General features: G+C 76.2%; 47 protein-coding genes and 2 tRNA genes. 19 read left to right on the top strand and 30 right to left on the bottom strand.

Features of this window, described 5'->3' with window-relative positions; translation table 11 throughout:
* Positions 1 to 113: 113 nt before the first annotated feature.
* The 9 genes from ACI79L_RS22015 to ACI79L_RS21975 all read right to left on the bottom strand — a co-directional run bounded on the left by ACI79L_RS22015 (position 114) and on the right by ACI79L_RS21975 (position 11859).
* On the bottom strand, positions 114 to 3665 hold the full coding sequence (locus ACI79L_RS22015) for a PKD domain-containing protein (protein ID WP_456938840.1): 3552 nt from the start codon (positions 3663 to 3665) through the stop codon (positions 114 to 116).
* Positions 3666 to 3942: 277 nt separating this feature from the next.
* The gene (locus ACI79L_RS22010; RefSeq protein WP_456938839.1) at positions 3943 to 4620 is read right to left on the bottom strand and encodes a hypothetical protein; all 678 of its coding nucleotides are present in this window, start codon (positions 4618 to 4620) and stop codon (positions 3943 to 3945) included.
* Positions 4621 to 4664: 44 nt separating this feature from the next.
* Positions 4665 to 5924 carry a DUF1972 domain-containing protein gene (locus ACI79L_RS22005; RefSeq protein ID WP_456938838.1) on the bottom strand — a complete coding sequence of 420 codons (1260 nt, stop codon included), beginning with the start codon at positions 5922 to 5924 and terminating at the stop codon, positions 4665 to 4667.
* Between the two features lie 150 nt (positions 5925 to 6074).
* Positions 6075 to 7580, bottom strand: coding sequence for a sugar transferase (locus ACI79L_RS22000; RefSeq protein ID WP_456938837.1), 1506 nt, complete (start codon positions 7578 to 7580; stop codon positions 6075 to 6077).
* Between the two features lie 164 nt (positions 7581 to 7744).
* On the bottom strand, positions 7745 to 8308 hold the full coding sequence (pth, locus tag ACI79L_RS21995; protein ID WP_456938836.1) for an aminoacyl-tRNA hydrolase: 564 nt from the start codon (positions 8306 to 8308) through the stop codon (positions 7745 to 7747).
* A 92-nt stretch (positions 8309 to 8400) separates the two neighbouring features.
* Entirely contained in the window at positions 8401 to 9105 is a 705-nt protein-coding gene (locus ACI79L_RS21990) for a 50S ribosomal protein L25/general stress protein Ctc (RefSeq protein WP_456938835.1), read from the bottom strand.
* A gap of 137 nt (positions 9106 to 9242) precedes the next feature.
* A complete protein-coding gene (locus ACI79L_RS21985; RefSeq protein ID WP_456938834.1) occupies positions 9243 to 10223 on the bottom strand; it encodes a ribose-phosphate diphosphokinase in 981 nt (326 codons plus the stop codon).
* A gap of 12 nt (positions 10224 to 10235) precedes the next feature.
* Positions 10236 to 11747, bottom strand: a complete 1512-nt coding sequence (gene glmU / locus ACI79L_RS21980) for a bifunctional UDP-N-acetylglucosamine diphosphorylase/glucosamine-1-phosphate N-acetyltransferase GlmU (protein WP_456938833.1) — start codon at positions 11745 to 11747, stop codon at positions 10236 to 10238.
* A gap of 39 nt (positions 11748 to 11786) precedes the next feature.
* Positions 11787 to 11859 (bottom strand) — tRNA-Gln (locus tag ACI79L_RS21975).
* 186 nt (positions 11860 to 12045) lie between these two features.
* On the opposite strand from ACI79L_RS21975, the gene ACI79L_RS21970 reads away from it, so the two are divergent.
* Both ACI79L_RS21970 and ACI79L_RS21965 read left to right on the top strand, forming a co-directional pair.
* Complete coding sequence (locus tag ACI79L_RS21970) at positions 12046 to 13035, top strand: acyl-CoA desaturase (RefSeq protein ID WP_456938832.1); 990 nt, start codon at positions 12046 to 12048, stop codon at positions 13033 to 13035.
* 29 nt (positions 13036 to 13064) lie between these two features.
* A complete protein-coding gene (locus ACI79L_RS21965; RefSeq protein WP_456938831.1) occupies positions 13065 to 13652 on the top strand; it encodes a TetR family transcriptional regulator in 588 nt (195 codons plus the stop codon).
* A 2-nt stretch (positions 13653 to 13654) separates the two neighbouring features.
* On the opposite strand, the gene ACI79L_RS21960 is transcribed toward ACI79L_RS21965, so the two are convergent.
* The 8 genes from ACI79L_RS21960 to ACI79L_RS21925 form a co-directional block, all read right to left on the bottom strand.
* Positions 13655 to 14614 carry a 4-(cytidine 5'-diphospho)-2-C-methyl-D-erythritol kinase gene (locus tag ACI79L_RS21960; protein WP_456938830.1) on the bottom strand — a complete coding sequence of 320 codons (960 nt, stop codon included), beginning with the start codon at positions 14612 to 14614 and terminating at the stop codon, positions 13655 to 13657.
* Positions 14611 to 15411, bottom strand: a complete 801-nt coding sequence (gene rsmA, locus ACI79L_RS21955; protein WP_456938841.1) for a 16S rRNA (adenine(1518)-N(6)/adenine(1519)-N(6))-dimethyltransferase RsmA — start codon at positions 15409 to 15411, stop codon at positions 14611 to 14613. Before rsmA ends, ACI79L_RS21960 begins: the two co-directional genes overlap by 4 nt.
* A 77-nt stretch (positions 15412 to 15488) precedes the next feature.
* Positions 15489 to 16580: a transglycosylase family protein gene (locus ACI79L_RS21950; RefSeq protein WP_456938829.1), complete on the bottom strand. Its 1092-nt coding sequence runs from the start codon at positions 16578 to 16580 to the stop codon at positions 15489 to 15491.
* 322 nt (positions 16581 to 16902) lie between these two features.
* Complete coding sequence (locus ACI79L_RS21945; RefSeq protein WP_456938828.1) at positions 16903 to 17742, bottom strand: hypothetical protein; 840 nt, start codon at positions 17740 to 17742, stop codon at positions 16903 to 16905.
* Between the two features lie 27 nt (positions 17743 to 17769).
* Positions 17770 to 18660 carry a TatD family hydrolase gene (locus ACI79L_RS21940; protein ID WP_456938827.1) on the bottom strand — a complete coding sequence of 297 codons (891 nt, stop codon included), beginning with the start codon at positions 18658 to 18660 and terminating at the stop codon, positions 17770 to 17772.
* Positions 18661 to 18697: 37 nt separating this feature from the next.
* Positions 18698 to 20494, bottom strand: coding sequence for a methionine--tRNA ligase (metG, locus tag ACI79L_RS21935; RefSeq protein ID WP_456938826.1), 1797 nt, complete (start codon positions 20492 to 20494; stop codon positions 18698 to 18700).
* Positions 20495 to 20530: 36 nt separating this feature from the next.
* On the bottom strand, positions 20531 to 21142 hold the full coding sequence (locus ACI79L_RS21930) for a hypothetical protein (RefSeq protein WP_456938825.1): 612 nt from the start codon (positions 21140 to 21142) through the stop codon (positions 20531 to 20533).
* A gap of 102 nt (positions 21143 to 21244) precedes the next feature.
* Positions 21245 to 22741, bottom strand: a complete 1497-nt coding sequence (locus ACI79L_RS21925; RefSeq protein ID WP_456938824.1) for an amino acid permease — start codon at positions 22739 to 22741, stop codon at positions 21245 to 21247.
* A 121-nt stretch (positions 22742 to 22862) separates the two neighbouring features.
* On the opposite strand from ACI79L_RS21925, the gene corA reads away from it, so the two are divergent.
* On the top strand, positions 22863 to 23957 hold the full coding sequence (gene corA, locus ACI79L_RS21920; RefSeq protein ID WP_456938823.1) for a magnesium/cobalt transporter CorA: 1095 nt from the start codon (positions 22863 to 22865) through the stop codon (positions 23955 to 23957).
* Between the two features lie 630 nt (positions 23958 to 24587).
* Here the strand turns inward: corA and rsmI are convergent.
* Positions 24588 to 25424: a 16S rRNA (cytidine(1402)-2'-O)-methyltransferase gene (gene rsmI, locus ACI79L_RS21915; RefSeq protein WP_456938822.1), complete on the bottom strand. Its 837-nt coding sequence runs from the start codon at positions 25422 to 25424 to the stop codon at positions 24588 to 24590.
* Positions 25425 to 25478: 54 nt separating this feature from the next.
* Between rsmI and ACI79L_RS21910 the strand changes: the two genes are divergently transcribed.
* Positions 25479 to 27011: a dolichyl-phosphate-mannose--protein mannosyltransferase gene (locus ACI79L_RS21910; RefSeq protein ID WP_456938821.1), complete on the top strand. Its 1533-nt coding sequence runs from the start codon at positions 25479 to 25481 to the stop codon at positions 27009 to 27011.
* A gap of 90 nt (positions 27012 to 27101) precedes the next feature.
* Positions 27102 to 27896 (top strand): ArsR/SmtB family transcription factor, encoded by a 795-nt coding sequence (locus ACI79L_RS21905; protein ID WP_456938820.1) that lies wholly within the window; start codon positions 27102 to 27104, stop codon positions 27894 to 27896.
* 77 nt (positions 27897 to 27973) lie between these two features.
* Here ACI79L_RS21905 and ACI79L_RS21900 read toward each other — a convergent pair.
* The 5 genes from ACI79L_RS21900 to galU all read right to left on the bottom strand — a co-directional run bounded on the left by ACI79L_RS21900 (position 27974) and on the right by galU (position 31973).
* Positions 27974 to 28047: transfer RNA gene (locus tag ACI79L_RS21900), tRNA-Ala, on the bottom strand.
* A gap of 72 nt (positions 28048 to 28119) precedes the next feature.
* Complete coding sequence (sepX, locus tag ACI79L_RS21895; RefSeq protein WP_456938819.1) at positions 28120 to 28833, bottom strand: divisome protein SepX/GlpR; 714 nt, start codon at positions 28831 to 28833, stop codon at positions 28120 to 28122.
* A gap of 177 nt (positions 28834 to 29010) precedes the next feature.
* Entirely contained in the window at positions 29011 to 29619 is a 609-nt protein-coding gene (locus ACI79L_RS21890; protein ID WP_456938818.1) for a GNAT family N-acetyltransferase, read from the bottom strand.
* Between the two features lie 10 nt (positions 29620 to 29629).
* Positions 29630 to 31024, bottom strand: a complete 1395-nt coding sequence (gene glp, locus ACI79L_RS21885; RefSeq protein WP_456938817.1) for a molybdotransferase-like divisome protein Glp — start codon at positions 31022 to 31024, stop codon at positions 29630 to 29632.
* Between the two features lie 31 nt (positions 31025 to 31055).
* A complete protein-coding gene (galU, locus tag ACI79L_RS21880; protein ID WP_456938816.1) occupies positions 31056 to 31973 on the bottom strand; it encodes a UTP--glucose-1-phosphate uridylyltransferase GalU in 918 nt (305 codons plus the stop codon).
* Between the two features lie 57 nt (positions 31974 to 32030).
* On the opposite strand from galU, the gene ACI79L_RS21875 reads away from it, so the two are divergent.
* Genes ACI79L_RS21875 through ACI79L_RS21860 form a run of 4 tightly spaced genes read left to right on the top strand, consistent with a single transcriptional unit; the run spans position 32031 to position 36739 of the window.
* Entirely contained in the window at positions 32031 to 32624 is a 594-nt protein-coding gene (locus ACI79L_RS21875) for a 5-formyltetrahydrofolate cyclo-ligase (protein ID WP_456938815.1), read from the top strand.
* A gap of 4 nt (positions 32625 to 32628) precedes the next feature.
* The gene (locus ACI79L_RS21870) at positions 32629 to 34023 is read left to right on the top strand and encodes an SLC13 family permease (RefSeq protein ID WP_456938814.1); all 1395 of its coding nucleotides are present in this window, start codon (positions 32629 to 32631) and stop codon (positions 34021 to 34023) included.
* Between the two features lie 20 nt (positions 34024 to 34043).
* Positions 34044 to 35222 carry a CaiB/BaiF CoA transferase family protein gene (locus tag ACI79L_RS21865; protein WP_456938813.1) on the top strand — a complete coding sequence of 393 codons (1179 nt, stop codon included), beginning with the start codon at positions 34044 to 34046 and terminating at the stop codon, positions 35220 to 35222.
* Positions 35219 to 36739, top strand: coding sequence for a carboxyl transferase domain-containing protein (locus ACI79L_RS21860; protein ID WP_456938812.1), 1521 nt, complete (start codon positions 35219 to 35221; stop codon positions 36737 to 36739). The genes ACI79L_RS21865 and ACI79L_RS21860 overlap by 4 nt, the downstream gene beginning before the upstream one ends.
* A 6-nt stretch (positions 36740 to 36745) precedes the next feature.
* On the opposite strand, the gene ACI79L_RS21855 is transcribed toward ACI79L_RS21860, so the two are convergent.
* The 3 genes from ACI79L_RS21855 to ACI79L_RS21845 all read right to left on the bottom strand — a co-directional run bounded on the left by ACI79L_RS21855 (position 36746) and on the right by ACI79L_RS21845 (position 38728).
* Positions 36746 to 37084, bottom strand: a complete 339-nt coding sequence (locus tag ACI79L_RS21855; RefSeq protein ID WP_456938811.1) for a VOC family protein — start codon at positions 37082 to 37084, stop codon at positions 36746 to 36748.
* Positions 37085 to 37164: 80 nt separating this feature from the next.
* Positions 37165 to 38190, bottom strand: a complete 1026-nt coding sequence (locus ACI79L_RS21850) for an LLM class flavin-dependent oxidoreductase (RefSeq protein ID WP_456938810.1) — start codon at positions 38188 to 38190, stop codon at positions 37165 to 37167.
* A gap of 43 nt (positions 38191 to 38233) precedes the next feature.
* Positions 38234 to 38728, bottom strand: coding sequence for a MarR family winged helix-turn-helix transcriptional regulator (locus ACI79L_RS21845; RefSeq protein ID WP_456938809.1), 495 nt, complete (start codon positions 38726 to 38728; stop codon positions 38234 to 38236).
* A gap of 230 nt (positions 38729 to 38958) precedes the next feature.
* Between ACI79L_RS21845 and ACI79L_RS21840 the strand changes: the two genes are divergently transcribed.
* Positions 38959 to 40239 (top strand): aminotransferase class I/II-fold pyridoxal phosphate-dependent enzyme, encoded by a 1281-nt coding sequence (locus ACI79L_RS21840; protein WP_456938808.1) that lies wholly within the window; start codon positions 38959 to 38961, stop codon positions 40237 to 40239.
* On the opposite strand, the gene ACI79L_RS21835 is transcribed toward ACI79L_RS21840, so the two are convergent.
* Positions 40206 to 40745 (bottom strand): SRPBCC family protein, encoded by a 540-nt coding sequence (locus ACI79L_RS21835; RefSeq protein ID WP_456938807.1) that lies wholly within the window; start codon positions 40743 to 40745, stop codon positions 40206 to 40208. The two genes, ACI79L_RS21840 and ACI79L_RS21835, sit on opposite strands and share 34 nt — an antisense overlap.
* Positions 40746 to 40892: 147 nt before the next feature.
* Between ACI79L_RS21835 and ACI79L_RS21830 the strand changes: the two genes are divergently transcribed.
* From ACI79L_RS21830 to ACI79L_RS21820, 3 genes are all read left to right on the top strand, one after another.
* Positions 40893 to 42989 (top strand): SpoIIE family protein phosphatase, encoded by a 2097-nt coding sequence (locus ACI79L_RS21830; protein WP_456938806.1) that lies wholly within the window; start codon positions 40893 to 40895, stop codon positions 42987 to 42989.
* Positions 42990 to 43015: 26 nt separating this feature from the next.
* Positions 43016 to 43423 carry a YkvA family protein gene (locus ACI79L_RS21825; protein ID WP_456938805.1) on the top strand — a complete coding sequence of 136 codons (408 nt, stop codon included), beginning with the start codon at positions 43016 to 43018 and terminating at the stop codon, positions 43421 to 43423.
* A 73-nt stretch (positions 43424 to 43496) separates the two neighbouring features.
* Positions 43497 to 44396 carry an alpha/beta fold hydrolase gene (locus ACI79L_RS21820; protein ID WP_456938804.1) on the top strand — a complete coding sequence of 300 codons (900 nt, stop codon included), beginning with the start codon at positions 43497 to 43499 and terminating at the stop codon, positions 44394 to 44396.
* A 14-nt stretch (positions 44397 to 44410) separates the two neighbouring features.
* Here ACI79L_RS21820 and ACI79L_RS21815 read toward each other — a convergent pair whose 3' ends face one another.
* Positions 44411 to 44863: an SRPBCC family protein gene (locus tag ACI79L_RS21815; RefSeq protein WP_456938803.1), complete on the bottom strand. Its 453-nt coding sequence runs from the start codon at positions 44861 to 44863 to the stop codon at positions 44411 to 44413.
* Between the two features lie 287 nt (positions 44864 to 45150).
* Between ACI79L_RS21815 and ACI79L_RS21810 the strand changes: the two genes are divergently transcribed.
* Positions 45151 to 45909: a bestrophin-like domain gene (locus ACI79L_RS21810; protein WP_456938802.1), complete on the top strand. Its 759-nt coding sequence runs from the start codon at positions 45151 to 45153 to the stop codon at positions 45907 to 45909.
* Here the strand turns inward: ACI79L_RS21810 and ACI79L_RS21805 are convergent.
* Positions 45819 to 46850, bottom strand: coding sequence for a class I SAM-dependent methyltransferase (locus ACI79L_RS21805; RefSeq protein ID WP_456938801.1), 1032 nt, complete (start codon positions 46848 to 46850; stop codon positions 45819 to 45821). The genes ACI79L_RS21810 and ACI79L_RS21805 overlap by 91 nt on opposite strands.
* A gap of 210 nt (positions 46851 to 47060) precedes the next feature.
* On the opposite strand from ACI79L_RS21805, the gene ACI79L_RS21800 reads away from it, so the two are divergent.
* The 3 genes from ACI79L_RS21800 (at position 47061) to mscL (ending at position 48507) form a co-directional block, all read left to right on the top strand.
* Positions 47061 to 47399 (top strand): FmdB family zinc ribbon protein, encoded by a 339-nt coding sequence (locus ACI79L_RS21800; protein ID WP_456938800.1) that lies wholly within the window; start codon positions 47061 to 47063, stop codon positions 47397 to 47399.
* A gap of 85 nt (positions 47400 to 47484) precedes the next feature.
* Positions 47485 to 48102 carry a Flp pilus assembly protein CpaB gene (gene cpaB, locus ACI79L_RS21795; protein WP_456938799.1) on the top strand — a complete coding sequence of 206 codons (618 nt, stop codon included), beginning with the start codon at positions 47485 to 47487 and terminating at the stop codon, positions 48100 to 48102.
* A 12-nt stretch (positions 48103 to 48114) separates the two neighbouring features.
* Positions 48115 to 48507 (top strand): large conductance mechanosensitive channel protein MscL, encoded by a 393-nt coding sequence (gene mscL, locus ACI79L_RS21790; protein ID WP_456938798.1) that lies wholly within the window; start codon positions 48115 to 48117, stop codon positions 48505 to 48507.
* Here the strand turns inward: mscL and ACI79L_RS21785 are convergent.
* A complete protein-coding gene (locus ACI79L_RS21785) occupies positions 48504 to 49202 on the bottom strand; it encodes a YbaK/EbsC family protein (protein WP_456938797.1) in 699 nt (232 codons plus the stop codon). The two genes, mscL and ACI79L_RS21785, sit on opposite strands and share 4 nt — an antisense overlap.
* A gap of 88 nt (positions 49203 to 49290) precedes the next feature.
* On the opposite strand from ACI79L_RS21785, the gene ACI79L_RS21780 reads away from it, so the two are divergent.
* Both ACI79L_RS21780 and ACI79L_RS21775 read left to right on the top strand, forming a co-directional pair.
* On the top strand, positions 49291 to 49653 hold the full coding sequence (locus tag ACI79L_RS21780; protein ID WP_456938796.1) for a VOC family protein: 363 nt from the start codon (positions 49291 to 49293) through the stop codon (positions 49651 to 49653).
* Entirely contained in the window at positions 49650 to 50069 is a 420-nt protein-coding gene (locus ACI79L_RS21775) for a PaaI family thioesterase (protein ID WP_456938795.1), read from the top strand. The genes ACI79L_RS21780 and ACI79L_RS21775 overlap by 4 nt, the downstream gene beginning before the upstream one ends.
* Positions 50070 to 50183: the final 114 nt, after the last annotated feature.

Here is a 50183-nt window from a genome sequence, read left to right as displayed (position 1 = left end):
CCCCCCCCCCCCCCCCCCGCCCCCCCCCCCCGCGCGGGCGCCCCCCGCCCCCCGCCCCGCCGCCCGCCCCCCCGCGCCCCCCCCCCCCCCCCCCCCCCCCCCCGGGAGGGTGCTCACTGCCCGGCGGTCACCGAGTAGGAGGTGAAGCGCACCACCTGGGCGGCGGTCGCGGCGGACGGCCGGTAGGCCGCCAGGCTCACCGATCCCGCGGCCTGCAGGGAGGCCGTGGTGTCGGTGCGGGTGAGCTGCGGCGCGGCCGGCTCGGCGGTGCCCGCCGCCCACACCGTCGCGCGGACGGTCGTGGTGCCGGTGCCGCTCACCTGGACGCGCACGTTGAGCGCGTTCCCGGCCGTCCAGGTGCCCGCCGGCAGCAGGACCTCACCGCCCGGCCAGGCCTCCGTGCCGCCGGCCAGCCGCGACAGCGTCAGACCGACCCGGCCGTCGGGCAGCACCCGGACGCCCACCCGGTACTCGTCGGCGCCGACCCGCCGGCCACCGACGTACACGTAGGTGCCGTTGCCGGTGGGGGTGGCGGCCAGGGTGAAGGCGGTCCGGACGTCGACCGCGGTGGCGGAGACGCCGGCCAGCTGCGCGCCGGTGTTGTTGCCGGCCGCCGGCAGGTTCAGCGCCGCCGCGCCCGGGGTGACGGAGAGCCGGGTCGCCCCGACCGTCGCCGTCCAGGCACCCCCCACGTCGGCGCTGCCCCAGCCGCCGGTCACCGTGCGGGTGAAGGTGTCACCGGCCAGCACCGCGGGGCCGGCCGGTGCGGTGACCGTGACCTCGCGGGTGGTGCTCGCCGTCGCGCCCCGGTCGTCGGTGACCGTGAGCCCGACCGTGTAGGTGCCGGCCGCCGCGTAGGTGTGCGTAGCGGAGGCGCCGGTGCCGGTGGCCCCGTCACCCCACTGCCAGGCGTACCCGGTCAGCGTGCCGTCGGGGTCGGTGGAGTCCGCCGCGCTCGCCGCCGCGGTCAGGCCGGTCGCCGAGGCGGTGAACGCCGCGGTCGGCGCCTGGTTGGCCGCCGGCGCGGTGACCGTGACCGTCCGCTCGGTGGAGCCGGTCGCGCCGGCCGCGTCGGTGACGGTCAGCCGCACCGTGTAGGTGCCGCCGGCCGCGTAGGTGTGCTCGGCCGTGGCCCCGGTGCCGGTCGTCCCGTCGCCGAAGGTCCAGTCGTACCGGGCGATCGTGCCGTCCGGGTCGGCCGAGGCACGGCCGTCGAGGGACGCGGTGAGCCCGGTGACGGCCGGGGTGAACGACGCGGTCGGGGCGGCGTTGGTGCCACCGGCGCCGGTCCGGCCCACGGTCCAGTGCCGCTGCACCTGCGCCGCGGTCAGCTGGGTCCCGTAGACGGCGACCTCGTCGAGCCGCCCGTTGAACCAGTCGGTGCTGCCGACCCAGCGGCCGTCGCCGCCGACCCGCCACAGGCCGCGGAAGACCTGGCCCGAGCGCGTGTCGGCCTTGGTGCCGACCAGGGCGCCGTCCACGTACAGGGCCATCCCGGCCGGGCCCATCGTCGCGACGGCGTGGTGCCAGGCGCCGTCGTTGTAGGCGCGGGTGCTCGAGACGGTGGCGACCGACCCCGGCCACACCGAGAACAGCAGCCGGCCGGAGGGGTCGAGGTGGACCATCCGGTCGTGCGCGCCGCCGGTGCTGCCGGTCTCGACGTTGGTGAAGTCCATGAGCACGCCACCGGTGGTGGAGCGGGTGCTGAACCACAGCTCGGCGCTCATCGTGTCCGGCGCCTGGCTGCGGGTGGACTGGGCACCGGTGCCCTGCTCGGTGCCGTTGAAGGTCGCCGACGCCCCGGGCGTGGTGCCGCCCAGCGCCCCCGCGCCGCCCTGGGTCACCCCGGTGCCGAACAGCAGGTCGTCGGTGCCGGCCTGGTCGGCGGAGCGGCGCGCACCGGCGGCCTCGTCGAGCCGCCAGTAGTGCTGCGGCGCGTCGGCGAGGACGGTGCCCGCGTAGGCGCTGCCGGCCGGCGCGGCCGAGGCGACCGTGACGGTGGCGTTCGTGCCCGACGCGGTGTTGCCGAACGGGTCGACCGCGACGATCCGGTAGGTGTAGGTCTGCCCGGGGACGACGTCCCGGTCCACCCAGGCCAGGCCCGGCCGGTCCCACCACATCGAGGCGGCGGTGGTCGTGAAGACCGGCGCGGCGCGGTCCGAGCGCATGACGCGGTAGGTCAGGTCCGCGTTGTCCGGGTCGGACGTCGCCCGCCAGGCCACGCGCACGGTGCCGACGGCCGGCGAGGTGACGGCCGGGTTGAGCACGGGGCCGACCTCGGGACCGATCCTGTTCGGCGCCGACGACGGCAGCGCGAAGCGCACGAGCCCCTGCTGCGCGACGCCGTTCACCCGCTCGAACTCGCCGCCGTAGACGACGTACTGGCTGTTGCCGCTGACGCTCCAGCCGGCCTGGTACTGGCGGGTGTAGGTGCCGCTGGGCATGCTCGGGAACCAGGCGAGCTGCGCCGGCGCCGGCTTGCCGACCCAGGCGCCGCCGTAGAGCCGGTGCGCGGCGCCGCCGCTGCTGGCCGGGGCCAGCGAGACGGCCGTGGCGAACTTGTTGACCCGCGGCGCCTGCTCCGGGAACCCGCCGATCTCGGCGCAGTGGTGCGGGTGGGCGGCGTGGTACAGCGCGCCGTTCATCGGGAAGCTCGAGTACGAGTCGCCGAAGCAGGTGCTCACCCAGTTGATCGCGCCGTCGGTGGCGCGGACCGAGAAGGACCCCTCGAGGTTGCCCGGGCCCCAGTAGTCGTAGGCGGTGCCGTACACGTTGGCGCCGTCGGTCGACAGGCTGTAGACGGCCGAGTTGATGCCCTGGTTGGTCAGGATCGTGTTGATCTGGTAGCCGCGGTTGGCGCCGGTGACCGGGTCGAGCGCGGTGATCGCCGTGGCGCGCACCCCGCCCATCGTGTCCCAGCGGCCGGCGGCGACGACCTGCGAGCCGTTGCCCGTCACGACCAGCGCCATCGCCGCGTTGCTCGTGGCGGTGTTGCCGTCGCGGTTGTAGGGGAAGCCCGACGGGCCGACGCCCGGCGTCGGCGCCCAGGGCAGCAGGCCGCCGTCGGACGCGCGGACGGCGGCCAGCCGGGTCCGGCTGACGCTGCCGACCGCGGTGAGGCTGCCGCCGAGGTAGACGGTGGTGTCGGTGGCCGCGATGGCGCGCACCTGGGCGTTGACGCTGGGCCGGAACGTGTCGACCAGCGCGCCGGTGCGGGTGTCGAAGGCCGCGATGCGGTTGCGGGTCACTCCGTTGACGGTGGTGAAGTCACCGCCGACGTAGAGCCGGGTGCCGTCCGGCGAGGCGGCCACCACCATCGCCTGGGCGTTGAGGCTCGGCGCGAAGGTCGTGACCAGCGCGCCGGTGCGGATGTCGTAGGCGAGGAGGTTGTTGCGCACCGTCTCGTTGACGCCCGGCGCCGCCCCGGCGGGACGGGCCCGGGTGAACTGCCCCGCCGCGTAGACCGTGTTGCCGACGACGACCTGCGACCAGACGACGCCGTTGATCTGCACCGTCGGCAGCCCGTCGGCCGACACCGTGGTCGGGTTGGTCGCGGCCACCGGCGCCGGCGCCGAGTCGGCGTGCGCGGTGCCCGGCACCACGAGGGCCCAGCTGGCTGCGGTCACCCCCAGCGCCGCCATCGCCGCCATGGCGCGCGTGCGCACGCCTCTCCCCACGACTCGCATGAGTCCCCCCGCTCAGTTCCGCTACGACCACGTCCGATGGGACGGTCGCGAACACTGTCCGTGACGGTCACGGCGGCAGCAAGGGGTGAAGGTGACACCCGATACGGTGGTCACCTGGGTCTTCGTGCCTCACGTGGGCCCGGCGCATCACTGAGCGTCACCGCGACCGACCCCATCGGGGGAGGTCTGCGGGAACGCCGACGACCCGTCGCCGCGGGTGCGGCGACGGGTCGTCGGGTGATGCGGGAGGCGCGGGTCAGACCGCGCCGGTGAGGAGCAGCAGCGGGGCGCCGGCCTGGTAGCCGACCTCGACGGTGACGGAGTCGCGGGCGTCGGCCGGCACGCTGAAGACGTACACGCCCTCACCGGTCTCCCCCGGCTCCACCGTCCCGACGAAGGGCACGTGGGACGGGTCCTCCAGCGGGGAGGCCGGGGTGCGCTCGGGGCCGTGGGACAGGTTCACCGCGACGCCGTCGAGGGACACCGCGTCCGCGGTGCCGTTCTCGATCCGCACGGTGACCCGCAGCGCCGGGCCGGCGATGTTGCCCGGGCCGACCCCGGTCCCGTCGATCGCCTCGATCGAGCCGATCGTGGCGACGATGCCGTTGCCCACCGCTGCCGGGGCGTCCAGCGGCACCTCCGGCAGCGACGGCGGCGGCTCGTCGACGTCCTCGGTCGGGCCGGTCGGCGTCGGCGTCGCGGGCGGCGGGGCGACCGTCTCCTCCGGCGCCGCCGTCGTCGGTGCGGCGGGCGTCGCCGTCGCCGTCGCCGTCGTCGTGGCGCCCGGCGTGGCCGCCGTGGCCGTGCCGTCGTCGCCCCCGCCGCCGGTCAGCACCAGCGCCAGCGCCACGAGGGCGACCAGCACGGCGCCCCCGGCGCCGAGCAGCAGCCGCCGTCGCGACCGCGCGGCCCCCTGCTCCCCCGAACCCGTCACGCCGTCCTCCCCCCTGCCCCGCCCGCGGCGGGCGTCGTCCCCGGTCACCGCTGCGCCGTCCGCAGCTCGTCCCACGCCGGCGCCGGCGCCGGGACGGGGAGCGGCACCACGTTGTCCGGCAGCGGCTCGGGCGCCGGGCGCGGGAGCGGCCGGTCGGCGTCGGTGGGCGTGCGGCGGCCGCTGGGCCGGCGTGCCGGGAAGCGGCGGGCCGCCAGGTCCAGGGCCAGCCGCTCGTAGCCCTCGGCCACCACGTCCCAGTCGTAGCCGGCGGCCAGCTCCCGGGAACGGGCGCCGTCGCGCGCGACGCCCTCAGGGTCGGCCTCGACGGCGGCCAGCTCGCGGGCGACGTCGGCCGGGGTCCGGAAGAAGCGGCCGGCGTCGGCCACGACCTCGCGGTTGAACGACACGTCGAAGGCGGTGACCGCCGCGCCGGCGCCGATGGCGCGCAGCAGCGAGGGGTTGGTGCCGCCGACCGAGTGGCCGTGCAGGTAGGTCGCGCAGTTGGCGTAGAGCTGGTCGAGCAGCTCCTGGTCCCAGACGCCGCCGAGGAAGCGGACCCGCTCGTCGGCGAGCGCGTGCACCCGGCGCGTGTAGTCGTCGCTGTAGGGCGCCGAGCCGACGACGACCAGCGGCTTGGCGGCGTCGCCGGCGGCGTAGCCCTCGACGATGACGTCGACGTGGTTCTCCGGCTCGAACCGGGCCACCACCAGGTGGTAGCCGCCGGGCTCGAGACCGACCTCGGCCAGCCGGTGCGTGCCCGGGGCGATCAGCGGGGCGCCGTAGGTGAGAAGCCTCGTCGGCGCGGCGAAGGCCTCCCGGTAGTACTCGGCGATGCCCTCGGCGTCGGCGATGAGGACGTCGGACCAGCGCACGGCCAGCGCCTCGGCGGTCCGGTAGTAGCGGCGGCCGGCGCCGCCCCACTTGGCGCGCTTCCACTCGAGGCCGTCGACGTGCGTCGCGACCGGGATGCGGGCGGCGCGCAGCAGCGGCAGCAGCGGGGCGTTGGCCGCGTTGAAGACGATCGCGGCGTCGGTGCGGTGGGCCAGCAGGTGCCGGACCGACAGGGCGGTGTGGCTGAGGGTCTCCAGCGACCGGCGGCGGGCGGCCGGCAGGTGCACCAGCTCCATGCCGAGGTGCTCGGCCGGCGGCGGCTCAGGAGCGCCGGGGACCGTGCGGCAGTAGACGACCACCCGGTGCCCGCGCTCGGCGAGCCGGCGGCCCACCTCCTCGACCGCCGTCTCGAAGCCGCCGTACCGGGCGGGGACGCCACGGGTCCCCACCAGGGCGATGCTCGTGCGGGCCATCGGCCGGTCCTCCGGGGGGTGCGGCGCCTCGCGGGCGCACGGTCGGGACGTCGGACCTCCGCAGAGGTCCCCTGCGATGCTCGTGAGCGAGGGGGGTCCGGCTCGTCCCCCGGCCGGGTGGGCCGGGGGTGAGGCGGGGGTGAGGCCGGCTCAGTAGGCGCCGGAGCTGGTGACGACCGCGCGGACGGTCTTGGCGAGGATCAGCGCGTCGAGGGCGAGCGACCAGTTCTCCACGTAGCGGAGGTCCAGCCGCACGGCCTCCTCCCACGACAGGTCGCTGCGGCCGGAGACCTGCCACAGGCCGGTCAGCCCCGGCTTGACCAGCAACCGGCGGCTCACCGAGGAGTCGTAGCGCTCGACCTCGGCCGGCAGCGGCGGGCGCGGCCCGACCAGCGACATCGACCCGCCGAGCACGTTGAACAGCTGGGGCAGCTCGTCGAGGGAGAACCGCCGCAGCCAGCGCCCGACGCGGGTGACGCGGGGGTCGTGCCGCATCTTGAACAGCAGCCCGTCGCCCTCGTTGCGCTCGAGCAGCTCGTCGAGCCGGCGGTCGGCGTCGACGGCCATGCTGCGGAACTTGAGGATGGTGAACCCGCGGCCGTTCACGCCCACCCGCTCCTGGCGGTAGAGGACCGGCCCCGCGCTGTCCAGCTTCACCGCCACGGCCACCGCCAGCAGGACCGGCGTGAGGAGCAGCAGCGCGACCGCGGCGGCGGCGCGGTCGACGCCGCCCTTGACCAGCCGGCCCCAGCCGCGGAACCGCGGCTGCTCGACCGACAGCAGCGGCAGGCCCTCGAAGGGGCGGATGTGCAGCCGCGGGCCGGCGACCTCGATGAGGCCGGGGGCGACGAGCAGCTCGATGCCGGTGCCCTCCAGCTGCCAGGACAGCCGGCGCAGGTACTCGGCGGCGGTCTCGCTGGCGGAGGTCACGGCGACGGTGTCGGCCCCCAGCCGGGCGGCGGTGGCGGCGACGTCGTCGAGCCCCGCGACCGGGACCCCCAGGGTGCCGGCGACCCGCGCCCGGCTGTCCGGGGTGACGCAGGCGCCCACCACCTCGAGCCCGGCGAAGCTCTGCCGGCGCACCGCGGTGGCCAGCTCGACGACGGCGCCGCCGCGGCCGACGACGACGACCCGCTTGGTGCACGCGCCGCGGACGCGCAGCCGGCGCAGCCCGCACCGCGCGGCGTACCGGCCGGCGAGCGTGAGGGCGGTGAGCCCCGGGACGGCCAGCAGGACCAGCGCGCGGCTGAGCCCCAGCTGCCCGAGGAAGGAGACGACGCAGGTCAGGGCCAGGAGCAGGAAGCCCGCCCGGCCGACGCCGCGGTACTCGTCGCTGCCGGTACCGAACACCCGCTCCTCGTGCGCGCCGGTGCCCACCAGCAGGAGGGGCCAGGCGAGGACCAGCGCGGCGGCGGTGAGGACCACGGGCGAGCCGGGCGACGTGGCGGCCGGGTGCGCCAGCACGACGGCGCCGGTGGCGAGGACCGCGGCGGTGAGGTCGAGCAGGTGCAGGACGGCGGAGTAGCGCCCGGCCCAGCGGCGGGGAACGGGACGGCCGACGGGGCGCAGGGCGTACCGCGGCTCGGCGGCCGGGCGCGGGACGGGCAGGGCCCTCGTGACGGTCCCCGACCCCGAACCGGAGTGGTCCAGCAGCACGTCTCCCCCTCGTCACTCTGGGTGCACGGGGGAGACGACCGTCACGGACGGTGCACCGTCACGCCGCCTCGACCTGCGCCGTGTCCCCCGATGCAGGAAGGACACTCACAGAGCGTCATGGGCGGGTCAACGCGGAGAGTGACGGTTCACCCGAACGGGAGGGTTCAGGTGCGCGGGTGGACGACGTTCTGCGCCGCCTCCAGGCCGAGGGCGAGCAGCTCCTCGGTGGCGTCGGCCGCCTCGGCGACCAGCAGGTCGAGCTCCTTGCGCTCGGTGGCCGAGAAGTCGCGCAGCACGAAGTCCGCGGGGTCCTGGCGGCCCGGCGGCCGGCCGATGCCCACCCGCACGCGCAGGTACTCCCTGGTCCCGGCGGAGCGGCTGATCGAGCGCAGCCCGTTGTGCCCGCCCTCCCCGCCGCCGCGCTTGAGGCGCACCGCGGCGAAGGGGATGTCGAGCTCGTCGTGCACGACGACGAGGTCGGTCACCGGCAGCTTGTGGTAGTCGAGCAGGCCGCGCACCGGCCCGCCGGACTCGTTCATGTACGTCGTCGGCCGGGCCAGGACGACGCGGCGGCCGGCCAGGCGGCCCTCGCCGGCCAGCGCGCGGGCGCGGGCGCCCTTGCCGGCGGCGAGCTTCACGCCGGCCCGCGCGGCGAGCTCGTCGAGCACCGTCGCGCCGACGTTGTGCCGGTTGCCGGCGTAGGACGGGCCGGGGTTGCCCAGCCCCACGACGAGGAAGGGGCCCTCGGAGGGTGCGGACGCCGCAGGGGCGCCGGCGGTGCCGGCGCCCCTGCGGGTCGTGCTCTCGGTCAGCGGGGACCTCAGCTGTTCTCGGTCGACTCGATCGACTCGCCGCTGCCCTGCTCGAGCGGCTCGGGGACGACGTCGCCCTCGCCGGCGGCCGCCTCGGCCGGCGCGGACTCCTCGCGCTCGATGCCGGCCTCGGCCTCGGCCTCGGCGAGCTCGGCGTCGAGCTGCTCGGCGGTCGGGGCGCCCATGACGTTGACGACCAGGGCCTCGGGGTCGGTCAGCAGGGTGGCACCGGACGGCAGCGGGAGGTCGCCGGCGGTGACGCCCTCGCCGGCGCCGCGGCCGGTGACGTCGACCTCGATGGTCTCGGGGATGGCGGTGGCCTCGGCCTCGAGGGAGACGGTGTTCAGCTCGACGCTGAGCAGGGTCTCGGGGCCGGACTCGCCGACGGTGACGACGGGGACGTCGACGGTGACGCGCTCGCCCCGGCGGACGACCAGCAGGTCGACGTGCTCGTGCTGGCGGGTCAGCGGGTCGCGCTGCACCGACTTGGTGAGCGCCAGCTGCTCCTGGCCGTCGAGGACAACGGTGATCAGGGCGTTGGTGCCGCCGTTGCGCAGCACCGCGGCGAACTCGCGGGCCGGCAGCGACAGGTGGACGACGTCCTGGCCGTGCCCGTACAGGACGGCCGGGATGCGGCCCGCGCGGCGGGTCCGGCGGGCGCTGCCCTTGCCGAACTCGGTGCGGGCCTCGGCGACGAGGCGGTAGTCAGCCACGGTGGTGTGCTCCTCAACAGCGGGTGGGCCTGGTGCCGGCGGCCGGGCGCGGCACACCTCGCAGGAGCACACGCACGTCGATCACGGAGTACGGACGACCGTCTCCCTCGCCGGGCTCCGACCAGCGTACCCGGTGCTCAGCTGGCGCCGCCGAAGAGGCTGGTGACCGAGCCGTCCTCGAAGACCTCCTTGATCGCCCGGGCCAGCAGCGGGGCGATGGAGAGGACGGTGAGCTTGTCGAACTGGCGGGCCGGCTCGATCGGCAGCGTGTTGGTGATGACGACCTCGCTGATCTTGCTGTTCTTCAGCCGGTCGACCGCGGGGCCGGACAGGACGCCGTGGGTGGCGGTGACGATGACGTCGGCCGCGCCGGCCTCGAACAGCGTCTCGGCGGCCTTCACGATCGTGCCGCCGGTGTCGATCATGTCGTCGACCAGGATGCAGACCCGCCCGGCGACCTCGCCGACGACGCGGTTGGCGACCACCTCGTTGGGCCGCATGGGGTCGCGGGTCTTGTGGATGAAGGCCAGCGGGACGCCGCCGAGCTTGTCGCTCCACCGCTCCGACACCCGCACCCGGCCGGAGTCCGGCGAGACGACGGTGATGTCGCGGTCGCCCCAGCGCTCGCGCACGTGCGCGACCAGCAGGTCGAGGGCGAACAGGTGGTCGACCGGGCCGTCGAAGAAGCCCTGGATCTGCGCGGTGTGCAGGTCGACGGCCATGAGCCGGTCGGCGCCGGCGGTCTTGAACATGTCCGCGACCAGCCGGGCGGAGATGGGCTCGCGGCCGCGGTGCTTCTTGTCCTGCCGGGCGTAGGGGAAGAACGGCGCGACGACGGTGATCCGCTTGGCCGAGGCGCGCTTGAGCGCGTCGACCATGATCAGCTGCTCCATGAGCCAGGTGTTGATCGGCGCGGTGTGGCTCTGCACGACGAAGGCGTCGCAGCCGCGGACGGACTCCTCGAAGCGGACGAACAGCTCGCCGTTGGCGAACTCGTAGGCGGCCGTGGGGGTCGGGGTGACGCCGAGGTGCCCGGCGATCTCGGAGGCGAGCTCGGGGTACGCCCGGCCGGAGAAGAGCATCAGGCTCTTGCTGGTGGTCTGCCGGATCGCACTCATCGGCTCACTGCCTCACTGCTCGTGGGTGGCCTCGGGGTCCGCCGGCCGGTCCGGTGCGTCACCCGCGGGCCGGCCCCCGGCCGGGTCCTCGGCCGCTGCTGCTGTCGCTGCCGCCGCGGCCTGCGCGGCGGAGGTGCCCGGGCGACGGCGTCCCACCCAGCCTGCCACATTGCGCTGCTTGGCCCGCGCCACACCCATGGCCCCCGGCGGGACGTCCTGGGTGATCACCGAGCCCGCGGCCGTGTAGGCGCCGTCCCCGACGGTGACCGGCGCGACCAGCATCGTGTCCGATCCCACACGGACGGCGTCGCCGATCGTCGTGTGGTGCTTGGCCACGCCGTCGTAGTTGACGAAGACGGTCGCCGCGCCGATGTTCGCCCCGCGGCCGATCGTGGCGTCGCCGACGTAGGACAGGTGCGGCACCTTCGAGCCCTCGCCGACCGCGGCGTTCTTCGTCTCGACGAAGGCGCCCACCTTGGACCGGGCCGCCAGCCGGGTGCCCGGCCGCAGGTAGCTGAACGGCCCGACCGCCGCCCCGGGCCCGATCTCGGCCCCGGTGGCGTGCGTGCGCAGGACGGTGGCGCCCTCCCCCACCGTGCAGTCGGTCAGCGTGGTGTCCGGGCCGACGGCGGCGCCGGCCGCGACCGTCGTCGTCCCGTGCAGCTGGACGCCGGGCAGCAGGCGGGCCCCCGGCAGGACGGAGGCGGTGACGTCGACCCAGGTGGTGGCCGGGTCGACGACGGTGACGCCCGCGACCATGAGCGCGTCGAGGACGCGGTCGTTGAGGGTGCGCCGCCGCGCGGCGAGCTCCCGCTGGTCGTTGCAGCCGAGGACGTCGACCGGGTCCTGCGCCGCGACGGCGGCCACCGGGGCGCCGCCCTCGACCAGCGGCGCCAGCGCGTCGGTCAGGTACTGCTCGCCCTGGGCGTTGTCGGTGGACAGCCCGGCGAGGACCCGGCGCAGCGTGGCCGCGTTGGCGACGTACACGCCGGCGTTGACCTCGCGGATCGCCCGCTGCTGCGCGGTCGCGTCCTTCTCCTCCACGATGGCCCGCGGCGCGCCGTCCTCCCCCCGCACGATCCGGCCGAGGCCGGTGGGGTCCCCCACCTCGGCGGTCAGCACGGTGAAGACGCTGCCCGCCTCGTGGTGGGCCGCCACGAGCGCGGTCAGGGTGCCGGTGGTGAGCAGCGGCGAGTCGCCGTTGACGACGAGCACCGGGCCCTCGAGGTCGGGCACCGCCTCCAGCGCCACCTGCGCCGCGTGCCCCGACCCGCGCTGCTCCTCCTGCACGACGGCGCGGGCGTCCGGCGCGACGGCGGCCAGGTGCTCCTCGACCATCGCGCGGCCGGACCCGACGACGACCAGCGTGGTGCCCGCCGCCAGCGGCGCGGTCGCGGCGAGGACGTGGCCGAGCATGCTGCGTCCGCCGATCTCGTGCAGCACCTTCGGGGTGGTCGACCGCATCCGGGTCCCCTGACCGGCGGCGAGGACGACGACGGCGGCGACGGGCTGCTGCGGGCTCACGGATCTCCTCGACGACGGGTGCGACCGGGTGGGACGTTGCTGGGGGACTCGGACTCGAACCGAGACTTCCCGGCTCCAAAGGCCGGCGGGCTGCCGATTACCCCATCCCCCACCGCGCGCCGTCCCCGCACGGCACCGCGTGGGACGAGCCTAGGGGGCGCGCCGGAGGCGGGCACGGGAGCCGCCGGGACGGCGTCGTCCCCTCGAGGAGCGGCCCTCCCTACGGTGACGTAGGTTACGGCCCCGGAGCCGCCGGACGCCGACCCGGGGCCCGCGACGGACGACCCCTGGAGGCCCCGTGTCCGCCCCTTCCCTCACCCGGCCGACGGCCTTCCGTCCCGCAGACCCGGACAAGGGCCTGCCGCCCAACGCGCTGGGCAAGGAGAAGGGGCACCTGGAGCAGCTCACGCTCTACGTGTTCGTCGTCGTGCCGTTCCTCGCGCTGGCAGCCGTCGTGCCGGCGGTGTGGGGCTGGGGGCTGTCCTGGCTGGACGTCGGCCTGGCGGTCGGCTTCTACTTCCTCACCCTGCTCGGGGTGACCGTCGGCTACCACCGCTACTTCACGCACGGCTCGTTCAAGGCCCGCCGCCCGCTGCGGATCGCGCTGGCGGTCGTCGGCTGCATGGCCGTGCAGGGCCCGGTGGTGCAGTGGGTGGCCGACCACCGCCGCCACCACGCCTTCTCCGACCGCGAGGGCGACCCGCACTCGCCGTGGCGGTACGGCACCGACACCCGCGCGCTGCTCAGGGGCATGTGGCACGCCCACCTCGGCTGGCTGTTCGACCGGCGCCAGACCAACGCCGAGCGCTACGCCCCCGACCTGCTCAAGGACCGCGGCCTGCGGGTCACCAGCCGGCTGTTCATCCTCTGGGCCTTCCTGAGCCTCGCCGTCCCGACGGCGGTCGGCGGCCTGGTGACCGGCAGCTGGACCGGCGCCTGGACGGCGTTCTTCTGGGCCGGGCTGGTACGCGTCGCGCTGCTGCACCACGTGACCTGGTCGATCAACTCGATCTGCCACGTGGTGGGCAGCCGGCCCTTCGCCTCCCGGGACCGCGCCACCAACTTCTGGCCGCTGGCCGTCCTGAGCGCGGGCGAGTCCTGGCACAACCTGCACCACGCCGACCCGACCTGCGCCCGGCACGGCGTGCTGCGCGGGCAGGTCGACATCAGCGCCCGGGTCATCTGGGTGTTCGAGAAGCTCGGGTGGGCGCACTCGGTGAAGTGGCCCGACCCGGTCCGGCTGGCGGCCAAGCGGCGGGCCCCGGCCGCCGGCGCCGTGGCGTCCTGACCGCCGGCCCGCCCCGGCGACGGGCGCGGATGGGCCGCTCCCAGCGGCGCGAGCAGCTGGTGGCGGTCGGCCGGGAGGTGTTCGCCCAGCGCGGCTACGCGGCCACCTCGATCGAGGAGCTGGCCGCCCGCGCGGACGTGAGCAAGCCGGTGCTCTACGAGCACTTCGGCGGCAAGGAGGGGCTCTACACCGCCGTCGTCGACCGGGAGATGGCCCGGGTGCTCGAGCGGTTCACCTCCGCCCTGGCCGCCGGCGGCAGCCCGCGGGCGCTGCTGGAGCGGGCGGCGCTGGCGCTGCTGGACTACGTCGAGGAGGACACCGACGGGTTCCGCGTGCTCTCCCGCGACTCCCCCGGCTCGTACTCGTCGCTGATCGGGGAGCTGGCCCGCCGGGTCGAGCACCTGCTCGCCGAGCAGTTCGGCGCGCGCGGCCACGACCCGCGGCTGGCCGCGCTCTACAGCCAGGCGCTGGTCGGGATGGTCGCGCAGGTGGGCCACTGGTGGCTGGAGACCCGCTCGCCGGGGAAGGCCGAGGTGGCCGCCCGGCTGGTGGACCTCGCCTACAACGGGCTCGCGCACCTGGACCCCGACCCCGCGCTGCGGCACCGGGACGGCTGAGCTCAGCCGACCAGGCGGGCCCCCGGCACCGGCCCGTGCACCACCCGGACGGTGCGGAACAGGCCCTCCCCCGCCAGGACGGCGGCCAGCCGCACCGCCGCGTCCTCGTCGGCGGCCAGCGCGGCCACGGTCGGGCCCGACCCGCTGACCACCGCGGCGGCGGCGCCGGCGTCGACGGCCCCCCGCAGGGCGCGGCGCAGCGCCGGGCGCAGCGAGACGGCGGGCGCCTGCAGGTCGTTGGCGAGGGCCCCGGCGAGGGCGGCCACCGGGCCGCTGCGCAGGGCGGCGACCACCGGCTCGGGCGAGGGGAACACGGCGCCGGAGGGCACCCGGCCCTCGGCGCGCAGCCGGTCCAGCTCGGCGTAGACGGCCGGCGTCGACAGCCCGCCCTCGGCGATGCCGAGCACCCAGTGCGACGGCCGCCGGGCGAGGACGGGGGTGAGCCGCTCGCCGCGGCCGCTGCCCAGCGCGACCCCGCCGGCCAGCGAGAACGGCACGTCGCTGCCCAGCTGCGCGGCCAGCGCGGTGAGGTCGCCACGGGTGGCGCGGGTGCCCCACAGCGCGTCGAGGGCGACCAGCGCGGCCGCGGCGTCGGCGCTGCCGCCGGCCAGCCCCGCGGCGGCCGGGATGGCCTTGTCCACGGCGATGGCGGCGTCGGCGGCGACCCCGGCGTGCTCGGCGAGCAGCTCGGCGGCCCGCCAGACGAGGTTGCGCCGGTCGGTGGGCACCGGGTCGGGGCCGTCGGCGCCCTCGCCGGTCACCGTCACCGACAGCCCCTCGCCGGGGCGCACGGTCACCGTGTCCAGCAGGGAGACCGCGAGGTAGACCGTCTGCAGGTCGTGGAAGCCGTCCTCGCGCAGCGGGCCGACCGCCAGCGACACGTTGACCTTGGCGGGGGCGTGCGCGGCCACGGAGCCGTCGCCGCGGGTGTGGCCGGGGCCGCCCGGGGAGGACCAGCTCACGGCGCGGTCGCCGCCAGCCGTGCGAAGTCGGCCACCGACAGCTGCTCGCCGCGGGTCGCCGGGTCGATGCCCGCCGCCCGCAGCCGGGCCTCGGCGGCGGCCGGGCTGCCGGCCCAGCGGGCCAGCGCCGCGCGCAGGCCCTTGCGGCGCATCGCGAACGCGGCGTCGACGACGGCGAAGGTGGCGGCGCGGTCGCCGGGCGGCGGGTCGTGCCGGTCGAGGGCGACCAGCCCGGAGTCCACGTTGGGCTCGGGCCAGAAGACGCGGCGGCCGACGTTGCCGGCCCGGCGGGCGGTGCCGTACCAGGCGGCCTTCACCGACGGCACGCCGTAGGCGGCGCCGCCCGGCGGGGCCGCCAGCCGCTCGGCCACCTCGGCCTGGACGAGCACCAGCGCCCGGCGCAGCGAGGGCAGCAGCTCGAGCAGGTGCAGCAGGACGGGCACGGCCACGTTGTACGGCAGGTTGGCCACCAGCGCCGTCGGGGCCGGCCCGGGCAGCTCGGTCACCCGCAGGGCGTCGGCCTCGACGACGGTCAGCCGGCCGGCGAGGTCGGGCCGGCGGGCGGCCACCGTGGCCGGCAGCAGTGCGGCCAGCCGCGGGTCGATCTCGACGGCGGTGACCGCGGCGGCGGCCGGCAGCAGGCCGAGGGTCAGCGAGCCCAGGCCCGGCCCGACCTCGAGGACGACGTCGTCGGGGCGCAGCTCCGCGGTGCGCACGATCCGGCGGATGGTGTTCGCGTCGTGCAGGAAGTTCTGCCCGAGCGTCTTGGTCGGGCGCAGGTCGAGCTGCTGGGCCAGCTCGCGGATCGCGGCCGGGCCCAGCAGCCCGTCGGCCTGCTCGGGAGATGTGCTCAGCGGGGTGTTCTCCGGGTGGTTCAGAGGTAGCGACCGCAGTGCGGCCAGGGCGAGGCGCCACGGGCGGCGTAGAGCCGCTCCCCGATGTCGATCTGCTGCTCGCGAGTGGCCTGGTGCGGGTACTGGGCGTACTCGCCGCCGCCGTTGGCCAGCCAGGTGCTCTGGTTGAACTGCAGGCCGCCGTAGTAGCCGTTGCCGGTGTTGATGGACCAGTTGCCGCCGGCCTCGCACCGCGCCAGCGCGTCCCAGTCCAGCCCGCTGGTGGAGGGCTCCGGCGCCGGGCGCTCCTTCGTGCCGACGCTGACCAGCTCGTCGACCGCCGGGCGGGTGACCGTGGTGTTCAGCTGCTCGCGGCCGGTCTCGACGCCGTCGGTGACGGTCACGCGGAAGGTGGTGGCCTGCTCGCCGTCGACGCCGGGCTGGGCGACGGTCTCGTCGCCCTCGAAGGCGTTCGGGTCGTCGGTGCGGACCGTCTGGTGCGGGATCGGGGTGGTGACCACCTGCTCGGTCACCTGCACACGGTAGACCTGCAGCCGCATGGCGTTGAGCAGCGGCTGGGTCGCGAACAGGCTGGTCCGGTCGTGCGCGCCGAGGGTCACGCCCTGCTCGGCGAGCAGGTCGCCGGCGGTGGCCGCGGTGGTGGTCACCACGCGGGTGGCGCCGTCGACGACGAGCGTGACGGCCTTCGGGGTGGTGATCGACAGCGCCATGCCGTCGAGCGGGAGCCGCTCGCTGCGGCTGGCCGACAGCACCATGTCCTCGGCGCGGTAGCCGAGCTGGTCGAGCGCCTCGTCCACGGACAGGGCGGTCACGTAGACCTCGCGGGTGACGCCGTCGACGGTGAGCTGCAGCGGGCGGGCGCGGTTGACCACGACCGTGTCGCCGTCGGCCACCGCGGCCGCGGGGCGCGGGAGGACGACGTCGTGCGACTGCGTCTGCAGGCCCTCCTCCTCGAGGACCTCCCCGACGGTGTCGGCGTAGGTGCTGACCTCGCGGGCCTGCCCGTCGACGGTGAGCGTGAGCGACTTCTGCGCGGCGAACCAGGCCACGGAGCCGCCGACCAGCCCGAGCAGGACCAGGGCGAACAGGGCGAGCTTCAGCGTTCGGGGCACGACACTTCCACGGGGTCGAGGGACCGGGCAGGGGGTCGCACACCCGAGCGGCAGCCGACAGCGCGGGGGTTCCCGGGACCGTCGGACGCCGTCCGGCGATCCCACCCCGGCTGTCAGTCACGACACGATAACGAGTGCGCCACGTCTAGCAACGGTGCGCAGGAAGTGAACCAGAGGGACGACACGTCGACATGGAGCCGCGCCGACACGAACGGTGAGGGACGCGCCGCATGTGACAGCGGTGACGGATGCGGTGCGTGAGATCAGACGGTGACCGACGTCACGGTGTGGCCGGCGCCCCGGCCGGGCAGCGGAGCGGGCTTCAGCCGGCCAGCGCCCGCTCGTTCGCCCGCGCCGGGCGCAGCCAGGTGACCAGGAAGCCGGCGACGGCGAGGCCCGCGGCCAGGCTGGCGAAGCCGCCGGCGACCAGCGCGACCGGCAGCAGGTCGACGTTCTCGGTCACCCGGTCGCCGAGGTCGATGCCGGCGACCAGCAGCAGCGTGCCGAGGGGCAGCAGCGCGAGCACGCTGGTCGCCGCGGTGACCAGGTGCGCGGTCCAGGTGCGCAGCGCCTCGTCGACCGGCACGTCGGCGCCCTCGGCCGGCAGCGGGCGGACGAGGACGCGCAGCAGCGCCGTCTCGGCCAGCAGCCACGCCACGAGCGGGACCAGGAGCGCGACCCAGGCGACGGTGCCGGCGAGCTCGCCGCGCTGCCACATCAGGACGGTCACGAGGACCTCCGCGAGCACGACGGCGCGCGTGGTCCACAGCAGCCACGGCGAGACCTGCTCGCCGCGCCGCGGCCGGCGGGCGGGGTCGGACAGCCGCCAGCGCGGCCGCGGGCGGGTCGCCTCCGCGAGCACCACGCCGGCGAGCAGGCCGACGACGAGGGCGGGCAGCCAGAGGAACACCGACGCCTCGGCGAACATCACGACGCTGGCGACGATCCCCACGACGCCGAGCAGCAGCCCCAGCCGGCGCACGCGGCGGCCGTGCTGGGCCTGCCGCTGCAGCGCGGCCAGGCCCTCGGGCGTGGGCGTGGTGAAGTCGATCGCCGCCGACGCGACGGCACGGCGACCCGCGGCCAGGGCCCACGCGCGGGCGAGCAGCACGCCGGGCACCAGGACGGCGATGAACAGCACGACGGCGATGAGGCGACCCACGCAGACCAGTGTGCAACGCCGACGCGGTCAGTCGAGCCGGTCGGTCCCCCAGGTCCCGAAGACCCGCTCGGCGTTCCGGGTCAGGGCGTCGCACAGCTGCGCGACCTCCACGCCGGTGACCTCGGCCAACGCCCGGACGGTGTGCGGCACCAGACGCGAGGCGTTGGGCCGGCCGCGGTGCGGCACCGGCGTCAAGAAGGGCGAGTCGGTCTCGACGAGCAGCTGGTCCAGCGGCGTGAGCGCGGCGGCCTCGCGGAGGTAGCCGGCGTTGCCGAAGGTCAGCGTCCCGGCGAAGGACAGCACGAAGCCGCGCTCGACGCAGGCCTTCGCGAACGCGGCGTCGCCGGAGAAGCAGTGCATGACCACGTGCTCCGGCGCGCCCTCGTCGTCGACGACCCGCAGCACCTCGTCGTGCGCGTCGCGGTCGTGGACGACCAGCGCGACGCCGTGCTCCTTCGCGATGCGCAGGTGCGCCCGGAACGACGCCTCCTGCGCCGCCCAGCCCTCGGGCCCGGTGCGGAAGCGGTCCAGCCCGGTCTCCCCCACCGCGCGCACCCGCGGCAGCGCCGCCAGCCGGTCGATCTCGGCCAGCGCGTCGTCGTCGGCGGCGCCCTCCCCGGCCTCGTTGGGGTGGACGGCGACGGCGGCCAGCACGCCCGGGTGCCGCGCCGCCAGCTCCGCCGACCACCGCGAGGAGGGCACGTCGACGCCCACCTGCACCAGCCGCGGCACCCCCACCGCGGCCGCGGCGGCGATCTCGGCGTCCACCGCGTCGTCGTCCGCGGGCTCGTCGGTGCGGAAGCCGTTCAGGACGATGTCGAGGTGGGTGTGGCTGTCGACCACGGGGGCCGGCAGCGGCTCCGGGGACGGCGGCGGCTCGCCCCGCCGGTTGGCGCGGGACGCGGCCGAGCGGCTCACTGCCCGGCCCGTGCGGCAGAGATGGCCATTTCTGCCGTCACGAGGCGTCGCCCTCCAGGCGGGCCAGCTCCTCCGCGACGACGGACTCGTCGAGCTTGCGGAACACCGGGGTGGGCGGGGACAGCGGCGTGCCCGACGGCAGCGGGCGCGAGGCCCACACCGCCTGCGCGTCGCCGTAGTCGCCGGTGATGACCGGGTACGGCGAGCCGTCGTCGAGGTCGGTGACCTCCTCGATGCGCGGCGCCGGCGACCAGACGCCGGTGCCGCCGAGCAGCTCGTGCACCTTCTGCGCCGAGTGCGGGAGGAACGGCGTAAGCAGCGCGTTGCAGTCGCTGACCGCCTGCAGCGCGGTGTGCAGCACGGTGTCCCGGCGGGCCGGGTCCTCCTTGAGCTTCCACGGCGCCTGGTCGGACAGGTACTTGTTCGCCTCGCCGACCACCCGCATCGCCTCGGTGGCCGCCGCCTTCTGCCGGTTGCGGGCCAGCAGGTCGCCGATCGGCCCGAACGCCGACGACGTCGAGGCCAGCAGCGCGCGGTCGGCGTCGGTCAGCTCCCCCGGCGTCGGGACGGCGCCGACGTTCTTCGCCGCCATCGACACCGTCCGGTTGACCAGGTTGCCCCAGCCGGCGACGAGCTCGTCGTTGTTGCGCCGGAGGAACTCCGCCCAGGTGAAGTCGGTGTCCTGGGTCTCGGGGCCTGCGACGGCGACGAAGTAGCGCAGCGCGTCGGGGTCGTAGCGGGCGAGGAAGTCGCGGACGTAGATGACCACCTGGCGGCTGCTCGAGAACTTGCGGCCCTCCATGGTGAGGAACTCGCTGGAGACCACCTCGGTGGGCAGGGCCAGCCGGCCCAGCGAGCCGGGGCTGCCGCCCCTGTCGCCCTCGCCGTTGTAGCCCTGCAGCTGCGCGGGCCAGATCTCGGCGTGGAAGACGATGTTGTCCTTGCCCATGAAGTAGTAGGCGTCGGCGTCGGGCGACTGCCACCACTGGCGCCAGGCGTCGGCGTCGCCGGACCGGCGGGCCCACTCGATCGACGCCGACAGGTAGCCGACGACGGCGTCGAACCAGACGTAGATGCGCTTGTCGGGCCGGTCCCGCCAGCCGTCGAGCGGGATCGGCACACCCCAGTCGATGTCACGGGTGTAGCTGCGCGGCTTGAGGTCCTCGAGCAGGTTCTTGGCGAAGTTGAGCACGTTGGGCCGCCAGCCCCGGCGGCTGTCCAGCCAGTCGCCGAGGGACCGGGTGAACGCGGGCAGGTCGAGGAAGTAGTGCTCGCTCTCGACGAAGCGCGGCGTCTCGCCGTTGATCCGGCTGACCGGGTTGATCAGGTCGGTGGGGTCGAGCTGGTTGCCGCAGTTGTCGCACTGGTCGCCGCGGGCGCCGTCGTAGCCGCAGATCGGGCAGGTGCCCTCGATGTAGCGGTCCGGCAGCGTGCGGCCGGTGGACGGGCTGATCGCGCCGAGCGTCGTCTGCGGGAAGACGTACCCGTTCTTGAGCAGGCCGAGGAAGATCTCCTGGCTGACCCGGGCGTGGTTGACCGTGGTGGTGCGGGTGAACAGGTCGTAGGACAGGCCGAGGGCCTGCAGGTCGTTCACGATCAGCCGGTTGTTCCGGTCGGCGATCTCCCGCGGGCTCACCCCCTCCGCGTCGGCGGCGACGGTGATCGGCGTGCCGTGCTCGTCGGTGCCGCTGACCATGAGGACGCGGTCCCCGGCCATGCGGTGGTAGCGGCTGAAGACGTCGGAGGGGACGCCGAAGCCGGAGACGTGGCCGATGTGCCGCGGGCCGTTGGCGTAGGGCCAGGCCACGGCGGTCAGGATGTGCCGATCACTCACGACACCGAGGGTAGTGAGCGGCCGCTCCCCGCCTCGTCAGTGACCGGCGACGGTGCTCGCGGGCGGGAGTTCGCCGGCGACGGGCGTGGTCAGCGCGAGGGCGCCGAGGGCGACCCCGATCACCGCGACGGTGGCCAGGCGCGTCCGCGGGTGCCGGGTCGCGGCGGCCGGGCGGGGGCGCGGCGGGACCGCGACGGACCAGGCGAGGGTGGCCGGCGCCGAGGTGAGCAGCAGCTTGCCGACCGGCACCGCCAGCGCCAGCAGCGCGACGGCCGGCAACGGCAGCGTCGTCGGCAGGTCGCCGACCAGCGGGGTGACCAGGCTCACGGCGAACAGGCCCGCCACGCCCACGATCTCCGCGCAGGCCAGGCCGTTCGCGAGCCGCCGTCCGCCGTCGAGGGCCGCCAGGCCGCCGCCCGCGCACAGCACGATCCAGCCGGCCAGCCCGACGAGCACCGCGACGACGACCGGCGCGGGCGGCCGCGACGCCACGGCGAACAGCCCGTCGAGCCCGGTCAGCCCGGCCGCGAGCAGCGCCGCGGCCTCCAGCCCGCAGACGGCGGCCAGCGCGAGCACGGCCGCCGGCCACCGCCGGGGCGTGGACGGTGCGGGTGCGGGGAGGGGTGCGTCGAGGACGCTGGTCGCCACGGGTCTGCTCCTGGCCGGGGACGTCGGTCACCGGTCAGGTCGTCCCGCGCGGGCCGGCGCAGGAGGGACGGCGGGGCGCCCCTCACCCCCAGGGGTGAGCCGTCAGAGGCGCTTGCCGGTCCCCGCCCGTGCCGAGCCGGTGGCGAAGCGGCTGCGCTGTCGTCCGTAGATGAAGTACATGAGCACGCCGACGGCCATCCAGACGAGGAACCGCAGCCAGGTCTCGGTGGGCAGGTTCGCCATGAGCCACAGGCTGGCCAGCGCCGAGACGATCGGCAGCAGCGGCACCAGCGGCACGCGGAACGAGCGGGGCAGCTCCGGGCGGGTGCGCCGCAGGATCCACACGCCGATGGAGACGAGGAAGAAGGCGAAGAGGGTCCCGATGTTCACCAGCTCGGCCAGCTCGGACAGCGGCACCAGCCCGGCCAGGACGGCGACGACGATCCCGGTGCCGATGGTGATCTTGTAGGGCGTGCCGTACCGCGGGTGCACGGTCCCGATCGACCGCGGGAGCAGTGCGTCGCGGCTCATCGCGAACAGCACCCGCGACTGGCCCAGCATCAGGATCATCACCACGGACGTGAGTCCGGCGAGCGCACCCAGCGAGATGATGCTCGAGAAGAAGGTGAGCCCGTTCGCGGCGAACGCCCCGGCGAGCGGCGCGCTCTCGCTGAGCTCCGTGTAGTTCTGCATGCCCACGACCACCAGCGAGACGGCGACGTAGAGCAGTGTGCAGACGGCCAGCGAGCCGATGATGCCGCGGGGCAGGTCACGGGCCGGGTTGCGGGTCTCCTCGGCCGCGGTGGCCACGATGTCGAAGCCGATGAAGGCGAAGAACACGATCGCCGCGCCGGCCAGGACGCCGCCCCAGCCGAAGGTGCCCTGGCTGAAGCCGGTGAGCACCGAGATCAGCGGGGTGTCCAGCCAGGTCTCGCCACCGTCGGCCGCGTTCTCGGCGGGCGGCACGAACGGCGAGTAGTTGTCGGCGACGAGGTAGAACGCGCCGACCACGATCACCAGCAGGACGACGGCCAGCTTGATGGCCACGATCACCGCGGTGACCCGCGAGGACAGCTTGATCCCGAGCACCAGGACGGCGGTCATCGCCAGCACGATCACGATCGCCGGGACGTTGAACGACGCCGTCTCGCCCGCGATCGACGTCGGGAGCGCCAGGCCGACGTCGTCCAGCAGCTGGTTGAGGTAGCCCGACCAGCCCACGGCGACCGTGGCCGCCCCCAGCGCCAGCTCGAGGACCAGGTCCCAGCCGATGATCCACGCGACGAACTCGCCGAAGGTCGCGTAGGAGAACGTGTACGCCGAGCCGGCCACCGGGACGGTGGAGGCGAACTCGGCGTAGCAGAGCGCGGCCAGCCCGCACACGACACCGGCGATGACGAAGGAGATCGCCACCGCGGGCCCGGCCTGGTTGCGGGCGACCACACCGGTGAGCACGAAGATGCCCGTGCCGATGATCACCCCGACGCCGAAGACCGCCAGGTCCAGGCCCGAGAGGTTCTTCTTGAGCCGGTGTTCGGGTTCGTCGGTGTCGCGGATGGACTCCTCGACGGACTTGACCCGGCGCGACCCTGCGGCCACGGCGTCCTCCTCGGTCGGTCCCGGCAGCGGCCTCACGGGCAGCGTGGCACGAGGGGCGCGAGCCCGCACGCCTACGCTGCTGACGCCCCGCCGCGGCGGCGGGACGGGAGGAGGCGCACCGGTGACCGACCAGCGGGCGGGCGCCCCTCCCGGGCCGTTCGTGCCGACCACCCGGCCGCGACCGGCCGGGGCGCCACGGCCGGCGTCGACGCGGGCGGCGGGCGTCGACGCGATCGTCGACTGCGCCGTCTACGTCGAGGGGCGCCGGGAGCCGCCGGTGGACCCGATGGTGGCGCTGGAGGCCGCCGTCGAGCGGGACGGCTTCGTCTGGCTGGGGCTGTTCGAGCCGACCGAGGCCGAGTTGGGCGCGATCGCCGAGCGCTACGGGCTGCACCCGCTCGCCGTCGAGGACGCCGTCTACGCCCACCAGCGGCCCAAGCTCGAGCGCTACGACGACGACCTGTTCATGGTGCTCAAGACGGCGCGGTACGTGGAGCACGAGCAGCTGACCGCGACCAGCGAGGTGGTCGACACCGGCGAGGTCATGGTGTTCCTCGGCCCGCACCACGTGATCACCGTGCGGCACGGCGACCACAACGACCTGACCGAGCTGCGGCACCGGCTGGAGGAGCAGCGCGACCTGCTGTGCCTGGGCCCGTCGGCGGTGCTGTACGCGGTGGCCGACCACGTCGTCGACACCTTCGTCGACGTCGCCGAGCAGGTGCAGGACGACGTCGACGAGCTGGAGGCGTCGGTGTTCAGCCCCGACCGCACCGACGACATCGGCCGGCTGTACCAGCTCAAGCGCGAGCTCATGTCGCTGCGGCGGGCGGTCGGGCCGCTGGAGGTGCCGCTGCAGAAGCTGGCCGAGCGGCAGGTCGACTCGGTGCCGCACCCGATGCGGTCCTACTTCCGCGACGTCCTCGACCACGCGATCCGGGTGCGCGACCAGGTGGCCGGGCTCGACGAGCTGCTGTCGTCGATCCTGCAGGCCTCGCTCGCGCGCACGTCGATGGCCGACAACGAGGACATGCGCAGGATCTCGGCGTGGGCGGCGATCGTCGCGGTGCCGACCGCGATCGCCGGGATCTACGGGATGAACTTCGAGCACATGCCCGAGCTGCACTGGCGCTGGGGCTACGCGATGGTCTGGCTGGTCATCCTCGTGACCTGCTCGCTGCTCTACCGCGGCTTCAAGCGCAACGGCTGGCTCTGACCCGCCCGGCGGCCGGCCGAGAGTGCACTGATCGGGGTCACGGGCGCCCCGATGACCCCGTCCGGCGCACTCTCGCGGCCGCGAGCGCCCCCCGATGCGGGCGAGGAGCTCGTCGGGGCGGTGGAGGTCCTCGGCGGTCACGAAGACGACGGTCCACCCCGCTGCCTGCAGGGCGTTGAGCCGCCGCCGGCCGCGGGCGAACTGACCGGGCTCGGCGTGCCAGCGGCCGTCGTACTCGACCGCGACCCGGAGCTCGGGCCAGGCGAGGTCGACGCGCGCGACGAACCGCCCGTCCACGCGCACGGAGTACTGCGGGACGGGCACCGGCAGACCGCTCCGGACGACCAGCAACCGGACCCGCGTCTCCTGCGGGGACTCCGCCCGCTCGTCCGCCAGGGCGCACACCGCCCGCGCCCGCGCGCTGCCCCGGCCGGTCGCCACCGCCGCCGTGCCGCGGAAGGGCCGACCGACGAGGTCGGGTGGCTGCACCGGCGGACGGGACACGGCCGCACGGTGCCGCACCCGGGGACCCGCTCGCCGGCGTCGTCCACAGGCCGCCGCGACCGTGCGCTCGTCGGGGTCTCAGGACCTCCCGTGACCCCGGCGGGCGCACACTCGCGCCCCGCGGCCTCAGGGTTTGGCGGCGACGACGGCGTCGTAGACGGTGCGGCGGGGCAGGCCGGTGCGGGTGACGACGGCGCGGATGGCGTCCTTGCGCGTGGCGCCCGCCGCCTCCTCCCCCGCCACCAGCGCGGCCAGCTCGGCGGGCGACAGCGACACCGGCTCCGGCGTGGCCCCCGCGACGACGAGGGTGATCTCCCCGCGCACGCCGTCGGCGGCCCACGAGGCCAGCGCGGACAGCGGCCCCCGCCGGACCTCCTCGTGCGTCTTGGTCAGCTCCCGGCACACCGCGGCCTCCCGCGCGTCCCCGAACGCGGCCGCGCAGTCGGCGAGCGCCTCGGCCAGCCGGTGCGGCGACTCGAAGAAGACCATCGTGCGGCGCTCGTCGGCGAGCGAGGCCAGCCGGGACCGGCGCTCCCCCGCCTTCCGCGGCAGGAACCCCTCGAAGCAGAACCGGTCGACCGGCAGGCCCGAGACCGCCAGCGCCGTCGTCACCGCGGACGGCCCGGGCACCGAGGTGACCTCGACGCCGGCGTCGATCGCCGCCCGCACCAGCGTGTAGCCGGGGTCGGAGACCGAGGGCATGCCGGCGTCGGTGAGCAGCAGGACGGTCGCGCCGTCGGCCAGCGCCGCCATCAGCCCAGGGAGCCGCTGCCGCTCGACCGACTCGTGGAAGGTGACCACCCGGCCGGTCAGCGCGACCTCGAGGTCGGTGGCCAGCCGGTGCAGCCGCCGGGTGTCCTCCACCGCCAGGACGTCGGCCGACGCCATCGCCTGCCGCAGCCGCGGGCCGACGTCGCCGGGCTGGCCGAGGGGCGCACCACCGAGCACGAGCCGTCCGGTCACGGTGACGAGCCTGTCACGCCGGGGCGCACCGCCGTCCCACATACCCTGAGGCGCATGGCGGTCCTGGCTCCCGAGCGCACGGGCGCCGGGGACCAGCCGGACGACGCCCCCGCCCGTCCCCCGCGCCGCTGGCCGGCGCCCCGGCCGCGGGTGGACCGGATCCCGCCGCTGCCCGGCGACCGGCTGCTCTCGTGGGTCCTGGCCGCGGTGCTCGGCGTCGCCGCGCTGGCCGGCCGGCTGGTCGGCATCAGCTACCCCGACACGCTGCTGTTCGACGAGGCCTACTACCCGCCCGAGGCGCACGACCTGCTGGTCTGGGGCCACGAGTACAACCGCGGCTACACGTTCATCGTCCACCCGCCGCTGGGCAAGTGGCTCATCGCCGCCGGCGAGCAGGTGTTCGGCTACACGAGCCTGGGCTGGCGGTTCCCCTCGGCGGTGGCCGGGGCGCTCGCCGTCGTCCTGCTCACCCGGCTGGCCCGGCGGCTGACCGGGTCCACGCTGCTCGGCCTGGTCGCCGGCCTGCTGCTGGCGCTGGACGGCTTCGCGTTCACCGTCTCCCGGATCGGCCTGCTCGACGTCTTCCTGCAGCTGTTCGTGCTGGCCGCCGTCGCCTGCCTGGTGGTCGACCGGGAGCGGGTCCGCGCCCGCATCGCCGGCTCCCGGCCGGTCCCCGCCACCGGCTTCCGCCTCGGCCCGCGGGGCTGGCGGATCGCCGCCGGCCTGCTGTTCGGCTGCGCCTGCTCGGTGAAGTGGAGCGGCATCTGGTTCCTGGCGTTCTGCGCCGTGCTGTCCCTGTGGTGGGACCGGCAGGCCTGGCGGGAGGCCGGGGCCCCGAGGCCGACGGCGACGGCGCTGCGCCGCGGCCTGCCCGGCGCCATCTGGGCGCTGGCCGCCGTGCCGGTGCTCACCTACGTCGCGAGCTTCGCCGGGTGGTTCCTCGGCGAGACGGCGCAGGGGCGCTGGTGGGCGCAGCGCAACCCGGAGACGGCGTTCCCGTGGGTCCCCGACGCGCTGCGCTCCTGGTGGCACATGCACGCCGAGTGGTGGACCTTCCACAACGGCCTGTCCACGCCGCACCCGTGGGAGTCGGGGCCCTGGACCTGGCTGGTGAACGGCCGGCCGATCCTGCTGTGGAACCCGCAGGGGCTCACCGACGCCGCGGGCGACCAGGTGGTCCGCTACATCCTCATGGTCGGGACGCCGACGCTGTGGCTGGCGTTCGCGCCCGCGCTGGCCTGGACCGCCTGGCGGATCGTCGCCCGCCGCGACCCGGCCGCGCTGCTGGTCGCCGTCACGGTCGCCGCCGGCTGGGGCACCTGGTTCCTCAACCCCGAGCGCACGATGTTCGTCTTCTACATGGCGCCGGTGCTGCCGTTCTTCGTGCTGGCCGTGACCTTGGTGCTGCAGGACGTCCTCGGCCGCCCGGGCGCTCCGGAGTGGCGGCGCAGCGCCGGCCTGGCCGCGGTCAGCGGCTACGTCGCCGTGGTGGCCGGCACCTTCGTCTTCTTCTACCCGGTGCTCGCCGGGCGCCCGCTGTCGCACGCCGACTGGCTGCTGCGCATGTGGTTCCCCTCCTGGTTCTGAGGGGCCGCCGTTCTGCGGACCCGGGGGCTCACCGCGGCCCCCGGGTCCGCGCGTTGACACGTGCAGGTGGATACCTGCACGATTGGCGGCGTGCAGCCCGGGCGCGAGGACGCCGTCTTCAAGGCGCTGGCCGACCGCACCCGGCGGCTCCTGCTGGACCGCCTGCGGGAGCGTGACGGCCAGACGCTCGGCGAGCTGTGCGCGGACACCGGCATGGCGCGCCAGTCGGCCACGCAGCACCTCGACGTCCTCGTCGCCGCGGGGCTGGTCACCGCCGTCCGCCGCGGCCGGGAGCGGCTGCACTTCCTCAACCCGGTCCCGATCGCCGAGATCGAGCAGCGGTGGATCGCGGCGTTCGACCGGCCGCGCCTGCAGGCGCTGTCCGCCATCCGCACCGCAGCAGAGGAGCACGCCATGAGCGAGCGGGTCCCCGCCTACGTCTACGTCACGTACATCCGTGCCTCGGCCGCGCAGGTCTGGCACGCGCTGACCGACGCCGACCTCACGGCCCGCTTCTGGGGCCACGCGAACGTCTCGGACTGGCGGCCGGGCTCGCGCTGGGAGCACCGGCGCACCGACGGGTCGGGCGTCGCCGACGCCGGCGGCCGGGTGCTCGAGACCGACCCGCCCCGGCGCCTGGTGGTCACCTTCGGGGAGGCCGACGGCGAGGAGCCCCCGGGCGGGGACTCGGTCGTGACGTTCCTCGTCGAGGAGCACGGCGGCATCGTCCGGCTGACGGTGACGCACGAGAACCTGGCCGGCGAGACCGAGCTGGGCCAGGTGTCGCAGGGCTGGCCCGCCGTGTGCGCCAACCTCAAGTCGCTGCTGGAGACCGGCGAGGTGCTGCCGGAGGCGCCGTGGGAGATGGCGCCGACCCCGGCCTGACCGGCGTCCGGGGTCCCGGAACGGCGGACGCCGCCGGGGCGGGTGCCCCGACGGCGTCGGCGGTGGTGCGGTCTGGGTGGAGCTGAGGGGATTTGAACCCCTGACCCCCTCGATGCGAACGAGGTGCGCTACCGGACTGCGCTACAGCCCCTGACTGCGGGCCCAAGACTACCGCCCGCGACCCCGGGCGCCACCAGCGGGGTGGCACCCGGGGTGTCGCGGTCTAGCCGTTCACCACGCGCGGCTGGTACAGGTCGATGTCGGCGAAGCCGATGTCGTCGTCGTCCAGGCCGACGACGGCGCTGTCCTGCCAGCCGGCCGGCACCGGGCGGGCGGCCACCACGCGGGCCGGGCGCAGGGGGTGCACCGGCGCGAGCGGCAGGCTCGGGTGCGGCAGGCCGACGGTCGGGTGCACGGGCTCGTCGTCGGCGAGCACCGGCTCGGCGACCAGCGGCTCGGCCACCCGGGGCGCCGGCTGCGGCGCGGGGCGGGCGGCCGGCCGCGCGGTCGAGCGGGCGGCGGCGCGGGCGGTCCGGCGGGCGGCGGCCCGCTCCCGGCGCGCGGCGGCCCGCAGCACCACCAGGTAGCCGACCAGCGCGACGTCGAGCAGCCCCTGGGCCACCCACAGCCACGGGGTGAGGGTCAGCGCGCCGACCAGCGCCAGCAGCGTCAGCGCCAGCAGCCCGGCCAGCGTGCGCCGCCGGACGGCGTGCACGTCGATCCGCAGCTCGCCGGTCTGCCGCAGCAGGTCGCGGTCCACCGCGACCCGCTCGGTCTCCGCCGAGCGGACCGGGTCACCCACGCGCCGGCGCTGCAGCGTCCGGCCCCGGGTGACCTCCGCGCGGGTCGAAGGAGAGTCACCGCGGGTCACCACCATCGGCACCAGCACGACGAACCACAGCACGACCAGCGCGGCGAGAAGCACGCCTGACCCCATCGAGAACACCACCCGTCACACGAGTCACTTGCCGCGGCAGGTTATGCACGCGAATCCCCAGGTAGAGGGATGTTCCTGGGCGTGTCGCGCGAGTGGTCGTGTGACGGAAGGGGTTTGCCAAGCGGCGTGTCGACACGTAGTCGACTGCTCACGAAGCGTGAACGTGATAGAGATCCGTCAGCGGGGTGTGTGGGAGGCCCAGAGCCGGAGCACGCCGCGCGGCACGTCCTCGGCCAGCAGCGCGTAGGCGAGGTGGTCGCGCCAGTCGCCGTCGATGTCGAGGTACCGGCGCAGCAGCCCCTCGCGGCGGAAGCCGAGCCGCTCGACCAGCCGCCGGCTCGGCCCGTTCTCCGGGCGGATGTCGGCCTGCAGCCGGTGCAGCCCGCCGGGGCCGAACGCGTGGTCGCACACCAGCGCCACGGCGAGCGAAGCCATCCCCCGCCCGGCCACGTCCCGGTCGATCCAGTAGCCCAGCGACCCCGACCGCAGCGCGCCGCGCACGATGTTGTCCACGGTGACCTGCCCGGCCAGCCGCCCGTCCACCCGGACGGCGAACGGCAGCGCCGCCCCGGTCCGGGCGCGGCGGGCGACCGAGCGGCGCATCGCGCGGTAGGCCGCCGGCGTGTGCCGCACCGACCAGGCCACCCCCGCCGAGGGCTCCCAGGGCCGCAGCCAGGACTCGTTGGCCAGCCGCAGCCGGCTCCACTCGGCGGCGTCGCCGCGGCGGAGCGGGTGGAGCTCGACCGGGCCGTGGGCCAGGCGGGCGGGCCAGCCCGGGTGCTGCACCGGGTCCAGGTCAGCCGCCCAGCAGCAGGGGCATGACCGTCACGAGCCCGCCCTCGGCGACCTCGGTGACGTCCTCGTCGACGACGACCAGGCAGTTGGCCCGCGCCATCCGGGCCAGCATCGCCTCGTCGCCGTCGCCGAGCGGCTCGACGACGTAGCCGCCGTCGGGGTGGCGCATGACCTGGCCGTGCAGGTACTGCCGGTAGCCCAGCGGCGAGACCAGCCGCTCGGCGGAGATCGCCTGCACGGTGCGGCGGAACAGCTGCCGCTTGCCCAGCATCGAGCGGATCGCCGGGCGCACGAAGACCTCGAAGGACACCAGCGCGGCGACCGGCTCGCCGGGCACGCAGATGACCGGCACCTCGTCCCGGCCCAGCCGGCCGAAGCCCTGCACCGGTCCCGGGTGCATCGTCACCTGACGGAAGCGCATGGGGCCGAGCTCCGCGAGGACCTCCTGCACCATGTCGCCCTCGGCGGCGAAGGTGCCGGCGATGAGCACCAGGTCGCTGCGCAGCAGCTGGCTCTCCAGCACCTCGGTCAGCCGGCGCCGGTCGGTGGGCAGGATCCCCCAGCGGTAGGCGGCCGCGCCGGCGTCGCGGGCGGCCGCGGCCAGGGCGTAGGTGTTGACGTCGACCACCTGGCCGGGCGTGGGCTGGGCGGTGATGTCGACCAGCTCGGTGCCGGCGGACAGGACGGCGACCCGCGGCCGGGGCCGGACGTGCACCCGGTCGCGCCCGACGGCGGCGAGCAGGCTGATCTGCGCCGGGCCGATCGGGGTGCCGGTGCGGACGGCGACGGTGCCGGGCGAGACGTCGTCGCCGGCCCGCCGGACGTAGCCGCCGGCCTCGGGCGCGCCGTGCACCTGCACCCGGACCAGCCCGCGGTCGGTCCACACGGCCGGGACGACGACGTCGGCGCCGGTGGGCAGCATCGCCCCGGCGGCCACCTTCTGCGCCAGCCCGGGCGCGAGCGCGGTCGGGCCCGCCGCGCCGGCGACGGTCTCCCCCACCACGGCCAGCTCCACCGGCGCGTCCGGGGTGGCCGCGGCGACGTCCTCGGCCCGGACGGCGTAGCCGTCCAGCGCGGCCTGGTCGAAGGCGGGCAGCGCGCGGGCGCTGACCACCTCCTCGGCGCAGAGCAGGCCCTGGGCGTCGAGGACGGCGAGCTCGATCGGCTCCGGCTGCGGCACCGCGGCGAGGATCTCGTCCAGGTGCGCCTCGACCGTGCGCAGCACCGGCGTCTCCGGCTCGGCGGCCGCCGGCGGGGCCGGGAGCGCCGCGTCGGGACCGATCGCGGCCGTGGTGTGCACCGCCAGCCGCGGCGACGTCGGGGGGTCGAGGGTGGCCCCGCTGCGGAGGTCCAGCGCCGTGGTGTCCCGCGCCCCGGGCGTGCCGTTCTCGCTCATCGCTGCGATCGTCCCCCCTGCGGGGAGCGGGTCAGGCCTGCGACGCGCCCTCGGCGGGCAGGTCGGCGACGAACTCGGTCAGCCAGGAGCGCAGCGCGGGGCCGAGGTCCTCCCGCTCGGCGGCCAGCCGGATGACCGCCTTGAGGTAGTCGAGCTTGTCGCCGGTGTCGTAGCGGCGGCCGTCGAAGACCACGCCGTGCAGCGGCTCGCCGCGCTCGACCAGCGTGGCCAGCGCGTCGGTCAACTGGATCTCCCCGCCGCGGCCGGGCGCGGTCTCGCGCAGCACCCCGAACACCTCGGGGGCGAGCACGTAGCGGCCGATGATCGCCAGGCTGCTCGGCGCCTCGTCGACCGGCGGCTTCTCCACCAGGCCGGTCACGGTCACCACGCCGTCGGACGAGCCGGGCTCGACCGCGACCGCGCCGTACTTGTCGATGTTCTCCCGGCCGACGTCGAGCAGGGCGATCACCGAGCCGCCGTGCTCGGCCTGGACGGCGAGCATCTGCTCGAGCAGGTGGTCGCGGGCGTCGATCAGGTCGTCGCCGAGCAGGACGGCGAACGGCTCCTCGCCGACGAAGGCGGCCGCCTGCAGCACCGCGTGGCCCAGCCCGCGCGCCTCGCCCTGCCGGACGAAGTGCACCTGGGCGACCTCGGTGGACTCGTGGACGGCGGCCAGCCGGTCGGCGTCGCCCTTCTTCTCCAGCGCGGTCTCGAGCTCGGGGGTGCGGTCGAAGAAGTCCTCGATCGCCGCCTTGTTGCGGCCGGTGACCATGAGCACCTCGGCGAGGCCGGCCCGGGCGGCCTCCTCGACGATGTACTGCAGCGCCGGCCGGTCGACGACGGGCAGCAGCTCCTTGGGCACCGCCTTGGTGGCGGGGAGGAACCTGGTCCCCATCCCCGCGACGGGGATGACGGCCTTGCGCGCCGGACGCGGCGTCGGGGTCGACATGGGGTGGGAGCCTATCCAGCCCGTCGCGCGCCGGTCTCCCGCCACTAACCTTCGCGAGTGACCTCCGCGCAGGACGGCGAAGTGGCCAAGGCCGCGCTGCGCGAGGCGGTCGTCGCCCGCCGCCGGGCCCGTCCCCCCGCCGAGCGCGCCGCCGCGGCCGCCGCGGTCGCCGCGGCGCTCCTGCAGCGCCTGACCGGGGTCCGGCTGCTGGCCGCCTTCGTGCCCGACGAGACCGAGCCCGGCCACGGGCGGCTGCCCGCGGTGCTCACCCAGCTCGGGACCCGGGTGCTCCTGCCGGTGGTCCCGGACAGCGGCGCCGAGCTGCGCTGGGCGGTCGACACCGGCCGGCTGGCGCCGGGCCGCTTCGGGCTGCTGGAGCCGGTGGGCCCGCGGCTGGGGCCCACGGCGCTGGGGACGGCGGAGGTGGTCGTGGTCCCGGCCCTGGCGGTCGACCGCGGCGGCGTGCGGCTGGGCCGGGGCGGCGGCTACTACGACCGCGCGCTGCAGCACGTCCGCCCCGGCGCGGTGGTCGCGGCGCTGGTCTTCGACGACGAGCTGGTCGACCGGCTGCCGGCCTTCCAGCACGACCGCCCGGTGACCGCCGTCGTCACCCCCTCCGGCGGCTGGCAGGAGATACCGGCCAGTAGGTGACACGGTGGGTCGACCCGTCAGCGCCGACGTCGAGGAGCCCCCCGTGTCCCCGGAGATCGTCACGATCCTGGCGCTGGTCGCCATCTTCGCGATCGCCACGTTCCTGCCGATCAACATGGGGGCGCTGGCGTTCACGGCCGCGTTCCTCGTCGGCACGCTGTCGGTCGGCCTGAGCACCGACGACATCCTCGCCGGGTTCCCCGCCGAGCTCGTGCTGACCCTGATCGGCGTCACGTACCTGTTCGCGATCGCGCAGAACAACGGCACCGTCGACCTGCTGGTCCGGAGCGCGGTACGCCTGGTCGGCGGCCACGTCGCCGCCATCCCCTGGATCATGTTCTTCGTCACCGCGCTGCTCACCGCGATCGGCGCGCTCTCCCCCGCCGCGGTCGCGATCATCGCGCCGATCGCACTGGGGTTCGCCGCCCGCTACGGGATCAACCCGCTGCTCATGGGCATGATGGTCATCCACGGCGCGCAGGGCGGGGGGTTCTCGCCGATCAGCGTCTACGGCGTCACGGTGAACACGATCGTCGACGACGAGGGCCTCCCGGGCAGCCCGATCGCGGTCTTCCTGGGCAGCCTGTTCTTCAACCTGGCCATCGCGCTGGTGCTGTTCGTCGTGCTGGGCGGCCGCCGGCTGCTGGGCCGGAAGGTGAGCATCGCGGCCCCCGCCGACACCGAGCACGCGGAGGCCACCGTCGGGCGCGGCCGCGGCACCCCGCCCGGGCCGGCCGCCGGCGGCGGCCGCGGCGGCGGCGGGCACGCGGCCGACGGCGAGCCCGAGCAGCCGCAGAAGGCCACCCTCGACCAGGTCCTGACCCTGGTCGGCCTGGCCGCGGTCGCCGTCCTGGCGCTGGTGTTCGACCTCGACATCGGCTTCGTGTCGATCACCGTCGCCACCGTGCTGGCGCTGTTCCAGGCTGCCCGGCAGAAGGGGGCGGTCGGCCAGATCAGCTGGTCGACGGTGCTGCTGATCGCCGGCGTCCTCACCTTCGTCTTCGTGCTGCAGGAGGCCGGCACGATCGACTACGTCGGCGAGGCGGTGATCGGCCTCGGCGTGCCGCTGCTCATCGCGCTGCTGCTCTGCTACATCGGCGGCATCGTGTCGGCCTTCGCCTCCTCGACGGCGATCATCGGCGTCTCGATCGCGCTGGCGGTGCCGTTCCTGCAGGCCGGGGAGATCGGCGCCGTCGGGGTCGTGGTGGCGCTGTCGGTAGCCTCCACGATCGTCGACGTCAGCCCGTTCTCGACCAACGGCGCGCTGGTGCTCGCCAACGCCCAGGACGTGGACAAGGACCGCTTCTACAAGCAGATCCTCGCCTACGCCGGGATCGTCGTGGCCGTCGGTCCGCTGCTGGCCTGGCTGGTCTTCGTCGTCGTCCCCTCGTTGTTCTGACCGGAACGGAGAGCCAGGCCATGACCGGACCGCTGGACGGCGTCCTCGTCGTCGACCTGACCCGCGCCCTGGCCGGGCCGCACGCCGCGATGATGCTCGGCGACCTCGGCGCCCGGGTGATCAAGGTGGAGAACCCCGGCGGCGGGGACGACACCCGCGGCTGGGGGCCGCCGTTCGTCCAGCCGGAGGCCGGTGACCGGGAGTCGACGTACTTCCTGTCGGCCAACCGCAACAAGGAGTCGGTCACCCTCGACCTCAAGGACGAGGCCGACAAGGAGCTGCTGCGCGAGCTGGTCCGGCGGGCCGACGTGCTGATGGAGAACTTCCGCCCCGGCACGCTCGAGCGCCTCGGCTTCGGCACCGCCGTGCTCGCCGAGCTCAACCCGCGGCTGGTCACCCTGTCGATCTCGGGCTTCGGCCACGACGGCCCCGAGGGCGGCCGTGCCGGCTACGACCAGATCGCCCAGGGCGAGGCCGGGCTCATGTCGCTGACCGGCCCCGGCCCGGACGACCCCCAGCGCGTCGGCGTCCCGATCGGCGACCTGCTGGCCGGCATGTACGGCGCCTACGGCGTGCTCGCCGCGCTGCACGAGCGGGAGCGGACCGGCCGCGGCCAGGTGGTGCGCACCTCGCTGCTGGCCGCCGTCGTCGGCGTGCACGCCTTCCAGGGGACGGCGTGGACGGTGGGCGGGCAGGTCGGCCGCGCGCAGGGCAACCACCACCCCTCGATCGCCCCCTACGGCCTGTTCCACTGCAAGGGCGGCAGCGTGCAGCTGTCCTGCGGGTCGGAGTCGCTGTGGCGGCGGCTGTGCGCCGAGTTCGACCTGGACCCGGAGGCGCCGGGCCTGGCCACCAACGGCGAGCGGGTGGGCAACCGGCAGCAGGTCATCGAGCTGCTCGAGCGGACCTTCGCCGACGTCGACGCCGAGACGCTGCTCGCCCGGCTGGCCGCCGCCGGCGTCCCCGCGGGCAAGGTGCGCACGATCGACGAGGTCTACGGCTGGGAGCAGACGCTCTCGCAGGGCCTGCTGGTCGACGTCGAGCACGCCACCCTCGGCCGGCTGCAGCTGCCCGGCCCGCCGCTGCGGTTCTTCGCCGCCGGTCCCGACGGCGAGACCGAGACGACCCGTCGCGACCACGCCGCTCCCCCGGTGCTCGGCGGGTCGGACGAGGCGGTCCGCGCCTGGCTGGCGCGGTGAGCCGGCGGCTGGACGCCCGCTCGCTGCGCGACCTGGTCCTCGACCCCGGCTCCTGGACGAGCTGGGATGCGCCGATCGGCCCCCGCGACGTCGACCCGCAGTACGCCGCCGAGCTGCGCGCCGCGGCCGAGCGCAGCCGCCAGGACGAGGCCGTGGTCACCGGCGAGGGCCGGCTGCGCGGCCGGCGGGTGGCCGTCGTCGCCGGGGAGTTCGGCTTCCTCGCCGGGTCGATCGGGGTGGCCACGGCCGAGCGGCTGGTCGCCGGGATCGAGCGGGCCACCGAGGAGGGCCTGCCGCTGCTGGCCGCGCCGGTGTCCGGTGGCACCCGGATGCAGGAGGGCACGGTCGCCTTCCTGCAGATGGTCGGCATCACCGCGGCGATCGCCCGGCACAAGGCCGCGGGCCTGCCCTACCTGGTCTACCTGCGCGACCCCACCTTCGGCGGGGTGCTCGCCTCGTGGGGGTCGCTCGGGCACGTGACCATCGCCGAGCCCGGCGCGGCGGTGGGCTTCCTCGGCCCGCGCGTGTACGAGGCGCTGTACGGCGAGCCGTTCCCGGCCGGCGTGCAGACCGCCGACCACCTCGCCGAGCGCGGCCTGATCGACGCCGTCGTGCCGCACGAGGACGTCGCCGACCTCGCCGACCGGGCGCTGTCGGTGCTGTCGGCCCGGCGCACCTGGCACGCCGACGTCCGCGACGCCGAGCGCCCGACGCCGGAGGACGGCACCGAGGACGACGACCCGGAGGACGGCCGCAGCGCGTGGGACGTCGTCACCGCGTCCCGGCGGCCCGACCGGCCGGGCGTGCGGCGGCTGCTGCGGACGGCGGCCACCGACGTCGTCGGGCTCTCGGGCACCGGCGCCGGTGAGAAGGACCCGGGCCTGCTGCTGGCGCTGGCCCGCTTCGGCGGCGCACCGTGCGTCGTCCTCGGGCAGGACCGGCGCGGGCAGTCGCTGTCCGCGCCGCTGGGCCCGGCGGCGCTGCGCGAGGCCCGGCGCGGCATGCGGCTGGCCGCGGAGCTGCACCTGCCGCTGGTGACGCTCATCGACACCCCGGGCGCGGCGCTGTCGGTGGAGGCCGAGGAGGGCGGGCTGGCCGCGGAGATCGCCCGCTGCCTGGAGGACCTGGTGACGCTCCGGGCGCCGACGCTCGCGGTGCTGCTCGGCCAGGGCACCGGCGGCGGCGCGCTGGCGCTGGTGCCGGCCGACCGGGTGCTCGCCGCCGCCAACGGCTGGCTGGGCCCGCTGCCGCCGGAGGGCGCGTCGGCGATCGTGCACCGCACCGTCGACCGGGCGCCGGAGATGGCCGCCGCGCAGGGCGTGCGGGCGACCGACCTGTGGCGGGCCGGGATCGTCGACCGCGTGGTGCCCGAGCGGCCCGACGCCGCCGACGAGCCGGTCGAGTTCTGCCGCCGGCTGGGCCGGGTGCTCGGCGAGGAGCTGGCCGGGCTGCTCGGCCGCGACGACGCCGAGCGGCACCGCAGCCGCCTGCACCGCTACCGTCGGCTGGGCCGCTAGGCGGCGCTACCAGGTGACGACAGGGGCGTAGGTGCCGAAGCTCCACTCCTGACCGCCGGGGTCGACCAGCCGCGCCCGCCGGGTGCCCCGCTCGGTGTCCTCCGGGGCGATGACCGGCGCGCCGGCGGCGACGCCGCGGGCGAAGCGGTCGTCGACGTCGGCGGGGTCGTCGAGCACCAGGTACAGCCCCGACCCGGTGGACCGGCCGAGCAGCGGCGGGCGCACGTACCCGGCGTCGTCGCCGGCGACCACGAGGACGACGTCGTCGCAGCGGACCTCCGCGTGCGCCACCGTGCCGTCGTCGGCGTCGGCCCGCCGGACGACGGTGAAGCCGAGCGCCGCCATCCAGCTCCGACCGACCGCCTCCGCACGGCGACTGCGGGGAGGTCGCGGTGCGGCGCGCGTCGCAGGATGGGACGTCCCGGTCAGGCCGCGGTGGCCTCCGGGACCAGCCCCCAGGCGGCCGCGACCAGCTCCAGGCTGCGGACCCGCTCCGCCACGCCGTGGGTGGACGCCGACAGCATCAGCTCGTCGGCGCCGGTGGCCGCGGCCAGCCCGCGCAGCTGCGCGGCGACCTGCGCGGGGTCGCCGACGACGGCGTTGCTCGGCATGTTCTCCGCGGCCGCCCGCTCGGGGTCGGTCCGCGCCTCCTCCGGGCTGGGCACCGGGCGCAGCCGGTTGGTGCGGATGGCCAGGCGCATGAGCTGCCCGGGCAGTGCGAGCCGGCGGGCCTCTTCCTCGGTGTCGGCGGCGAGCACGTTCGCCGTCACCACCGTGTACGGGCGGTCGAGCGCCGGCGAGGGCCGGAAGGACTCCCGGTACAGCTCGACGGCGGCCTGCACGTTCGGCCCGCCGAAGTGGTGGGCGAAGGCGAACGGCAGGCCCAGCGCGCCCGCGAGCTGCGCGGAGAAGCCGCTGGAGCCCAGCAGCACGACCTCCGGCGACGACGTCGGGGCCGGCGTGGCCGTGAAGTGCTCGGCCAGCCCGCCCTCCACCCGCCGGTCGCCGAGCAGGCCCAGCAGGTCGAGCAGGTGCTGGGGGAAGTCCTCCGCGTCCAGCGCCGCCGGGTCCCGGCGCAGCGCGATCGCGGTGTGCGCGTCGGTGCCCGGCGCGCGGCCGATGCCGAGGTCGATCCGGCCCGGGTGCAGCGCCTCGAGCAGCGCGAACTGCTCCGCGACGACGAGCGGCGCGTGGTTGGGCAGCATGACCCCGCCCGAGCCGACCCGGATCCGGCCGGTCACCGCGGCCAGGTGCGCGATCAGCACCGGCGGGCTGGTGCTGGCCACCGCCGGCATGTTGTGGTGCTCGGCCACCCACAGGCGGGTGTAGCCGAGCCGGTCGGCGGCCTGCGCCACGCGGGTGGTCGCGGCCAGGGCGTCGGCGGTGGACTGCCCCGAGCCGACGGTGGCCAGCTCGAGGACGGACAGCGGCGGGGGCGCGGTCTCGGACATCACCGCGCGCAACGCCGCCGGGACCCGCCCGGCTTCCCGCGCCTCAGCCGGCGGCGTCCCCGCCGTGCGGCACCCGGCGGGAGCGGTCGGGGTCGAGGTGCTCGACGACGGTCTCGAGCACCTCGCGCAGCACCTGGATCTGCTCGGGGGTGAGCGGGTCGAACAGGGCGCCCCGGACGGCGTCCACGTGCCCGGGCGCGACGCTGCGGACGAGGTCCCAGCCGGCGTCGGTGAGCACGGCGACGTTGCCGCGGCCGTCCTCGGGCGAGCGCTCGCGGCGGACCCAGCCGCGGTCCTCCAGCCGCGCCACGGTGTGGGACAGCCGGCTCTGCGACTGGTTGGCCCGCCGGGCGAGGTCGCTCATCCGCCGGCTGCGGCCGGGCGCCTCGGACAGCATCGCCAGCACGACGTAGGCGGCGTGCGAGAGGCCGGCGTCGCGCTGGAGCTGCGCGTCCAGCTCGCGCGGGAGCAGCTCGGCGAGGGTGAGCCAGGCGCGCCAGGCCCGCTGCTGGGTGTCGTCGAGCCAGCGCGCGGTCACGGCGGCGACGGTACCGGCGCGTCGTCACCCGGATGAGCCGCCCGGCACCGGATCCGGTGGTACGCACTGTGAGCGGCCGACCACCGCGTGACGCCTGCCTGGGGGACGGGTGTCACCCGCCCGGACTGTGAGCCGATGCACCGTTGACCGAGAGTCACCGGGCACCGAGGGTGTGCTGCGGGCCGGCGGACCGGCCGGTTCCTGAACTGCACCACCTGAACGGAGACCTCGTGCCCCACGGCGAGCAGCCCGCCCCGACCCGCGCGACCGGGCGGCGCGACGCCTTCGCCCCCCTGCTCGGCCACCCCCTCGCCGCGCTGCTGCGCGAGCACGACCGCGCCGGGGTGGGCACCCACGGCGTCCCGACGGCGGGCGCCCCGGAGCCGGTCACCGTCTACGACGACGGCGTCCCGCGGGTGAACCTGGGCAGCAACAACTACCTCGGCCTGGCCGGTGACCCGCGGGTCGTCGAGGCCGCCGTGGCCGCGGTCCGCCGGTTCGGCACGAGCACCTCGGGCAGCCGCGTCCTCAACGGCACCACCCGGCTGCACCTGCAGCTGGAGGAGGAGCTCGCCGACCACTACGGCGTCGAGGCGGCCGTGCTCACCTCCTCGGGGGTCAACGCCAACGTCGCGCTGCTGTCCACCGCCTGCGGTCCGGGCGACGCGCTGCTGGTCGACGCGCACGCGCACGCCAGCGTGCACGCCGGGGCGGCCGCCAGCCGCGGCACCGTGGTCCGGTTCCGGCACAACGACCTGGAGTCGCTGGTCCGGCGGCTGGACCGGCTCGACCCGCAGGCCGGCGCGGTCGTCGTCGTCGACGGCGTCTACTCGATGACCGGCGAGACCGCGCCGCTGGCCGGCCTCGCCGAGCAGTGCGCCGCGTACGGCGCGCGGCTGGTCGTCGACGAGGCGCACGGCCTCGGCGTCCTCGGCGAGCAGGGCCGCGGCGCGGCCGAGCACTGCGGCGTCCTGGACCGGGTCGACGCGGTGACGCTGGCGTTCAGCAAGTCGCTGGCCAGCGTGGGCGGGGCGGTGCTGACGTCGAAGGCGGTGGCCGACGGCATCCGCGCCGGCGCCATGCCCTACGTGTTCAGCGCCGCCAACGAGCCGGCCGGCGTCGGCGCGGCGCTGGCCGCGCTGCGCATCCTCCGCGAGGAGCCCGGGCGCCGGGACCGGCTGCAGGAGAACGGCGCCCGGCTGCGCGTCGAGCTCTCCGTCGCCGGCACCCCGCCGCTGCCCGGCAGTGGCGCGGTCATCGCGGTCCCGACCGGCAGCGAGGAGGCGACCGCCGCTGCGTGGCGGGCCGCCTACGAGGCCGGGGTGTACTGCAACGCCGTCGCCTATCCCGCCGTCCCGCGCGGCAAGGGGGTGCTGCGGCTGTCGGTGATGGCCACGCACACCGCCGAGCAGCTGCAGGCCGCCGCGGGCTCGGTGGCCGCCGCCGTCCGGTCCACCCGGGACGGGGAGAGCGCGGGTCAGGAGCTCGGCGGGGAGCTCGCCGTCGCCTGACCCGGGGCCGTCGCCCGACCCGGGGCCGTCGCCCGACCCGAGGCCGCCACCCGGCCGAGGCGCTCGAGGTCGGCCCGCAGGCCGGCGGTGCGGTCGCGGTGCGCGGGCAGCAGCAGCGCGGCGGCCCGCTCCACCGCCGCCGGCATGCCGGTGAGGTCGTACCGCTGCCGGATCCGGGTCCCGGTGGCGGCCGGGGCGAGCTCCACCCGCCAGTGCGTCCGGTCGCGGTAGGGCCCCGTGGGGACGGTCCGCCAGGCCAGCACCCGCCCGGGGTCCACCTCGGTCACCTCGCAGACCCGTGCCCAGCGCGACCGGCCCGACCGGTTCCAGCCGCGGAAGCGCGCGCCGGGGGCCACCGCCGAGGAACCGGGCAGCCAGGCCGCCCGGACGCACTCGCCGCTCCACTCCCCCACCCGGGTCGGGTCGGCGAGCACCGCCCACACCGCCCCCGGGGGCGCCCCGACCTCGACCTCGACCTCGACCGACGGCGGGATGCGCAGGCTCACCCGCGGGATGGTGCACCGGCCGGCGTCCGCGGACCAGAGCCGTGACGATCACCCCTACCGCTCCGGCCCCGCACCTGCCAGGGTCGTGCACGAGGCAGCCTCCGTCGAACCAGGCGCGCGGGGCCCCTCCACTCGTCGGAGGCCGGGATGACGCGCCTGTCCGTGCCCTGGCGGCTCGTCCTCGCCGTCGCGGCGGGGTACGCCGCCGGGTCCCTCACCTCGTTCCTGCTGTTCGAGGCGTCGGTCACCGGCGCCGTCCTGTTCCTGCCGGCCGGGGTCACCCTCTCCGCGCTGGTGCTCACCGACCGGCGCCGGTGGCCCTGGATCCTGGCCACGGCCGCGCTGGTCGAGGTGGTGATCGACCGGGCCATGGGCATCGGCCCGGTCGCCGCCTGGGGGTTCGCCCTCGCCAACACCGCCGAGCCCCTGGTCGGCGCGCTCCTGCTGCGCCGGTTCGCCCCGGTGCCCGACCTGCGCCGGCGCCGCGACCTGACGGCGTTCCTGCTCTGCGGCGTACTGGCCGGCCCGCTCGTCGGCGGGCTGGTCGGCTCGATCACCATCCACTGGTCGCAGGGCCCGGCGGTGCTCGACGGTCTCGTCCCGTTCTGGGCCGGCGACGGTCTCGGCGCGCTCACGGTGGGCGGCGCCGTGCTGACCTGGTGGTCGACCCGCGGCCGGCCGGGAGCGCCCGGGCCCGCCCGGCGGGCCGCGCTGCTGCTCCTGACCGCCGCGGTGACGGCGGCCGTGTTCTGGCCGGTCGACGTCCCGGTGGCGTACCTGACGATCCCCTGGCTCACCTGGCTGGCCGTCCGGTACGGCGTCGCCGTCGTCACCCAGGCCGGGCTGGTCGTCGCGGTCACCGCCAACGTGATGACCGTGGTGGGGCGCGGGCCGTGGGCCCCGCTCCACGACACGCCGCGCATGGAGGCCGCCGTCCTCCAGCTGTTCATCGCCGTCACGGTCCTCGGCGCCTGGCTGCTGGCCGTGGAGATCGGCGAACGGGACCGGGCGCGGTCGGTGTCCCGCCGGGAGGCCGCCGCGCGGCGCCGGGTGGAGGCGCTGCAGCGGGTGACCGCCGGCCTCGCGACCGCGGCGACGACCGACGCCATCGCCGCGGTGCTGGTCCGCTCCGGCATCGCGCTGCTCGCCGGCTCGGGCGCCGTCGGGGTGGTCGACCGGGACGGCGGCCGGCTGCGCGTGTGGACGACCGACGGGGACGGGGAGACCGTGCTGCCGCTCGCCGACCCGTCTCCCCTGGCCACCGCCGCCCGCCGCGGCGCCGCCGTCCGCTCCCCGGCCGGGCTGGCGGTGCCGGCCCGGGTCGCCGGCACGACGTTCGGGGCCCTCGGCTTCCGGTCCGCCGACGAGGAGGACGAGGCCGACGACGCCGACGACGCCGAGGCGATGGCGCGCACGCTGGCCGAGCTCATGGGCCCCGCGCTGCACCGGGCCCGGCTGTACGAGGAGGAGCGGGACGCCGCCCACCAGCTCCAGCGCGCCTTCCTGCCCGCCGTGCCCGACGAGCTGCCCGGCGCGGTGCTCGCCGGCTGCTACCGCCCGGCCGACCAGCAGCACGACATCGGCGGCGACTGGTATGACGCCTTCCCGCTGCCCTTCGGCCGGGTCGGGTTCGCCGTCGGCGACGTCGTCGGGCACGACCTGCGGGCCGCGGCGGCGATGGGCCGGCTGCACTCGGCGCTGAGCGTGCTGGCCGCCGCGCCGCACGACGGGCCCGCCGCGGTCCTCGAGGCGCTGGACCGGGCGTCGTCGGCCGTCCCCGGCGCGGCGCTCACCACCATCGGCTACGGCGAGTACGACCCGGCCACCTGCCGGCTGCGCTACGCCTGCGCGGGGCACCCGCCCCCGCTGCTGGTCACCGGCCGCGACGCCCGGTACCTCACCGGCGGGCGGTCGCGGCCGCTGGCGGCGGCCGCCGGGCCGCGCGCGGAGGACGAGGTCGAGGTCCCGCCGGGCTCGACGCTGCTCTGGTACTCCGACGGCCTCGTCGAGCGGCGCGACGCCGACCTCGACGTCGGCCTCGCCCGCCTCGCGTCGGTCGCCGCCACGCTCGACGGCGTCTCCCCCCGGGCCTGGTGCGATGCGCTGATGGCCGAGCTCACCGGCGGGCAGCGGCTGCACGACGACGTCGTGCTCCTGTGCCTGCGGCTGCAGCCGGCCGCCCCCCTGGTGGCGCCGAGGACGCCCCGCCCGGCCACGGTGGTGGAGCCGCAGCCGGCGACGTAGCGTCGCGCCGGCGCGAGGAGGACGCGGTGCCCGGGTGGGCGTGGACGGCGGCCGGGATCGGCGGGGGCCTGCTGCTGTGCTGGCTGGCGCTGGTCGTGGCGCTCTGGGTGGCCCGGCCCGACGAGCCGCGGGCGCGGGAGCTGGTGCGGCTGCTGCCCGACGTGCTGCGGCTGGTCCGCCGGCTGGCCGCCGACCGCTCCCTCCCCCGCGGGGTCCGCGTGCGGCTGTGGCTGCTGCTGGGCTACCTGGCGCTGCCGCTCGACCTCGTGCCCGACGTCATCCCGGTGATCGGGTACGCCGACGACGCGGTCGCCGTGGCCCTCGTGCTGCGCTCGGTGGTCCGCCGCGCCGGCACCGACGCGGTGCGCCGGCACTGGCCGGGCACGGACGCCGGCCTGGCCGCGGTGCGCCGGGTGGCGCGGCTGCCCGGCTGAGCCGCGGTCGCGCCGCTTGCCCTCCGGGCCGGCCGGCGAGGACGCTGGGTGCCCGCGGGACCGAGGAGCGGGCATGGCCGTGACCCAGGCACCGGGCAGCGGGTTCGGGACGCTGCGGCACGTGACGGTCGACGGGGCGTCGCTGGCCTACCGGGAGGAGGGCGCCGGCGAGCCGGTGGTCCTCGTGCACGGCGGCCTCGGCGACCTGCGCACGTGGGCCGCCCAGCTCGGACCGCTCGGCGCGCGGTGCCGGGTGGTCGCCTACAGCCGCCGCTTCGCCCGCCCCAACGCGCCGCTGCCCGCGGGGGCGCCGGACCCGATGCCGGTGCACGTCACGGACCTGGTCGCGCTGCTGCGGGCGCTGGACGCCGCGCCGGCGCACCTGGTCGGCAACTCGTGGGGCGCGTACGTCTGCCTGCTCACCGCGCTGGAGCACCCGGACGTCGTCCGCAGCCTGGTCCTCGAGGAGCCGCCGCTGCTGCCGCTGGTGCTCGGCCCGGGACCCCGGCCGCGGCCGGCCGACCTGGCGCGGGCGCTGCGCCGCCGGCCGCGCGCGACGCTCGCGGTGCTCGGGTTCGGGCTGCGCACGTCCGCCCCGATGGCCTGGGCGTACCGGCGCGGCGACCCCGGCCGGGCGCTGGAGCTCTTCGCCCGCGGGGTGCTCGGCCGGCGGGCACTGGCCGCGATGGGCCCGGAGCGCCGGCAGCAGGTGCACGAGAGCGCGGACACGCTGCAGGCCGAGTTCCGCGCGGGGTTCCCGCCGGTGACCGAGGCGCAGCTGCGCACCGTGCGCGCGCCCGCCCTGCTGATCACCGGCGAGCGCAGCCCGGCGGTCGCGCGGGCGCTCAGCGACTGGCTCGCCGACCTGCTGCCCTCCGCCGAGCGGGTCGTCGTGCCGGGCGCCTCCCACCTGGTGCACGAGGACGCCCCCACGGCCGTGAACGACGCCGTCCTGCGCTTCGTCACCCGCTGACGGGGACCCGGGCGTCAGGAGCGCTCCGCCGTGGCCGCGATGTCGGCCAGGTCCGCCTCCAGCGCCCGGGTCACCGCCCGCCGGCCGAGGGGGCCGGTGACCGCCCCGAGCACCCGCGTGACCGTGGACGTCGGCCGGGCCCCGAACGTCATCGCCAGGTCGCTGCCGCCGTCACCGGCCGGGGTCACCGCGACCGTCGACAGGTACCGGACGCCCGGCCGCACCGCCTCGGTGGTGTACGACCGCTGTGGCTCCACCGAGGTGACGGTCATCTCCTCGGTGGCCGAGCGGCCCAGCATCGTGCGGGTCTCCCGCCACCGCGTCCCGACGCCGAACTCTCCCGGCGTGAGGACCTCCACCGCGTCGATGCCCCGGATCACCCGCGGCGACCCCGCGAGGTCGGTGACCACCGCCCACACCCGCTCCGCCGGCGCCGCCACGTGCCGGCGGACCTCCACGTCCCGCATGCCGCCTCGCTCCCTCGCCGTGCTGCCGCCACCCCGGCGGCACCGACACCGTGCCACCGGGGGCCGACGGACCGGCCCGCCGCGGGCCCGCGCCTCCCCGGCGCACTCGGCCGCTCCGCGGACGGGACCGCGGGCCGGGTCGGCCGGGTTCCTGCCCCCTGCGGGGAGTGCGACCCTGCCCCCGACCACGACGCGATCCCGAGCGCCCGGGATCGGCAGCGCCGGGGGGCAGCATGGTCCGGAGCATCCTCTCCGCCCCGGGATGACTCGTCCTCATCGGGCTAGTGGTGGTCTTCCCCGCACTCGTCCTGGTCGTCCAGGTGGGGAACCGGCGCCGCTGGCCCGCTCTGCTGCGGGGCGAGCACAACGACGTGGTGGGCTTCGTCGTCGCGGTCGTCGGGGGGATCTACGCGGTGCTGCTGGCCTTCGTCGTCATCGTCGCGTGGGAGAGCTCCACCGGGGCCGAGGAGGTGGTCGAGGCCTCGTGGCCGGCCATGGCCGACGGGCGCCCGGGGGACCCCGAGGCGGAAGACGTCCTGCAGGAGATGGCGGACGTGCTCGCCGGCACGCCCGTCACCACGCCCGGGGAGCAGGAGTTCGTGGGCGCGGAGGTGGACCGGCTGAACGAGCTCGTGAGCCTGCGCAGCCAGCGGCTCGACTTCGTCGAGAGGGGGATCCCCGCCAGCCTGTGGATCGCGCTGGTCGTCGGTGCCCTCGTCACCGTCGGCCTCGCGCTGCTGTTCGGCCTGGAGCGCACCGCGCTGCACCTCGTGATGGTGGGCAGCCTCGCGGTGCTCATCGGCGTGCTCCTGTTCGTCGCGGTCGGGTTCAACGTCCCGTTCGCCGGCGACGTCGCCGTGCACCCCACGGCCTTCGAGCGCGTGCTCGACGACTTCGGAGCCCGGCGGACGGCGACCAGGTCACCGTGTGCGCCGGACCGCGGTGACCGACGTCCTCAGCGGCTCGCGGTCACCGCGGTGAGCGCGGCGCCGGGAGGGCCGATCCGCTCCGGCGGGTGCGGGTGCAGGCCCGCCTCGCGGAGCTGACCGAGCAACACGTCGACGGCGGGCAGCTCCATGCGGCCCTCCTGCGCCCGCAGCAGCAGGTCCAGGTGCCGGCTGAACAGCTGCGGCCCGGCCACGGTGGTGACGACCACGAGGGCGCCTCCGGGTGCGAGCAGGCGGGCGACCGCGCGCAGCAGATCCACCCGCTCGTCGACCGGCACGTAGTAGACGGCATTGGCGAGCAGGGCCAGGTCGATGCCGTCGGTGAGGGCGCCCGGGCGGCCGGCGGCGAGCACCTCGCGGATGTCGACCACCGCGATGCTGGCCCGGTCGGCCAGCCCCCGCTCGCTCAGCGTGCGCCGGGCCAGTGCCGCGGCGTCGGGGTCGACGTCCACACCGACGCCGGTGGCGTCCGGGGCCGCCTCGAGCACCGCCGCCAGGTACAGGCCGGCACCGCACCCGATGTCGAGCACCCGGCGCGGCCGACGCTCGGTGACCGTGCGGACCAGCCGGGCGCGGACCAGCGGGGACATCGCGGCCGAGAGCCGGGCGATCACCTCGCCGTTCTCCGCGGTGTCGCGCCGCGCCGGGCCACCGCGCAGCAGCGCCGGCAGGTCCCGGTAGAGCTCGGTGTGGTAGCCGCCGAACCCCTCGTACGACGCGCGCACGACGTCGTCGCCGACGACCGCGCGGCCGAACCGGGTGAGCCGCCACGAGTCCTCCCCGGTGACCAGCCCGGCGGCGGCGAGCACGCGGAGGTAGGCGGCGAGCAGGTCCCGGTCGACCACACCCAGGCGTCCGGCCAGCTGCTCGGTGCCGGCCGGGCCCTCGCCGACTGCGTCGAGCAGGCCCAGGTCGAGCGCAGCCGCGATCAGCTGCAGCCGGACGCCGGTCAGACCCTCCCGCGCGGCGCGCAGCCGCGCGCGGAGGTCCCCAGCGCGCAGCACCTCGGCCAGCACCCTCGGGTCGGGCATCCTCGCCATCGGGCACCCCTCCTCGGCCGGGAGAGCGCGACGGTAGCGTCCGGGGCCACCAGCGCGACCCCGTGCTCGCGCGACGCGGACGTGACGCTCGCCGACATCCGTGGACGGCAGGTCGCGGCGTGGCGCATCATTGGCAGTCGAGGGCCCCGAGTGCCAGCCTCCGCCGGCACCGGGCCCGTCCCACCCCCGCTCGACCAGGAGTGCCACGCCGTGCCCACGTACCAGTACGTCTGCACCAACCCCGAGGGCAAGCACCAGTTCGAGGTGGTGCAGTCCTTCACCGACGCGGCCGTGGCCGAGTGCCCGACCTGTGGCGCCCCCGTGCGCAAGGTCTACGGCTCGGTCGGCGTGGTCTTCAAGGGCTCGGGCTTCTACCGCACCGACAGCCGGTCCAGCGGGTCCGCCGGCGACTCGTCGAAGGCCACCGCGTCGTCGTCCTCGGACTCGTCGTCCTCCTCGACGTCGTCGTCCGGCAGCAGCTCGTCGTCCTCCTCGTCCTCGTCGTCGTCCTCGTCGTCGGGCGGCGGCAGCAAGGCCGCCGCGAGCTGAGCCGCGGCCGTCCACAGCCGGACGGCCGCTCCACAGCTCCCCCGCCCCGGCGCCGCCGGGGCTCCCGGGCGCCGAGCCTGGGCCGGTGGTCCGCCTCCGCCGTCCCCGCTCCCCCGCCCTCCTGCTGCGCCGGTGCCTGGCGGCGGCGCTCGCCGTCGGCGCGCTGCTGCTCGCCCTGCGCCCGCCGCCGGCCCCGGTCGCGCCCCCGCCCGCCGGCACGCCGGTGGTCACCGCCGCTGGCGACCTGCCGGCCGGGACGGTGCTGGACGCCGACCTGCTCGCCACCGCGGAACTGCCGGCCGGCGCGGTCCCGGCCGGCGTCGTGGCCGACCCGGCGCAGCTGGCCGGGCGGGTGCTGGCCGCGCCGCTGCGGGCCGGTGAGCCGGTCACCGACGTCCGGCTGCTCGGCCCGGGCCTGACGGCGCTGCTGCCGGCGGGCCAGGTGGCCGCCCCCGTCCGCCTGGCCGACCTCGCCGTCGCGGGGCTCGCCGCCGCCGGGGACCGGGTCGACGTGCTGGCCACCGCGCCGGGCGCGGCGCGGGCCGAGGCAGTGGCCCGCAGCGCGCTGGTCCTGGCCGCGCCCCGGTCCGGCGGGGACGACGGCGGGCTGCTCGTGCTCGCCGTCGACGAGGCCACGGCCGCCACTCTCGCCGCTGCGGCCACCACCGCCACGCTGACGTTGAGCCTGCCGCGGTCGCCGTGAGGGGATGGCCGGGTGCTCAAGGGCTTCAAGGACTTCCTGCTGCGCGGCAACGTCGTCGAACTGGCCGTCGCGGTGGTCATCGGCACCGCGTTCACCGCGGTCGTCACCGCGTTCACCGACTCGTTCCTCACCCCGCTGATCGCGCTGGTCACCGGAGGCGGCGGGGTCGGCGGCGAGTTCACCGTCGACGGCGAGACCTTCACCTACGGCGCGTTCGTCAGCCAGGTGATCACGTTCGTGCTGACCGCGGCGGTCGTCTACTTCGTCGTCGTGGTGCCGACGAAGCGGATCGCCGAGCGGCGCCGGCGCGGCGTCGAGGCCGGGCCCGCGGAGCCGACCGAGGTGGAACTGCTCGCCCAGATCCGCGACCTGCTGCGGGAGCGGCAGGGGGATCCGCAGCTCTAGTCGCTGCCCCAGTGCGGCGGCCGGTCCTCCAGGTAGCGGCGGTCCGGGTCGCGGTCGTCGGGGCGCTCCCCCCAGCCGAGGTCGCGGTCGTCGGGGGCCCGCTCGGCCGGGGCCGCCGGCGCCGGCGGGGGCGCGTCGGTCACCGGCACCCCGAGCCCGTCGAGGACCTCCGCCGAGGGCAGCCCGGCCAGCAGCGACCCCGGGACGGCCAGCTTCGCGCCGCGGGTCCCCGAGCCGACGACGACGAGCCCCGCGGCGGCCACCGCGGCGTCGACCAGCACCGGCCACGACGCCGGGAGCCCGATCGGGGTGATCCCGCCGTAGGCCATCCCGCTCTCGGCGACGGCGACGTCCTGCGGCGCGAACGACGCCTTGCGCGCACCCAGGTGCCGCCGCACCAGGCCGTTGACGTCGGCGCGGGTGGTCGCGAGGACGACGCAGGCCACCAGCGTCGTCTGCCCCGCCCGGCGCGCGGCCACGACGACGCAGTTGGCCGAGGCCTCCGGCGGCACCCCGTACGCCTCGGTGAACGCGGCGGTGTCGGCGAGGGCGTCGTCGACGGGGGCGACCCACGCCGGCCCGGGCAGGCCTGCCAGCGCGGCCACGACCGGGCCGGCGAGCAGGTCGGTGCGCGAGGCGGCGGGCGCCCAGGTCAGCGAGCCGAGGACGGGAGGCTGGTCGGTCGGGTCGGGCACGTCCCGATCCTGCCCCCTGGCCGGATCCCTGCGACGGACGGCCCGAACACGGGCGGTGGGGGCGGCGCCGACCGGCCAGGATGGGCGCATGATCGGCCAGTTGCACTCCGTCGTGATCGACGCGCCCGACGCGCACGCGCTCGCCACCTTCTACGCCGAGCTGCTGGGGCTGGAGGTGAGCAAGGGCGGCCCGGGCGACGACTGGGTCGTGGTCAGCGGCCGCGGGCACCGGCTGGCGTTCCAGCAGGCGCCGGACCTGGTCCCGCCGGACTGGCCGGACCCGCAGCGCCCGCAGCAGTTCCACCTCGACGTCTACGTGACCGACGTCCACGAGGCCGAGCCGAAGGTGCTGGCCCTGGGTGCGCGGAAGCTGCCCGGCGGCGGGGGCGACTTCCGCGTCTACGCCGACCCGGTGGGCCACCCGTTCTGCCTCGTGTGGGACGCCGCGTGAGCGCCGAGGTGCCCGACGTCGACCGGAGCAGGGCCAGCGCGTTCGTCGCGGCCACCGGGTTCGACGTCGCCGAGGTCAGCGGCACCCGGGTCACCGGCACCGTCGAGCTCGGGCCGGACCACCACACCCCGTGGGGGGTCGTGCACGGCGGCGTCTACTGCGCGGTGATCGAGTCGGCGGCGTCGATCGGCGCCAGCACCGCCGTCGCCGACCGCGGCCAGTTCGCCGTCGGGGTGAACAACAGCACCGACTTCCTGCGGCCGGTCACCGCCGGCCGGCTCGACGTCGTCGCCGAGCCCGTGCAGCAGGGCCGCACCCTGCAGCTGTGGCTGGTGCAGCTCACCCGCGCCGAGGACGGCAAGCTCGTCGCCCGCGGCCAGGTGCGCCTGCAGAACGTGCCGTTCCCGGGGGCGTGAGCGACCGGGCCCGGCGGGGGGGGGGGGGGGGGGGGGGGGGGGGGGGGGGGGGGCGGGGGGGGGGGGGCGCGGGGCCGGGGGGGGGGGGGTGTCGTGTCGCAAGTACTGCTTCCA

The sequence above is a fragment of the Geodermatophilus sp. SYSU D00684 genome, from assembly GCF_054050455.1.
This window is presented reverse-complemented; position numbering and strand designations above follow the sequence as displayed.

What these genes read in the sequence shown, in the direction of transcription:
- ACI79L_RS21910 (WP_456938821.1), top strand. Translation starts at nt 25,479, where the DNA reads ATGGCGGTCCTGGCTCCCGAGCGCACGGGCGCCGGGGACCAGCCGGAC.
- ACI79L_RS21830 (WP_456938806.1), top strand. Translation starts at nt 40,893, where the DNA reads ATGACGCGCCTGTCCGTGCCCTGGCGGCTCGTCCTCGCCGTCGCGGCG.
- glp (WP_456938817.1), bottom strand. Translation starts at nt 31,024, where the DNA reads ATGAGCGAGAACGGCACGCCCGGGGCGCGGGACACCACGGCGCTGGAC.
- ACI79L_RS21780 (WP_456938796.1), top strand. Translation starts at nt 49,291, where the DNA reads ATGATCGGCCAGTTGCACTCCGTCGTGATCGACGCGCCCGACGCGCAC.
- ACI79L_RS21985 (WP_456938834.1), bottom strand. Translation starts at nt 10,223, where the DNA reads ATGAGTGCGATCCGGCAGACCACCAGCAAGAGCCTGATGCTCTTCTCC.
- ACI79L_RS21865 (WP_456938813.1), top strand. Translation starts at nt 34,044, where the DNA reads ATGACCGGACCGCTGGACGGCGTCCTCGTCGTCGACCTGACCCGCGCC.
- ACI79L_RS21965 (WP_456938831.1), top strand. Translation starts at nt 13,065, where the DNA reads ATGGGCCGCTCCCAGCGGCGCGAGCAGCTGGTGGCGGTCGGCCGGGAG.
- sepX (WP_456938819.1), bottom strand. Translation starts at nt 28,833, where the DNA reads ATGGGGTCAGGCGTGCTTCTCGCCGCGCTGGTCGTGCTGTGGTTCGTC.
- galU (WP_456938816.1), bottom strand. Translation starts at nt 31,973, where the DNA reads ATGTCGACCCCGACGCCGCGTCCGGCGCGCAAGGCCGTCATCCCCGTC.
- ACI79L_RS21855 (WP_456938811.1), bottom strand. Translation starts at nt 37,084, where the DNA reads ATGGCGGCGCTCGGCTTCACCGTCGTCCGGCGGGCCGACGCCGACGAC.
- ACI79L_RS22005 (WP_456938838.1), bottom strand. Translation starts at nt 5,924, where the DNA reads ATGGCCCGCACGAGCATCGCCCTGGTGGGGACCCGTGGCGTCCCCGCC.
- ACI79L_RS21820 (WP_456938804.1), top strand. Translation starts at nt 43,497, where the DNA reads ATGGCCGTGACCCAGGCACCGGGCAGCGGGTTCGGGACGCTGCGGCAC.
- ACI79L_RS21815 (WP_456938803.1), bottom strand. Translation starts at nt 44,863, where the DNA reads ATGCGGGACGTGGAGGTCCGCCGGCACGTGGCGGCGCCGGCGGAGCGG.
- ACI79L_RS21805 (WP_456938801.1), bottom strand. Translation starts at nt 46,850, where the DNA reads ATGGCGAGGATGCCCGACCCGAGGGTGCTGGCCGAGGTGCTGCGCGCT.
- ACI79L_RS21850 (WP_456938810.1), bottom strand. Translation starts at nt 38,190, where the DNA reads ATGTCCGAGACCGCGCCCCCGCCGCTGTCCGTCCTCGAGCTGGCCACC.